The organism is Streptomyces sp. NPDC001493 (assembly GCF_053597235.1).
The window spans coordinates 1-55,927 of sequence record NZ_JBSFHV010000033.1; the positions used below are offsets into that span (position 1 = coordinate 1).

52 protein-coding genes and 1 pseudogene (1 of these 53 cut by a window edge) are annotated in these 55,927 nt (G+C 72.4%); 26 read left to right on the forward strand and 27 right to left on the reverse strand.

Annotated features, from left to right (window positions below; all coding sequences use genetic code 11):
* A pseudogene (locus ACWCWD_RS32540) lies at window positions 1-94 on the reverse strand (electron transfer flavoprotein subunit beta); the annotation flags it as partial.
* A 109-nt stretch (window positions 95-203) separates the two neighbouring features.
* On the opposite strand from ACWCWD_RS32540, the gene ACWCWD_RS32545 reads away from it, so the two are divergent.
* Window positions 204-980, forward strand: coding sequence for a TetR family transcriptional regulator (locus ACWCWD_RS32545; RefSeq protein ID WP_450778485.1), 777 nt, complete (start codon window positions 204-206; stop codon window positions 978-980).
* A 205-nt stretch (window positions 981-1,185) separates the two neighbouring features.
* Window positions 1,186-1,569: a Zn-ribbon domain-containing OB-fold protein gene (locus ACWCWD_RS32550; protein WP_450778487.1), complete on the forward strand. Its 384-nt coding sequence runs from the start codon at window positions 1,186-1,188 to the stop codon at window positions 1,567-1,569.
* A 115-nt stretch (window positions 1,570-1,684) separates the two neighbouring features.
* Here the strand turns inward: ACWCWD_RS32550 and ACWCWD_RS32555 are convergent, their stop codons facing one another.
* The gene (locus tag ACWCWD_RS32555; RefSeq protein ID WP_450778489.1) at window positions 1,685-2,380 is read right to left on the reverse strand and encodes a type 1 glutamine amidotransferase domain-containing protein; all 696 of its coding nucleotides are present in this window, start codon (window positions 2,378-2,380) and stop codon (window positions 1,685-1,687) included.
* Between the two features lie 530 nt (window positions 2,381-2,910).
* Here ACWCWD_RS32555 and ACWCWD_RS32560 point away from each other — a divergent pair.
* Complete coding sequence (locus ACWCWD_RS32560; protein ID WP_450778491.1) at window positions 2,911-3,708, forward strand: GNAT family N-acetyltransferase; 798 nt, start codon at window positions 2,911-2,913, stop codon at window positions 3,706-3,708.
* A gap of 131 nt (window positions 3,709-3,839) precedes the next feature.
* Window positions 3,840-4,703, forward strand: coding sequence for an inositol monophosphatase family protein (locus ACWCWD_RS32565; RefSeq protein WP_450778493.1), 864 nt, complete (start codon window positions 3,840-3,842; stop codon window positions 4,701-4,703).
* A 119-nt stretch (window positions 4,704-4,822) separates the two neighbouring features.
* Here ACWCWD_RS32565 and ACWCWD_RS32570 read toward each other — a convergent pair whose 3' ends face one another.
* Window positions 4,823-5,650: a nucleotidyltransferase domain-containing protein gene (locus ACWCWD_RS32570; RefSeq protein WP_450778495.1), complete on the reverse strand. Its 828-nt coding sequence runs from the start codon at window positions 5,648-5,650 to the stop codon at window positions 4,823-4,825.
* A gap of 85 nt (window positions 5,651-5,735) precedes the next feature.
* Here ACWCWD_RS32570 and ACWCWD_RS32575 point away from each other — a divergent pair, with 85 nt between their 5' ends.
* The 3 genes from ACWCWD_RS32575 (at window position 5,736) to ACWCWD_RS32585 (ending at window position 9,290) form a co-directional block, all read left to right on the forward strand.
* Window positions 5,736-7,154 (forward strand): phytoene desaturase family protein, encoded by a 1,419-nt coding sequence (locus ACWCWD_RS32575; RefSeq protein WP_450778496.1) that lies wholly within the window; start codon window positions 5,736-5,738, stop codon window positions 7,152-7,154.
* A 76-nt stretch (window positions 7,155-7,230) separates the two neighbouring features.
* The gene (locus ACWCWD_RS32580; RefSeq protein WP_450778498.1) at window positions 7,231-8,706 is read left to right on the forward strand and encodes an AlkA N-terminal domain-containing protein; all 1,476 of its coding nucleotides are present in this window, start codon (window positions 7,231-7,233) and stop codon (window positions 8,704-8,706) included.
* 59 nt (window positions 8,707-8,765) lie between these two features.
* Window positions 8,766-9,290, forward strand: coding sequence for a methylated-DNA--[protein]-cysteine S-methyltransferase (locus tag ACWCWD_RS32585; protein ID WP_450778500.1), 525 nt, complete (start codon window positions 8,766-8,768; stop codon window positions 9,288-9,290).
* A 77-nt stretch (window positions 9,291-9,367) separates the two neighbouring features.
* Here the strand turns inward: ACWCWD_RS32585 and ACWCWD_RS32590 are convergent, their stop codons facing one another.
* The 3 genes from ACWCWD_RS32590 to ACWCWD_RS32600 form a co-directional block, all read right to left on the reverse strand.
* Window positions 9,368-9,952, reverse strand: a complete 585-nt coding sequence (locus ACWCWD_RS32590; protein ID WP_450778502.1) for a TMEM165/GDT1 family protein — start codon at window positions 9,950-9,952, stop codon at window positions 9,368-9,370.
* 257 nt (window positions 9,953-10,209) lie between these two features.
* Entirely contained in the window at window positions 10,210-10,950 is a 741-nt protein-coding gene (locus ACWCWD_RS32595; RefSeq protein WP_450778504.1) for an SIR2 family NAD-dependent protein deacylase, read from the reverse strand.
* A 62-nt stretch (window positions 10,951-11,012) separates the two neighbouring features.
* Window positions 11,013-11,510, reverse strand: coding sequence for an NUDIX domain-containing protein (locus tag ACWCWD_RS32600; RefSeq protein WP_450778506.1), 498 nt, complete (start codon window positions 11,508-11,510; stop codon window positions 11,013-11,015).
* Window positions 11,511-11,706: 196 nt separating this feature from the next.
* Here ACWCWD_RS32600 and ACWCWD_RS32605 point away from each other — a divergent pair, with 196 nt between their 5' ends.
* From ACWCWD_RS32605 to ACWCWD_RS32640, 8 genes are all read left to right on the forward strand, one after another.
* On the forward strand, window positions 11,707-12,450 hold the full coding sequence (locus ACWCWD_RS32605) for a hypothetical protein (RefSeq protein WP_450778508.1): 744 nt from the start codon (window positions 11,707-11,709) through the stop codon (window positions 12,448-12,450).
* 49 nt (window positions 12,451-12,499) lie between these two features.
* Entirely contained in the window at window positions 12,500-13,147 is a 648-nt protein-coding gene (locus ACWCWD_RS32610) for a class F sortase (protein ID WP_450778614.1), read from the forward strand.
* A 213-nt stretch (window positions 13,148-13,360) separates the two neighbouring features.
* Complete coding sequence (locus tag ACWCWD_RS32615) at window positions 13,361-14,476, forward strand: glycerate kinase (protein ID WP_450778616.1); 1,116 nt, start codon at window positions 13,361-13,363, stop codon at window positions 14,474-14,476.
* An 844-nt stretch (window positions 14,477-15,320) separates the two neighbouring features.
* Window positions 15,321-16,118 carry an ABC transporter ATP-binding protein gene (locus ACWCWD_RS32620; protein ID WP_450778510.1) on the forward strand — a complete coding sequence of 266 codons (798 nt, stop codon included), beginning with the start codon at window positions 15,321-15,323 and terminating at the stop codon, window positions 16,116-16,118.
* The gene (locus ACWCWD_RS32625; protein WP_450778512.1) at window positions 16,106-16,930 is read left to right on the forward strand and encodes an ABC transporter ATP-binding protein; all 825 of its coding nucleotides are present in this window, start codon (window positions 16,106-16,108) and stop codon (window positions 16,928-16,930) included. The genes ACWCWD_RS32620 and ACWCWD_RS32625 overlap by 13 nt, the downstream gene beginning before the upstream one ends.
* A complete protein-coding gene (locus ACWCWD_RS32630; protein WP_450778514.1) occupies window positions 16,927-17,817 on the forward strand; it encodes a branched-chain amino acid ABC transporter permease in 891 nt (296 codons plus the stop codon). The genes ACWCWD_RS32625 and ACWCWD_RS32630 overlap by 4 nt, the downstream gene beginning before the upstream one ends.
* Window positions 17,810-18,958 carry an ABC transporter permease subunit gene (locus ACWCWD_RS32635; RefSeq protein WP_450778516.1) on the forward strand — a complete coding sequence of 383 codons (1,149 nt, stop codon included), beginning with the start codon at window positions 17,810-17,812 and terminating at the stop codon, window positions 18,956-18,958. The genes ACWCWD_RS32630 and ACWCWD_RS32635 overlap by 8 nt, the downstream gene beginning before the upstream one ends.
* Window positions 18,955-20,205 carry an ABC transporter substrate-binding protein gene (locus ACWCWD_RS32640; RefSeq protein ID WP_450778518.1) on the forward strand — a complete coding sequence of 417 codons (1,251 nt, stop codon included), beginning with the start codon at window positions 18,955-18,957 and terminating at the stop codon, window positions 20,203-20,205. Before ACWCWD_RS32635 ends, ACWCWD_RS32640 begins: the two co-directional genes overlap by 4 nt.
* A 107-nt stretch (window positions 20,206-20,312) precedes the next feature.
* Here the strand turns inward: ACWCWD_RS32640 and ACWCWD_RS32645 are convergent, their stop codons facing one another.
* Window positions 20,313-21,548: an MFS transporter gene (locus ACWCWD_RS32645; RefSeq protein ID WP_450778520.1), complete on the reverse strand. Its 1,236-nt coding sequence runs from the start codon at window positions 21,546-21,548 to the stop codon at window positions 20,313-20,315.
* 232 nt (window positions 21,549-21,780) lie between these two features.
* Between ACWCWD_RS32645 and ACWCWD_RS32650 the strand changes: the two genes are divergently transcribed.
* Window positions 21,781-22,047, forward strand: coding sequence for a UBP-type zinc finger domain-containing protein (locus ACWCWD_RS32650; protein ID WP_450778522.1), 267 nt, complete (start codon window positions 21,781-21,783; stop codon window positions 22,045-22,047).
* An 85-nt stretch (window positions 22,048-22,132) separates the two neighbouring features.
* A complete protein-coding gene (locus ACWCWD_RS32655) occupies window positions 22,133-22,591 on the forward strand; it encodes an SRPBCC family protein (RefSeq protein WP_450778523.1) in 459 nt (152 codons plus the stop codon).
* A 122-nt stretch (window positions 22,592-22,713) separates the two neighbouring features.
* On the opposite strand, the gene pssA is transcribed toward ACWCWD_RS32655, so the two are convergent.
* From pssA to ACWCWD_RS32695, 8 genes are all read right to left on the reverse strand, one after another.
* On the reverse strand, window positions 22,714-23,577 hold the full coding sequence (pssA, locus tag ACWCWD_RS32660) for a CDP-diacylglycerol--serine O-phosphatidyltransferase (RefSeq protein WP_390961881.1): 864 nt from the start codon (window positions 23,575-23,577) through the stop codon (window positions 22,714-22,716).
* The gene (locus ACWCWD_RS32665; RefSeq protein WP_327179000.1) at window positions 23,564-24,211 is read right to left on the reverse strand and encodes a phosphatidylserine decarboxylase; all 648 of its coding nucleotides are present in this window, start codon (window positions 24,209-24,211) and stop codon (window positions 23,564-23,566) included. Before ACWCWD_RS32665 ends, pssA begins: the two co-directional genes overlap by 14 nt.
* A 180-nt stretch (window positions 24,212-24,391) precedes the next feature.
* Window positions 24,392-25,597 carry an acyl-CoA dehydrogenase family protein gene (locus ACWCWD_RS32670; protein WP_450778526.1) on the reverse strand — a complete coding sequence of 402 codons (1,206 nt, stop codon included), beginning with the start codon at window positions 25,595-25,597 and terminating at the stop codon, window positions 24,392-24,394.
* 58 nt (window positions 25,598-25,655) lie between these two features.
* Window positions 25,656-26,159, reverse strand: coding sequence for a MaoC family dehydratase (locus ACWCWD_RS32675; RefSeq protein ID WP_450778527.1), 504 nt, complete (start codon window positions 26,157-26,159; stop codon window positions 25,656-25,658).
* Between the two features lie 2 nt (window positions 26,160-26,161).
* On the reverse strand, window positions 26,162-27,133 hold the full coding sequence (locus ACWCWD_RS32680; protein ID WP_327179003.1) for an HpcH/HpaI aldolase/citrate lyase family protein: 972 nt from the start codon (window positions 27,131-27,133) through the stop codon (window positions 26,162-26,164).
* Complete coding sequence (locus tag ACWCWD_RS32685) at window positions 27,130-29,142, reverse strand: protein meaA (protein WP_450778529.1); 2,013 nt, start codon at window positions 29,140-29,142, stop codon at window positions 27,130-27,132. The genes ACWCWD_RS32680 and ACWCWD_RS32685 overlap by 4 nt, the downstream gene beginning before the upstream one ends.
* A 9-nt stretch (window positions 29,143-29,151) precedes the next feature.
* The gene (gene ccrA, locus ACWCWD_RS32690; protein ID WP_450778531.1) at window positions 29,152-30,528 is read right to left on the reverse strand and encodes a crotonyl-CoA carboxylase/reductase; all 1,377 of its coding nucleotides are present in this window, start codon (window positions 30,526-30,528) and stop codon (window positions 29,152-29,154) included.
* Window positions 30,529-30,921: 393 nt separating this feature from the next.
* On the reverse strand, window positions 30,922-31,716 hold the full coding sequence (locus tag ACWCWD_RS32695) for a GNAT family N-acetyltransferase (RefSeq protein WP_450778533.1): 795 nt from the start codon (window positions 31,714-31,716) through the stop codon (window positions 30,922-30,924).
* A 160-nt stretch (window positions 31,717-31,876) separates the two neighbouring features.
* Here ACWCWD_RS32695 and ACWCWD_RS32700 point away from each other — a divergent pair, with 160 nt between their 5' ends.
* Entirely contained in the window at window positions 31,877-32,713 is an 837-nt protein-coding gene (locus tag ACWCWD_RS32700; protein WP_450778535.1) for a restriction endonuclease, read from the forward strand.
* Between the two features lie 60 nt (window positions 32,714-32,773).
* Here ACWCWD_RS32700 and ACWCWD_RS32705 read toward each other — a convergent pair whose 3' ends face one another.
* Both ACWCWD_RS32705 and ACWCWD_RS32710 read right to left on the reverse strand, forming a co-directional pair.
* Window positions 32,774-33,604, reverse strand: coding sequence for a TetR family transcriptional regulator (locus tag ACWCWD_RS32705; protein ID WP_450778537.1), 831 nt, complete (start codon window positions 33,602-33,604; stop codon window positions 32,774-32,776).
* Window positions 33,605-33,704: 100 nt separating this feature from the next.
* Complete coding sequence (locus ACWCWD_RS32710) at window positions 33,705-35,486, reverse strand: 3-hydroxyacyl-CoA dehydrogenase family protein (protein ID WP_450778539.1); 1,782 nt, start codon at window positions 35,484-35,486, stop codon at window positions 33,705-33,707.
* Window positions 35,487-35,927: 441 nt separating this feature from the next.
* Between ACWCWD_RS32710 and ACWCWD_RS32715 the strand changes: the two genes are divergently transcribed.
* On the forward strand, window positions 35,928-36,620 hold the full coding sequence (locus tag ACWCWD_RS32715) for a HEAT repeat domain-containing protein (protein ID WP_450778540.1): 693 nt from the start codon (window positions 35,928-35,930) through the stop codon (window positions 36,618-36,620).
* Between the two features lie 25 nt (window positions 36,621-36,645).
* Here the strand turns inward: ACWCWD_RS32715 and ACWCWD_RS32720 are convergent, their stop codons facing one another.
* The 3 genes from ACWCWD_RS32720 to ACWCWD_RS32730 form a co-directional block, all read right to left on the reverse strand.
* A complete protein-coding gene (locus tag ACWCWD_RS32720; protein ID WP_450778541.1) occupies window positions 36,646-37,260 on the reverse strand; it encodes an N-acetyltransferase family protein in 615 nt (204 codons plus the stop codon).
* A 56-nt stretch (window positions 37,261-37,316) separates the two neighbouring features.
* Window positions 37,317-38,930 (reverse strand): alpha/beta hydrolase, encoded by a 1,614-nt coding sequence (locus tag ACWCWD_RS32725; protein ID WP_450778543.1) that lies wholly within the window; start codon window positions 38,928-38,930, stop codon window positions 37,317-37,319.
* A gap of 306 nt (window positions 38,931-39,236) precedes the next feature.
* Window positions 39,237-39,575 carry an ArsR/SmtB family transcription factor gene (locus ACWCWD_RS32730; protein WP_450778544.1) on the reverse strand — a complete coding sequence of 113 codons (339 nt, stop codon included), beginning with the start codon at window positions 39,573-39,575 and terminating at the stop codon, window positions 39,237-39,239.
* 196 nt (window positions 39,576-39,771) lie between these two features.
* Between ACWCWD_RS32730 and ACWCWD_RS32735 the strand changes: the two genes are divergently transcribed.
* Window positions 39,772-41,193: an MFS transporter gene (locus tag ACWCWD_RS32735; RefSeq protein WP_450778547.1), complete on the forward strand. Its 1,422-nt coding sequence runs from the start codon at window positions 39,772-39,774 to the stop codon at window positions 41,191-41,193.
* 103 nt (window positions 41,194-41,296) lie between these two features.
* Here ACWCWD_RS32735 and ACWCWD_RS32740 read toward each other — a convergent pair whose 3' ends face one another.
* A complete protein-coding gene (locus ACWCWD_RS32740) occupies window positions 41,297-42,409 on the reverse strand; it encodes an Rv2578c family radical SAM protein (protein ID WP_450778549.1) in 1,113 nt (370 codons plus the stop codon).
* Window positions 42,410-42,630: 221 nt separating this feature from the next.
* On the opposite strand from ACWCWD_RS32740, the gene ACWCWD_RS32745 reads away from it, so the two are divergent.
* Both ACWCWD_RS32745 and ACWCWD_RS32750 read left to right on the forward strand, forming a co-directional pair.
* Window positions 42,631-43,083, forward strand: a complete 453-nt coding sequence (locus tag ACWCWD_RS32745; protein ID WP_450778551.1) for an SRPBCC family protein — start codon at window positions 42,631-42,633, stop codon at window positions 43,081-43,083.
* Between the two features lie 350 nt (window positions 43,084-43,433).
* A complete protein-coding gene (locus tag ACWCWD_RS32750) occupies window positions 43,434-45,992 on the forward strand; it encodes an MFS transporter (RefSeq protein WP_450778553.1) in 2,559 nt (852 codons plus the stop codon).
* Between the two features lie 100 nt (window positions 45,993-46,092).
* On the opposite strand, the gene ACWCWD_RS32755 is transcribed toward ACWCWD_RS32750, so the two are convergent.
* Window positions 46,093-47,019 (reverse strand): LysR family transcriptional regulator, encoded by a 927-nt coding sequence (locus ACWCWD_RS32755; RefSeq protein WP_450778555.1) that lies wholly within the window; start codon window positions 47,017-47,019, stop codon window positions 46,093-46,095.
* A gap of 171 nt (window positions 47,020-47,190) precedes the next feature.
* Here ACWCWD_RS32755 and ACWCWD_RS32760 point away from each other — a divergent pair, with 171 nt between their 5' ends.
* A complete protein-coding gene (locus ACWCWD_RS32760; RefSeq protein ID WP_450778557.1) occupies window positions 47,191-48,192 on the forward strand; it encodes an aldo/keto reductase in 1,002 nt (333 codons plus the stop codon).
* A 103-nt stretch (window positions 48,193-48,295) separates the two neighbouring features.
* Here the strand turns inward: ACWCWD_RS32760 and ACWCWD_RS32765 are convergent, their stop codons facing one another.
* The 5 genes from ACWCWD_RS32765 to ACWCWD_RS32785 all read right to left on the reverse strand — a co-directional run bounded on the left by ACWCWD_RS32765 (window position 48,296) and on the right by ACWCWD_RS32785 (window position 52,880).
* On the reverse strand, window positions 48,296-48,754 hold the full coding sequence (locus ACWCWD_RS32765; RefSeq protein ID WP_450778559.1) for a hypothetical protein: 459 nt from the start codon (window positions 48,752-48,754) through the stop codon (window positions 48,296-48,298).
* A gap of 153 nt (window positions 48,755-48,907) precedes the next feature.
* Window positions 48,908-49,990, reverse strand: a complete 1,083-nt coding sequence (locus ACWCWD_RS32770) for a magnesium and cobalt transport protein CorA (RefSeq protein ID WP_450778561.1) — start codon at window positions 49,988-49,990, stop codon at window positions 48,908-48,910.
* Between the two features lie 124 nt (window positions 49,991-50,114).
* Entirely contained in the window at window positions 50,115-50,567 is a 453-nt protein-coding gene (locus tag ACWCWD_RS32775) for a VOC family protein (protein WP_450778563.1), read from the reverse strand.
* Window positions 50,568-50,632: 65 nt separating this feature from the next.
* Window positions 50,633-51,031 (reverse strand): hypothetical protein, encoded by a 399-nt coding sequence (locus ACWCWD_RS32780; protein WP_450778565.1) that lies wholly within the window; start codon window positions 51,029-51,031, stop codon window positions 50,633-50,635.
* A gap of 496 nt (window positions 51,032-51,527) precedes the next feature.
* Window positions 51,528-52,880: a M64 family metallopeptidase gene (locus ACWCWD_RS32785; protein ID WP_450778567.1), complete on the reverse strand. Its 1,353-nt coding sequence runs from the start codon at window positions 52,878-52,880 to the stop codon at window positions 51,528-51,530.
* Between the two features lie 558 nt (window positions 52,881-53,438).
* Between ACWCWD_RS32785 and ACWCWD_RS32790 the strand changes: the two genes are divergently transcribed.
* The 3 genes from ACWCWD_RS32790 to ACWCWD_RS32800 all read left to right on the forward strand — a co-directional run.
* On the forward strand, window positions 53,439-54,305 hold the full coding sequence (locus ACWCWD_RS32790; protein WP_450778569.1) for a metallophosphoesterase family protein: 867 nt from the start codon (window positions 53,439-53,441) through the stop codon (window positions 54,303-54,305).
* Window positions 54,306-54,433: 128 nt separating this feature from the next.
* Window positions 54,434-55,267, forward strand: coding sequence for a M55 family metallopeptidase (locus ACWCWD_RS32795; protein ID WP_450778571.1), 834 nt, complete (start codon window positions 54,434-54,436; stop codon window positions 55,265-55,267).
* Window positions 55,260-55,927 carry the beginning of a M20/M25/M40 family metallo-hydrolase gene (locus ACWCWD_RS32800; protein WP_450778573.1) on the forward strand. The gene runs 673 nt beyond the window's last position, so only the first 668 of its 1,341 coding nucleotides appear in the window; the start codon lies at window positions 55,260-55,262; the stop codon falls past the right edge of the window. Before ACWCWD_RS32795 ends, ACWCWD_RS32800 begins: the two co-directional genes overlap by 8 nt.

The window sequence follows — 55,927 nt, forward strand, 5'->3', positions numbered from 1 at the left end:
CGTCCTCACGGTCCACCGTCAGGTCATCGGCGAACCCCCGGTCACCGGTCGCGTCGGGCACGTACTTCACACAGACAACGATCCTCAAGCTCACGACGGCTCTCCTACCTGGTGGTGTTCGTAGTGCCGAGATTATGGCACTCAGTACCCTCTGTAAAGGTACGCAGTGCCAGATCGGGGTGTCCGGTGCTACGTTGCGCGGCATGACCGATGCGCGCAGACCAGCGAAGAAGGCCCCTATGCGGGAGGCGCTCGCCGAGGCGGCGTTCGAGCTCTTCATGGAGAAGGGCTTCGAGCGGACCACGGTGGACGACATCGTCGCGCGCGCCGGGGTCGGACGACGGTCGTTCTTCCGCTACTTCCCGTCGAAGGACGACGTGGTCTTCCCGGACCACGAGAGCTGTCTCGCCGAGACGACGGCCTTCCTCTCCGCGGCGGAAGCCGCGGAGACCGCGGACGGCAGGGACGCCGCCGACCCTATCGGCACGGTCTGCGGCGCGGCACGGATCGTGCTGAACATGTATGCGGCGAAGCCCGAATTCTCGGTCCGGCGCTACCGGTTGACCCGTGAGGTGCCGGGGCTGCGGGCCTATGAACTCTCCGTCGTGCGGCGGTACGAGCAGATCTTCGCGGGCTACCTCCGGCACGCCTACCGCGACCTGCCCGACGGGGTGCTGCGGGCCGAGGTTGCCGCCGCCTCGGTGGCGGCGGCGCACAACAACGGCCTCCGCCTCTGGCTGCGTTCGGGCGGTGACGGGGATGCCTGGGCGGCCGTCGACAGCGCCCTCGACATGGTGCGGGAGCTCTGGTCCACCCCGGCCGGACCGGCCGGGCGCACCGCGCTTCCGGGCGTGTTCGAGGTGGGTGGCGCCGAGGGGGCGGAGGGGTCCGCGCGGGACGTGATCGTCATGGTGGCGCAACGCGGAACCCCGATGTGGAGGGTCGTCCAGCAGATCGAGGCGGCGGTGGAGGAGAGCTGAACGCGGTGCCGTGACGGAGTGCTGAACGCGGGGGCCGGGGGCGGCCGAACGCGGGGGCCGGGGGCGGCCGAAGGCGGGGCCCGGGGCAGCCCGAATGCAACAATGGGCACTCAGTGTCTTTACCTCTAGGCACTGAGTGCCATATGGTGCGGACGCGCCGCTGTCGAGGTGCGGCGCGTTCGAGCCGAGCGCAGGGGGTCCCGACATGTTCCAGTCAGCAAGTGGCACCGCGCACAAGGTGGCCGAAGAGACGGGGCTGCCCTATCAGCGTTGCCGCTGGTGCGGGACGGCCTCCTTCCGCCGGCTGCTCTGCCCGGTCTGTGCGTCGAGCGACTTCGCCCCGGAGCGCAGCTCCGGTGACGGCGTCGTCGTACGGACCGCGGTCGTCCACCGTTACACCGAGGACGCCCGCAACGAATCCCTGGTCCGCTTCCCGGAAGGGTTCGTCTTCCGCTGCCAAGTCGTCGGGGCAGCCCCGCACTTGGTGGAGGTCGGCGCCCGGGTGCGCCCGCTTCCCGCCGAGGAGCCGGAAGCGGGCGACGTGATCCTGGAACTCTGCCAGCCGCCCGTACACCGCGACTGGTACTGACACGCCCCACGGCAGGCGCCCGGGCCGATCCGCGCCGCGCGGAACGGACCGAACGGACCGGCCGAACGCAACGGACCGGCCGAACGCAACGGACCGGCCGAACGGAACGGGACGATCAGCCAAGCCTCTTGAGCAGCTCGGCGGCCAACGGTGCCGAGGAGGCCGGGTTCTGACCCGTGATCAGGTTCCGGTCGGTGATCACAAACGGTGCCCACGGGTCGCTCTCCTGGAAATCCGCGCCCAGTTCCACCAGCCGGTCCTGCAGCAGCCAGCGCGCCTTGTCCGCGAAGCCCGCCTGGGTCTCCTCCGCATTGGTGAACCCGGTCAGCCGGTACCCGGCGAAGGTGGGGGAGCCGTCCGGGCGCTTCGCGGCGAGCAGGGCGGCCGGGGCGTGGCACACCACGCCGAGCGGCTTGCCCGAATCCAGTGCGCGGGTCAGGAGTTCGCCGGACACGGGGTCGACGGCGAGGTCCTCCATGGGCCCGTGGCCGCCGGGGTAGAAGACCGCGTCGTACTCGTCCAGCCGGACGTCGTCCAGGGCCAGCGGCGTACGCAGCTCGTCCATGCCGGCCAGCGTCGCGGCGATCCGGTCGGCGTTCTCCTGCCCGCCGTTGACCTCCGGGGCGAGACTCCCCCGGTCCACGGTCGGCTCGACTCCGCCCGGGGTGGCGACGACGACCTCGTGACCGGCCGCCTTGAACGCCTCGTAGGGGGCGACGGCCTCCTCGGCCCAGAAGCCGGTGGGGTGCTTACTGCCGTCCGCCAGGGTCCAGTGGTCCGCGCCCGTCACCACAAACAGGATCTTCGCCATCTCGCACATCTCCGGGGTCGTGGGGGTTGCGTCGTCGGTTGCCGACCCCTCGACCGTAGGACGGAATCCGCCGGTGACGCCAACCGGCGGCCGCGGGCGGGCCCGGTCGGTGGTGCGTACGCGCGGCAGGCGGGGCGGTGGGAACCGGTGGTGCCGCCCGCCCGGGACGGCGACCGCGCGTCCCGGAAAAGGGATTGCGTGCCCGTAGCCGCAGTGGCAGGCTTGCCGCGCCTCAGGCGTGCGGGCCCCTCCCGGCCCGTACAGGCGGATCGCTAAGGAATGAGCCAATTGTCCACGACGTCCCTCAGTGGCCGTCGTCGGTACTGACAGGTACAGGTCCGCTTCGGCGGCACCTGCCGGCCGGTACCACGCCGTACTGCACGGCGGCCCCACGATGCGGTGCCCGGCGCACCGCCGCCGCTCCCTGCCCGGAGCAGGCACGACACGCAAGCAAGCGCCGCTCCGCACGCCCGTCACGGGCCGTGCGGGACGCGTTCCCTCCCTGTCACCTTCGTGAGGTCACCACCATCATGGACACCAACGTCCAGAGCTTCGCCGTCGCCCATCTCCAGCGTCGTCCCGACACCGTGGAGACCGGCGGATTCGTCGCGGGATTCGACCCCGCCACGTCCAGCCCGTACGTCAACTACGCCACCCCTCTGCCCGGCGCCCGGCCGACCCCGGACGACGTGCGTGCCCTCGTCGGTGCCTTCCGCGGGCGCGGGCTGCTGCCCCGCCTGGAGTTCGCACCGGACGCCGCCCCCGCCGTGGAGGCGGCGTTGCGGGGCGCCGGTTTCACCGTCGAGGAGGTGCATCCGTACCTGGTCTGCACCCCCGCCACGCTGACCCCGCGGCCCAGCGTGATCCGAACGGGAGGCCCCCATGGCGGCGTGGCCGGCGGGGATCCGGACCTCCTCGTGGAGACGCCGGTCTCCGAGGAGGAGTACGCGGCGATCGACGCCGCCCTCTCGGAGTCCTTCGACGGGGCCTTCGCCCCCACCGCGCACGGCACCGCCCGGCTCCGGCGCACGCAGGAGAGCGGCGGGGGCGTCCGTTTCGTCCGGGCGCCCGACGGCAGCTGCGCGGGCGGCGCCTCCTGTTCCGCCCCGGCGGTGGGGACCGCCGAACTCGCCGGCGTCGGCACCCGCCCCGCCTTCCGGGGCCGGGGCATCGCGGGCGCGGTCACGGCCGCCCTGACCGGGGCGATGTTCGACCGGGGCGCCGAGTCGGTCTGGCTGGAGTTCTCCGGTGAGGGCTCACGCCGCGTGTACGAGCGCCTCGGCTACCGGCAGCAGGGCACCCGCCTCTACATGAGGCTCGAAGCCTGACGGGCCCCGGGGCGGGGCCTGCCTGCCTTCTGGGCGGCCCCGCCCCCGTGCCCGTCCCCGGACAGGGGGTTTCACGGCCCGGAAACCTGTCCGCTTTCGGGGGTGCGCCCGGACCGTGCTTAGCTGGAGACATGATCGATGACTTTCTCGCCGAAAACGCACGGAACACCGGAAGCGCCGGGAGTGTCGGGCAGGTGGCGCTGGTCGAGGAGGCGGTACGCGAGGCGGTGGCCACGGAGATCATGCCCCGCCACCGCAAGCTCGCCGCCGACGACATCATCGAGAAGAGCGGTCCGCACGACCTCGTCACCAGCGCCGACCGGGAGGCGGAGAAGCACCTCACCGCAGCGCTGACCCGCATCCTGCCGGGTTCGGTGGTGGTCGGCGAGGAGGCGGTGCACGCCGATCCGGCCGTGTACGGCGCGCTGTCCGGGGACGCGCCGGTGTGGATCGTGGACCCCGTGGACGGCACCCGCCAGTTCGTCCGTGGCGAGTCCGGATTCTGCACCCTCGTCGCCCTCGCCCACCACGGTGAGCTCATCGCCTCGTGGACGTACGCCCCCGTGCTCCAGGAGATGGCCGTCGCGGTACGCGGCCGGGGCGCCACGCTCAACGGTGCGCCCCTCCGGTCCGGCTCGCCCGAGCCCGGCGCCGTACTGAGGGTCGCGATGTCCCACCCCGACTTCACCACCGACGAACAGAAGCGCGCCCTGCTCGGCCTGCGGACCGAGGGCATCGACGCCCGCGCCTGCGGCTCGGCCGGGCTGGAGTACCTGGCCGTCGCCCGGGGCGACCTCGACGCACTCGCCTTCAACTGGGAGTTCGCCTGGGACCACGCGGCGGGGCTGCTGCTGGTCGCCGAGGCCGGCGGCTCCCACGCCACGCTGTCCGGCGCACGGTTCAGGCTGGCCGGCGACAACGACCTGCCGTTCGCGGTCGGCCGGGACGAGGCCACCGTCGCCCGCATCCGCGAGGCCCTGCTCAGCAACGTCTGACGCCAAGGCGCCCCAAGGCGTCCCAAGGCCCCCAAGGCGCCCCAACGCACCACGGCGCACCACCGCACCCCAAGGCCCCACGGGCACTCCGGCGCTCAGCGGGGCGTCCGCGCCGCCGCTCAGGCCCTCCCGCGCGCCAGTACCTCCCGCACCTCCCGCACCACGTCCCGGGCCGTCTCCACCGCCTCGGGGCCGAGGTCGCGCAGCGCGGAGGCCACCCGCTCCGCGAAGCCGGGCGGAGTCTCCGGCAGCGCCGCCGCGGCGGCCAGCGCGCCCTTCTCGTTCAGGCACCAGGTGCGATGGTGCCCGTGCAACGCCTGGGCGAGAATCCCGAACGCCCGCGACAGACAGAGGGACACATGGAGGGTGTCGCCCGCCGGGGCCGACTTCGCGGCCGAGCCCACCAGGAACTCCGCCTCCCACGCCCCGTCCGCCAAGGCCCGCCGCAACGGCTCCGGATACAGCCGGACTTGTTTCTGAAGCTTCGTCAGTTCACCTGCCGGGTCGGCGAGTACGCGCCCGAGCGCGACCTCGCCCGGATAGCACGGCGACCAGAAGCCCAGCGGATGCCCCGGCTGCACCCCGACTTCGTACCGCCCCTCCCGGCAGTCCGCCCAGACCGCTTCCACCCGGTCCAGGTCCCGCAGGATCCAGTCCACCGCGACGCCGCCGACCCGCAGCCAGCCGCCCCCGTTCACCCAGGGGCCCCAACTGCCCGGCCCCTCCACCGTCGCAGGTGTTCCCTGCGCCTCGGAGGCGAGGGCGATCAACGCGTCGAGATCGGGCGAATCCCGGTAGTAGAGGCCCAGATCCCAGTCGGAGTCGGGGCGATGGGTGCCACGGGCCCGGCTGCCGCCGAGGGCGACGGCACGGACACCGCCCACGCCGACCAGGCGGGCGGCCATGGCGGCGACGGTGGACGCGGTCTTTTCGGCGGAGTCGGTCATCGGACGGGAGGGTACCCACGCGTAGGCCGCCCGCGCGCGGGAATATCCTGGTTCCCTCAGGGCTGTCCCGCTAAGGAGTCCCAAGGTGTCACCGATGCTTGACGCAGTCGTCGTGGGGGCCGGGCCCAACGGACTGACCGCCGCCGCCGAACTGGCCCGCCGCGGCTACGCGGTGGAGGTCTTCGAAGCGGCCGACACGGTCGGCGGCGGCGCCCGCACCCGTGAACTGACCCTCCCCGGCTACCGCCACGACCCCTGCTCCGCCGTCCACCCGCTCGGCATCGGCTCCCCGGCGTTCGCCGGAATGCCGCTCGCCGACCACGGGCTGGAGTGGATCCAGCCGGAACTCGCCCTCGCCCACCCCTTCCCGGACGGCACGGCAGCCGTCCTCAACCGGTCGGTGGGGGAGACCGCCGCCTCGCTCGGCGCCCGGGACGCGGGAGCCTACCGCCGGCTCGTCGCCCCCTACCTCGGCCACTGGGAGACCCTCGCCCAGGACTTCCTGCGCACCCCCTGGCTCGGCCTGCCCCGCGACCCGTACCGCTGGGTGCGCTTCGGCCTCGACGCCCTCCAGCCCGCCACGCTGCTCTCCCGCCGCTTCCGCGACGAGAAGGCACGCGCGCTCCTCGCCGGCCTCGCCGCACACGCCATCGCCCCCACCTCCGGGGTCGCCACCGGCGGCATCGCGCTGCTCTTCGCACTCGCCGCGCACGCCAACGGCTGGCCGGTGCCCCGGGGCGGCTCGCAGTCGATCTCCGACGCCCTCGCCTCGTACCTGCGCAGCCAGGGCGGCACCATCCGCACCGGAATCGAGGTCAAGCGCCTGGACGAGCTGCCGCCCGCCCGCGCCTACGTCTTCGACACCTCGCCGACCGCGCTCGCCCGGATCGCCGGACTCGGCAACGCCTACCGCCACTACCGCTACGGCGCCGCCACCTTCAAGATCGACTACGCGCTCTCCGGGCCGGTCCCCTGGACGGCCGAGGAGGCGCGGCGCGCGGGGACCGTACACGTCGGACCCACCGCCCCCGAGATCGACGCCGCGCTCCGCGCCGCCGTCGAGGGCCGCGACCCCAGCGTCCCGTTCCTGATCACCGCCCAGCCGAGCCTGGCCGACCCCACCCGCGCCCCCGAGGGGCACCACGTCTTCTGGGTGTACGGACACGTCCCGGCACGCTGGGAGGGCGACGCCACCGAGGTCATCGAGCGCCAGCTGGAGCGCTTCGCACCCGGGTTGCGCGACCTGGTGCTGGCCCGGGCCGTCGCCGGACCGCGGGAACTCGCCGCGCACAACGCCAACTACGTCGGGGGCGACATCGCCTGCGGCGCCTTCGCCGGTCTCCAGACCGTCATCCGCCCGAAGCTCGCCCGCGTCCCGTACGCCACCGCCCACCCGGCGGTCTTCCTCTGCTCCTCGGCCACCCCGCCCGGCCCCGGCGTCCACGGCATGTCCGGCCACCACGCCGCCCGGGCCGTCTGGCGCAGCCTGCGCGCCGCAGGGTGATCCCGGGGAGGGCGGCCGCGACCTCCATGTCGGATTTCCGCCAGCCCCGGGCTCCCGGGTGACCGATGCTTGAAGCATGCACACCGACACCGAGCGCTGCGTGCGGGCCGTCCAGTCCAAGGACGCCCGCTTCGACGGATGGTTCTTCACGGCGGTCCTGACCACCCGGATCTACTGCCGTCCCAGCTGCCCCGTCGTGCCGCCCAAGGTCGAGAACATGACCTTCTACCCCAGCGCGGCCGCCTGTCAGCAGGCCGGTTTCCGGGCCTGCAAGCGCTGCCGGCCGGACACCAGCCCCGGCTCCCCGGAGTGGAACGCCCGCGCCGACTCCGTCGCCCGCGCCATGCGCCTCATCCAGGACGGGGTGGTCGACCGCGAGGGCGTTCCCGGACTCGCCGCCCGCCTCGGGTACTCCGCCCGCCAGATCGAACGCCAGCTCCTGGCCGAACTCGGAGCCGGCCCGCTCGCCCTGGCCCGCGCCCAGCGGGCCCAGACCGCGCGGGTCCTCATCGAGACGACCGCGCTGCCGATGGCCGAGGTGGCGTTCGCCGCCGGGTTCTCGTCCATCCGTACCTTCAACGAGACGGTCCGCGAGGTCTTCGCCCTCGCCCCGGGCGAACTGCGCACCCGCGCCGAACGCGGCGGCAAGGCCGCCGCCACACCCGGCGTGATAGCGCTGCGCCTGCCGTACCGCGCCCCGCTCAACCCCAGCAACCTCTTCGGCCACCTCGTCGCCACCGCCGTCCCCGGCGTGGAGGAGTGGCGCGACGGCGCGTACCGCCGCACCCTCGCCCTCCCGCACGGTCACGGCATCGTGGCGCTCTCGCCGCGCCCCGACCACATCGCCTGCCGCCTCCAGCTCACCGACCCCCGCGACCTCACCCTCGCCATCAGCCGCTGCCGCCGCCTGCTCGACCTGGACGCGGACCCGGTCGCCGTGGACGGCCAGCTGCGCACCGACCCGCTGCTCGCCCCCCTGGTGGACGCCGCCCCCGGGCGGCGGGTGCCCCGCACGGTGGACGGGGCGGAGTTCGCCGTACGCGCCGTCCTCGGCCAGCAGGTCTCCACCGCCGCCGCCCGCACTCACGCCGCCCGCCTGGTCACGGCGTACGGGAAGCCCGTGGAGGACTCCGAGGGCGGGCTCACCCACCTCTTCCCGACACCGGAGGCGCTGGCCGGGCTGGACCCCGAGGCGCTCGCCCTGCCGCGCACCCGGCGCACCACGCTGACCACGCTCGTCGGCGCTCTCGCCGACGGCTCCCTCCGGCTGGACGCCGCCGACACCGACTGGGACGAGGCCCGTGCCGCGCTGACCGCGCTGCCCGGGTTCGGGCCGTGGACCGTGGAGGTGATCGCCATGCGGGCCCTCGGCGACCCGGACGCGTTCTGCCCGACCGACCTCGGCATCCGGCGCGCGGCCGAGCGGCTGGGGCTGCCGTCGACCCCGGCGGCGCTCACCGCGCGGGCGGCCGGATGGCGGCCCTGGCGGGCGTACGCCGTGCAGTACCTGTGGACCGTCGACGGGCACCCCATCAACCGGCTGCCCGAGTGATCCCGGCCCCGACGAGCGTCCCGACCTCCTGATCTCCTGATCTCCGAAAGAAGCACCCCATGAGCACCGCCGCCCTCCCGCACACCAGGACCCACACCCTCCTCGACAGCCCCTACGGCCCGCTCACGCTCGTCGCCACCGACGGAGTCCTCAGCGCCCTGTACATGACCGACCACCGCCACCAGCCGCCGCGCGAGACGTTCGGGGAGGAGGTGGACGCCGGATCCTTCGCCGAGGCGGTCCGCCAGCTGGGGGAGTACTTCGACGGGACGCGTACGGAGTTCGACCTGCCCCTGCACCTGGAGGGCACCCCGTTCCAGCGGACCGTCTGGGCGGAGCTCCAGCGCATTCCGTACGGCGAGACGCTCTCCTACGGCGAACTGGCCGGCCGGCTCGGCAAGCCCGGCGCCTCCCGCGCGGTGGGCCTGGCCAACGGCCGCAACCCGGTCTCGATCATCGTCCCGTGCCACCGGGTCATCGGTGCCTCGGGGAGCCTCACCGGGTACGGCGGCGGGCTCGACCGCAAGCAGCGTCTGCTGGCGTTCGAACGCGGCACGGAGAACGACACCCCGGCGCTGTTCTGAGGGCCGGGGCATGGGAGAGCCCGGTGACCGACCAGCGGTCACCGGGCTCTCCCACGTCCATCCCCGTACGGGCGACGTCAGCCGGTGAAGATCTCGGTCACCGTCCAGATCGCCAGCCCGAGCATGCACACCCCGCCGACCCGCTGGACGGTCTTGAGCGGCACCCGCTTGGCGATGAACCGGCCGGCCAGCAGCGCCAGCGCCGAGACGGACATCAGCGCGGCGGCGGAACCGATCGCCACGGACCAGGCACCGTTGCTCGCGGCGAGGTTGGCCGTGGTGATCTGGGTGAGGTCGCCCCACTCGCTGATGAAGACGGCCATGAACGCCGTCCCGTAGACCGGCCAGAAACCGGTGACGGTCTTGACCTCCTCGTCCTCGTCCTCGTCGTCGCCACCGCCGCGCAGCAGCATGAAGGCGCCGAAGGCGAAGAGCAGGGCGGAGACCAGCTTGACGATCCAGTCGGGCAGCAGCCCGAGGAGACCACCCGCGCCGACCGCGATGGCCACATGGACGATGAACGCGGACGACGTACCGAACCAGACGTACAGGGGTTTCATGCGCGTGCCCATGGCGAGCGACGCGAACATCGTCTTGTCCGGCAGTTCGGCGAGGAAGATCAGCCCGAAGGCGGTGATGATCGCCAGGGGGTCGAGGTGCATTCCGGGTGGCTTTCTGTAAGAGCCGGGCCCCGGGCCTTCGCGAAGCGCCGCACGGGCTCTCGGAGGACCACTCGGCCCGGCACGACGCAGCACCCGCAGGGCGCGGGTGTGTCATACCTGACCGAAGGTCTCGCCCACCCGCCATGATCGACGGGCCCGGCCACCGGGAATCCGGGGATTCCAGTGTGTCGACGACCGGTTTTCGGGGCTACTCCCCTTCGCAGCCCTCAACATTACCCCACCCGCGCCCGCGGAGCTCATCCGGTACCGCCCGCCCCGTCCGCCGCCAGCCGTTCCAGCAGGGCCGGGAGAGCCGTACCGATCGGCTCGCGCACCACCTCGGCGGCCCGGTCGTCGTACGGGGTCGGTTCCGCGTTCACGATGATCAGCCGGGCTCCGTGGTCGGCGGCCAGACCGGCGAGCGCGGCCGCCGGGTGCACCTGGAGCGTCGTGCCCACCGCGACGAACACCTCGCACCCCTTGGCGATCGCCACCGCCTTCGCCAGCACCTCCGGGTCCAGCCGCTCGCCGAACATGACCGTCGCCGACTTGAGGATGCCCCCGCAGCCCGTGCACGCCGGGTCCGGCTCGCCCGCCTCCACCCGGCGCAGCGCGTCGGTCATGGGGGAGCGGGCGTGGCACCGGGTACAGACCACCTCGCGCGCGGTGCCGTGGAGCTCGACGACCTTGCGGGCGGAGAGCCCGGCCTCCTGGTGCAGACCGTCGACGTTCTGCGTGAGGACCCGTACCGCCGTGCCGGACCGCTCCAGGTCCGCCACGGCGCGGTGGGCCGCGTTCGGCTCGGCGTTCCACGCCGCACTGGTGCGGCGCATCTGCCAGGAGCGGCGGCGGATCTCCGGATCGGCCATGTAGAAGTCGTAGGTGACGAGCTTCTCGGCCTCGGGGTCCCGCGTCCACACACCGTTCGGGCCGCGGTAGTCGGGGATGCCGGAGTCCGTGGAGACGCCGGCACCGCTGAGGATCGCGACGAGAGTCATGCGGGGGAGCCTACGGACGGGCTGTCCGTCCGACGACCGGATTTCCCGGCGTGGGCCGCCCGTCAGAGGGCGGCCGGCCGGCCGTCCTCCAGCTCCACCGCTCCGGTACCCGAGTCGAGCGCCGCCAGCGCGGCCTCCACCCGCAGCCCGAGCGACCCGAGGAGGTGCTCCCGGAGGGCGGACCGCTCCACCAGCTTCCAGGACAGGAGCTCCTCCTCCTGGAGGACGATCGCCGCCAGCTGTGCCTCGCTCAGCACTCCGCCGTCGAACAGGTAGGCCACGATCGGCGGGCGGGCCGGGCCGCGTACCCAGTCCACCACCAGGAGCCGGCCCGGCTCCAGGTCGAGGCCGATCTCCTCGGCGGTCTCGCGCCGCGCCCCCGCCCGGGGGCCCTCGCCGGTGCCCGACTCGATCGTCCCGCCGGGCAGCGCCCAGCCCTCACGGTAGTTCGGCTCGACCAGCAGGACCCGGCCCGTCGTGTCGCGGAAGAGGCAGGCTGCGCCCGCCAGGATCCGGGGCAGGCCGTCGATGTAGGTGGCGTAGTCGTCAGTTGTGGTCACCGCGCCAGATTAAAGGCTGTCCCGACCCGTGGCCGCTGTCGTCACCGCCGGCCGATGACCCCGCCGCCCATGGGCCGGTGGGGGGATTTCTGACGGATTGTCGGTCACGCCGGTCCCCTCTTGTGGATCACCTGTGGCATCCCTTGGGTGCCCCTTCCATTAGTACGACAATCGTTCCGGCTTCAAGGAGTCATGCATGTCCCTCTCCGCCTCCACCCGTACCCACGCCCTCCGCGCCGGCACCCTCGTGGCAGCCGCCGGCATCGCTCTCACCTGCGCCTCCGATGCCTTCGCCATTCCCGGCGACAGCGGCGACCTCAACATCGTGGAGATCCGCAACGCGGGTCGCGACGGCCGTGCGAACGGCGGCGCGATCTGCCAGTTCAGGCTTTCGGCCAACAACTTCGAGACCCTCCAGTCGGTCGCCTGGACCGTCACCGAACTGCCGCTGACCATTCCGCCCGGGAACGTGCTGGCCGGCACGCTCCCCCTCTCGCAGGGCAGGGCCCGCAGCCCGCAGTACCAGCTGCCGGACGGCACCTACCAGCTCCAGTGGGTCGTCCCCGGCAGCCTGACCAAGCAGCGGACCTTCGTCGTCAACTGCCCCGACGAGAGCCGCGGCGCCCGCGGTGGCGAGCGCAACCAGACGGCCGGTGGCCAGGCCGCCGACAACCAGGCCGCCTCCGGCACCACGGCTGCCGACGGCACGACCGCCGACACGCAGGCCGCCGACACCCCGGCCGCCGCCTCGGGCAACCGCCCCGCCGGCGGAGTCCCCGCGGGCGGCGGTGGCGTTCCCACCCTGGAGACCGCGAGCTACGACGGCGACTCCGGCCCGGGAGCGGGGACCACCGCGGCCGTGGCGGCGGGGGTGGCCGGACTCGGCGGGCTCGTCCTGGCCCGCCGGGCGGCTCGCCGACGCGCCCGTGGCGAGGCGTAACACTCCGCGACGGCGGCGCCGAGGGCCGAGTCGCGCATGCCGTCTCACGCTGACGTTGTGCGCGACCTCCTCCCTCGTGGCAGGCATCGTCCATGTATGCAGTGATGCGTCCGACGATGCGACGGCGCCTGCCGCCGCCCGTGGCTCCGATGCCGCGGGCGGCGGGTCGCCGCCGTTCCGGAGGGCTCCACACCGCATGCCCGAGCGCATCCCTGAATCCCACCCCCCGCTGAGCCCCTCCCGGGCGGTGAAGGTCGCGATCCCCGCCATCTACATCGAGGCCCCGCTCGTCGGCCTGAAGCTCGACGCCAAGGGCCGTCTGGGCGCCCCGCCGATCAACCGGCCCAAAGTGGCGGGCTGGTACCAGGACGGGCCGTCACCGGGGGAGGCGGGCACGGCCCTGATCGTCGGCCACCGGGACACCGAGACGGGCCCCGCCATCTTCCTGAACCTCAACGCCCTGCGCAGGGGCGATGTCGTCAAGGTCCAGCGCGCCGACCGGCGCACGGCCGTCTTCACCGTCGACACCGTCAAGACCTACAAGAAGAGCGAGTTTCCCGACGACAAGGTGTACGGGACGACGAACCGCCCGGAGTTGCGACTGCTGACCTGCGGCGGACGCTTCGACAAGAAGACCGGCTACTCCGCCAACGTCGTCGTCTTCGCCCACCTCACCTCTCTCAACAAAGTCGCCTGAAAAGAGACATCCACGGCTCCCCACGACGGGCCGCACGCCTCGCGCGCGCGGCCCGTCGGGTGCGTTCCGGGTCGGCCGGACGCGTTCCGGTGCCGGCCCCGGGGGCAACCGGGCCCGGAGTATGGGCAGATCAGGTGGGCTGCGGATAGGGTCGAGCGGCACGAGAGCCTGTTCGATAGCGAAGGATTCAGGGTGGCGGACGGAGCAGCAGAGATGGTGACCGCGCGGGTGCTGGTCGCGGCGGACAAGTTCAAGGGTTCCCTCACGGCGGCACAGGTCGCGGAGCGGGTGACCACCGGACTGCGACGCGTTGTTCCCGGACTGCGGGTGGAGACGCTGCCCGTGGCGGACGGCGGCGACGGTACGGTCGCTGCCGCGCTCGCCGCCGGATTCGAGCGCAGAACCGCCCGGGTGACCGGTCCGCTCGGTGAGCCGGTCGACGCCGCGTACGCGCTCCGCTCCACCACGGCCGTGGTCGAGATGGCGGAGGCGTCCGGGCTCCAGCACCTGCCGCCGGGCGTGTTCGCCCCTCTCACCGCGACCACCTACGGCTCCGGCGAACTGCTGCGGGCCGCCCTCGACGACGGCGCCCGGACCATCGTGTTCGGCGTCGGCGGCAGCGCCACCACGGACGGTGGCGCGGGCATGCTGACCGCGCTCGGGGCCCGGTTCCTGGACGAGGACGGCCGGCCGGTCGGACCCGGCGGTGGTGGGCTCGCGCGCATCGCGGAGGCGGACCTCTCCGGACTCGACCCGCGCCTCGCCTCCGTGGACCTCGTCCTCGCCAGCGACGTGGACAATCCGCTGACCGGGCCGAAGGGCGCCCCCGCCGTGTACGGGCGCCAGAAGGGCGCCACCGACGAGGACATCGCGGTCCTGGACGCGGCGCTCGCCCGCTACGCCGCCGTGCTCGGCCCCGAACAGGCCGCGTTGCCCGGTGCCGGTGCGGCCGGCGGCATCGGTTACGGCGCGCTGGTCGGGCTGGGGGCCCGGTTCCGTCCCGGTATCGAGGTGATGCTCGACGTGCTGGGGTTCGCCCCCGCGCTCGCCCGCGCCACGCTCGTCGTCACCGGCGAGGGATCGCTCGACGAGCAGACCCTGCACGGGAAGGCCCCGGCCGGTGTCGCGGCCGCGGCCCGCGCCGCCGGTGTGGAGGTCGTCGCGGTGTGCGGCCGACTGGCGCTGACCGTGGAGCAGTTGGAGAAGGCGGGCATCACGCGTGCCTACGCCCTGGCGGATCTGGAGCCCGACCCCGCAGTCTCCATGGCCCAGGCCGGACCCCTGCTGGAGCGGGCTGCGGAGTCCATCGCCCGCGAGCACCTCGGCTGACCGACCGGACTGCCACCGGGTCCCGGCGCGGCGCCGCACGCGCCCGCCGGGCCCGCCCGCCGGGCTGCGGAGCCGGCCGGAACGCGGCTGGCGCCAGGGCCGGTTCGGCCGGTTCGGCCGGTTCGCGCGGTCTCGACAACGACCCTTGCGGTCGGCCGCTCCAGCCGCCGTAGCCGGTTGAGCACCATGTTGCGATGGCGGCGCAGCCGGACCGCCGCCCGCTCCGCCGGCCCGTCACGCTCCAGGGATACCGGAGCCACCGGGGCGGGCCGCCCCTGGTCCGTACTCCGCCCGTTGAATCCCCGCCGCGGGCCGCCGCTTCCGGCCGCGGGCAAGGCCACGACCCCGTACCTCCCGCGCTCCGGCAGCCCAAGGCGCCCGCCGCCCGCCCGGCCCTGCGGCGTCACGGGCCCCGCCCGCTGCGCGCCGGGCAGCGCCCGGACCGGCTCCTCCTCGCGCCGTCATCCGTTCGCCCGGACCGGCTCCTCCTCGCGCCGCCATCCGCTCGCCCCTCCCGCAGGCCGGGAAGCCGTGCGTCGTGGCGAGGGCGACGGCCCCCACCTCCCGCCGACGGGAGAGCGCCCCCTGTGCGCGCGCACAGACCGGCGGCGCCCCAACTGGTCGCCCGCATCGAGTCCGTCGTACGCCGTGGACGCGCGCCGGGACCGGTGCTGGTCTGTGGAGCCCAGGGGCTGCCCGCAGCCCCTGCCGGGTGTGCGGCGCACCGATCCACCACGGATCCACGCGCGGCCCCGGTCACGACGGACCCGGCCGGAGCCGGAAACGACCGGGCCGCACGACGGCCCGGTGACACCACGACGAGCAGGCGGAAGGAGGAGGACGCATGGCAACGCTTGAGATCCGCTCGCTGTCCGTGGGCTACGGCCCCGTACGGGCCCTGCGGAACGTCTCGGTCGACGTGCCGGCCGGCACGATCACCGCCGTACTCGGCGGCAACGGCGCCGGCAAGACCACACTGCTGCGGGCCGTCTCGCGGACCCTCGGCTTCCACCGCGGAAGCGGCACCGGCACCGTCCACTTCGACGGCCGCCCCCTGGACGGGCTGCGGCCCGCACAGGTGGTCGCCGCCGGAGTGGTCCACGTACCCGAAGGGCGGCAGGTGTTCGCCCGGATGACGGTGGCCGACAACCTGCGGGCCGGTGCCCTCGGAGCCCGCGGCGGGCGCAAGGAGGCGGCGGGTACCCTCGCCCGCGTCCACGAGCTGTTCCCGGTACTCGCCCAGCGCGCGCACCAGCGGGCCGGACTGCTGTCCGGCGGCGAACAGCAGATGCTGGCGATGGGCCGCGCGTTGATGGCCCGTCCCCGCCTGCTGCTGCTCGACGAGCCGTCCCTCGGCCTCGCCCCCCTGATGGCGGCCAAGATCGCCGAGACCGTCCAGGAGATCAACGCGCGCGGCACCTCCGTGCTGCTCGTCGAACAGAACGCGGCCATCGCGCTGCGCCTCGCCTCCACCGCGTACGTCCTCGACGTCGGCGAGGTCGCCCTCGGCGGACCGGCCGCCGAACTCGCCGCCACCGACGAGGTGCGCCGCCGCTACCTCGGAGTCGTCGACGAGACGGCGGCCGAGGACGCGGCCGCGGCGGCCGGTGCCCACCGCACCCTGCGCAGGTGGTCGGCGTGACCACCGCACCCACCCCCGCCGCCGTGCCACCGGGCACCGGCTCGCCCGCCCCGCTCACCGTCCGCGACGTGACCGTCAGGTTCGCCGGGCTCACCGCCCTCGACGGGGTTTCCTTCACCGTCGAGCCCGGCAGTGTGCACGCGGTCATCGGCCCCAACGGGGCAGGAAAATCAACCACGTTCAATGTGCTTTCCGGTGTCTGCCGGGCCACGTCCGGCACCGTGCACCTCGGCGCCACCGAACTCACCGGGCTGCCGGCCCACCGGATCGCCGCCCTCGGCGTGGCGCGCACCTTCCAGAACCTCGCGCTCCCGCCGCACGCCACCGTCGCCGAGAGCCTGCTGCTCGGACGGCACCGGCTGATGCGCACCGGATTCGTCGCCGCCGGACTCCGGCTGCCGTCCGCCGCCCGGGAGGAGCGCCGCCACCTCGAACGGGTCCACGAGATCGCCGCGTTCATCGGCCTCGAAGCCGAACTGGACCGTCCGGCGGGCGCCCTGCCGTACGGAGCGCAGAAGCTGGTCGAACTCGGCCGGGCGCTCTGCATGGAGCCCGAGGTGCTGCTCCTGGACGAACCCGTCGCCGGTATGACCGCCGACGAACGCCGCCGGACCGCCGCCGTGGTGGCCGGAGTCCGCGACAGCCTCGGCATCTCCGTCGTACTCGTCGAACACGACATGGGCGTGGTGATGCGACTCGCGGACGCCGTGACCGTCCTCGACTTCGGACGCCGGATCGCCGACGGCACCCCCGCCGAGATACAGGACGACCCCGCCGTCGTCCGTGCCTACCTGGGAGAAGAACAGGAATGACCACCTTCGTCGAACTCCTCCTGGGCGGCCTCTCCATCGGCTCGGTCTACGCCCTCATCGCCCTCGGCTTCGTCGTCATCTTCAAGGCCACCGAGGTCGTCAACTTCGCCCACGCCTCCCTGCTGCTCGCCGGCGGCTACGTGACCGCGGTGCTCCACGACGACATCGGCTTCTGGCCCGCGCTCGCCGCCGGCATCGCGGGCGCGGCGGTCGTCGGCGCCGCCGTCGAGTTCCTCGTCATGCGCCGCTACCGGGGCGGCGACCACAGCGTGCTGGCCATCGTCACCATCGGCGTCGACATCCTCCTCACCACCGAACTCACCCGGCGCATGGGCACCGACGTGCTGCCGCTCGGCGACCCCTGGGGGAGCGGCGTCGTCACCGTCGGCGGGGTCACCCTCGCCCAGACGAGGATCGCCGCCTTCGTCGCCGCCGCGCTGCTCATCACCGTGTTCCTGCTCGCCTTCCGCTTCACCTCCTGGGGCGTGTCGATGCGCGCCGCCGCCGAGAACCCGAAGGCCGCCGCCCTGATGGGCATCCGGCTCGGCCGGGTCTCGCTCTCCGCCTGGGCGGTGGCCGGGGCACTCGCCGCCGTCGCCGCCCTCTTCCTCACCGTGTTCCCGACCCCCGGACTCGAACGCGCCACCTCGCTCGCCGCGCTCAAGGCGTTCCCCGCGGCGATCCTCGGCGGCCTCGACTCGACCACCGGGGCCCTCGCCGGCGGACTCCTCGTCGGCGTCACCGAGTCCTTCGCCACGGGCTACCAGAGCGATCTCTCCTTCCTCGGACGGGGAATCGGCGACCTCGCGCCCTACCTGGTGATGCTGATCGTGCTGCTGATCAGGCCCGCCGGACTCTTCGGCACGAAGGAGCCGGCCCGTGTCTGAGACCACGCCCGACCGGACCCTCACCCCGACCACCGCACCGTCCGTGCCCTCCGCACCGGGCACCCCGGCCCCGTCGGCCCGTACGTACGGCGAACGACACCGCCGCCCGCGCCCGTACCTCTGGCTCGCCGGCTCGGTCCTGATGCTGGTGCTGCCGTTCTACCTGGACCGCTTCTGGCTCCAGGCCGGACTGTTCGCCATGGCCGCCGCGATCGGCGCCATCGGGATCAACCTGCTGACCGGGGCGACCGGGCAACTCTCCATGGGACACGGCTTCTTCCTCGCCGTCGGCGCGTACGGATACTGCGTCCTCGCGGGGGACCCGAGCCAGGAGAACGGCCACCGCCTCACCGGACTCTCCCTGCCGACCTGGCTCGCCGCGATCCTCGCCGTGGCGCTGGCCGGACTGGCCGGCGGGATCTTCAGTCCGATCGCGGCCCGGCTGCGCGGCGCCTACCTCGGCATCGCCACCCTCGCGCTCATCTTCATCGGCCAGCACGTGCTGTTCAACGCGGGCCCGCTCACCGGCGGCTTCAACGGCCGTGCCGTTCCCCCGCTGTCGGTCTTCGGGCTCACCTTCGACGACTCCGAACTCGTCGTGGCCGCCGTGCCGTTCGGGTCGTCCGAGAAGCTCTGGTACGTGGCCCTGGCCGCTCTCGTGCTCAGCGCGGTGTTCGCCCGCGGCGTGCTGCGCGGCAGGCCGGGCCGGGCGCTCAACGCCATCCGGGACCACCGGATCGCCGCCGGGGTGATGGGCGTTCCGGTGGCCCGGTACCGCGCCGGGGTGTTCGTGCTCTCGTCCATGTACGCGGGCCTGGCGGGTGTCCTGCTCGCCCTGGTCTTCCAGCGGACCGTCCCCGAGTACTTCGGCATGGCCCTCTCGCTGGAGTACCTCGCCATGATCGTCATCGGCGGTCTCGGCACGGTCGCCGGCGCGGTGGTCGGCGCCGTCTTCGTCTCCCTGCTCCCGCAGGTGCTCACCCACTACAGCGAGTCCCTCCCGCTGGTCTCCGCCCCCGGTACGGGTGGAATCGCACCCGGTGAGGCGTCCCGCTATCTCTACGGCGCCGCGGTCGTCGCGGTGGTCCTGTTCATGCCCGGTGGCCTTACGCGTTTGAAGAAGTCAGGGGAGAAGAAATGAGAAAGCGTGTTCTCGGAGCCGTCGTCGCGGCTCTCGCCCTCACCCTCGCGGGGTGCAGCGGAAAAGCCACCGAAGGGAAGGACACGGAGACGGACAAGGGCGGCATCAAAACCGGCCAGGGCGTCACCGACTCGGCCATCACCCTCGGCTCGCTGACCGACATGACCGGGGTGTACGCCTCGCTCGGCACGAGCATCACCCAGGCCCAGCAGCTCTGGGTGAAGCAGACCAACGCCGCCGGCGGGATCTGCGACCGGAAGATCGAGCTGACCGTCCGCGACCACGGTTACGACCCGCAGAAGGCCATCGCCGCCTACACCGAACTCGAACCCGAGGTACTCGGCTTCACCCAGTTCATCGGCTCCCCGTTCGTCGCCGCCGTCGAGCAGCGCATCGACGGCCAGGACCACGGGGTGGTGCTGCCGCAGGCCTGGTCGGCCAACCTGCTCGGCTCCCCGTACGTCCGCGTCATCGGCGCCACGTACGACATCGAGACGATCAACCTGATCGACTACCTGCTCACCGAGAAGCGCATCGCCAAGGGCGACAAGATCGGCCAGGTGTACTTCGAGGGCGACTACGGCGAGAACGCCCTCGCCGGGGCGAAGTACGCGGCCGAGCAGGCCGGCCTCACGGTCGTCGAGCAGAAGATCAAGCCCACCGACAACGACATGACCGCGCAGGTCTCCGCGCTCAAGCAGGCCGGGGTCAAGGCGATCATCGTCAGCGCGGGCCCCCGTCAGGCCGCCTCGCTCGTCGGAGTCGCCGCCGCGACCGGCTTCAAGGTCCCGGTCGTTGGCAACAACTCCGCCTTCGCCCCGCAGCTGCTCGCGACCCCGGCCGGCCCCGCGCTGCTGGCCGACTACTACGTCGCCGCCCCCGCCCTGCCCATCGGAGACCCGGGCGCCGGACCGTCGAAGCTGGCCAAGGAGTACACGGCCGCCTACCCGAAGGACGGCCTCGACAACGGCGTCGTCGCCGGGTGGATCGCCGCCTCCGTCTACGGCGAGGCGCTGAAGAAGGCGTGCGACGCCAAGGACCTCACCCGCGAGGGAGTCGACAAGGCGCTGCTCACCATCAAGGGTTTCGGCAGCGAGTTCGGGGTGTCCCACGACTTCACCGACCCGAAGGCGCCCTCCTCCCGGCAGAGCGTCATCATGAAGCCCGACACGAAGGTCCCCGGCGGCCTCAAGGTGGTCCGCCCGGCGGCGGTCTCCCCGGCGGCCGAGTCGTACACCGTGAAGTAGCCGTACGCCGCACGGAGCCACCGCTGTGCCTACGGCGCCGGCGGACCCGGACCGTCGGGTCCGCCGGCGCCGTACGTACGCGGCGAGGGCCCACCCGCCCCGCCCGGTCAGACCGCCGACAGCGCCCGCCGGGCGCAGGCCCACACGGTCAGCGCGACGGCGAGGAGAACACCCGCGCCGGTCATCACCCCGGCCCACCCTCCGCTCTGCCAGAGCACGGACGCCAGCGCGGAGCCGATGGTGCCGCCGAGGAAGTTGCCGGTGATGAAGGCGGTGTTCAGCCGGCTGCGGCTCTGCGGCTCCACACCCATCAGCCGGGTCTGGCCGAGGACGTTGCTCGCCTGGATACCGATGTCCAGCAGCAGGACCGCGATCAGCACGACGACGATCGAACGGCCGCCGAACCCGGCCAGCACGATCGCGGCCAGCGCCAGCAGCAGAGCCGCACCCGTGCCGCGTACCGACCATCCCCGGTCGTGCAGCCGTCCGGCCCGCTGGGCGGCGAGCGCGCCCGCGAGGCCCACCAGACCGACCAGCCCGATCCGGGTCACCGAGTAGCCGAACGGGGCGGCGCTGAGGAGGAAGGTCAGCGAGGTCCAGAACATGGTGAACACCATCATGCAGAGGGCGCCCAGGACGAGGGTGATCCGCACCGACCGGTGCCGGCCCACCGCACCGAGCACCGACTTCAGGAGGGCCGGGTAGCCCACGGACGCCTTGGGCGGGACCGCCGGCAGGACCCGCGCCAGTACGGCGGCGAGCACCACCGTCAGCACCGCCGCCACCACGTAGATCGCGCGCCAGCCGAACGCGTCGGCCACCAGCCCGCTGACCGTCCGCGACACGAGGATCCCGGAGAGGATTCCGGAGACGACCGTGCCGACCACCCGGCCCCGCTGGTCGTCGTCCGCCAGGTCGCCGGCCAGCGGAACCAGCAGCTGACCGGCCACCGTGGTCAGCCCCACCAGAGCGAGTGCCACCAGCAGCACCGCGAGACCCGGCGCCGCCGCGCAGCCCGCCAGCGCGACGGCCGACGCGAGCATGACCCCGGGGATGAGACGGCGACGGTCGAGCCGGTCGCCGAGCGGCACCACCAGGAACGCCCCGAGGGCGTAGCCGATCTGCGTGAGGGTGACCAGCAGCCCGGCCGAGCCGGAGCCGATGTGCAGGGAACGCCCGATCGTGTCGAGCAGGGGCTGCGCCCAGTACAGGTTGCCGACCGCGGCACCGGCGGAGACCGCGAACAGCAGGGTGAGGCCGCGGGTCATACCGCGGTGGAGGGGAGCCGTCACGGACGGCGCCGGGGCGGGTATCGCGTCCGCGGCAGGGGGCTGATCGATCATGTCCACAAGAGAACCAGTATCCGCGCCCCGTCGGCAGGACCTGCTGAGGGGGTACTGGCATGCCCTCCCGGGGCAGTGTCCGCGCCGATCCGCCGGACGACCTACCGGACGACCGCCGGCCGTCCGCCCACCAGGGCTGACCACCCGGAGCCCCGGCAGCCGTCCTCCGCGTACGGGCACGCCCCCACCTCCCCGGCCTGCCGCCCGCCGGACCCGGTCGTACGCTCGGCACATGGCCCTCTGCGACGATCTGGACCGGGCGGGCACCGACCCGACCCCCGCCCCTCCCGCCGACGCCTGCGCCGACTGCCTGGCCGTCGGCCGGGACGACTGGGTGCATCTGCGGCTCTGTCTGACGTGCGGCCGGGTGGCCTGCTGCGACAGCTCACCGCTGCGGCACGCGACCGCCCACTACGAAGCCTCCGGGCACCCCGTCATGCGCTCCCACGAGCCGGGCGAGGAATGGCGCTGGTGCTTCCGTCACGAAGTGCTCGGCTGACCCCGCAGACCCCCGGAGGCAGGTGTTCCGGGTGCGCCGGGGGAGCGCGCACCGAAGACTGGGCGCATTCCCCGAGGAGGAACTCATGGCCACGCAATTCGAGGCGATCGTCGAGATCGACCGTCCGATCGACGCCGTCTTCGCCTATCTCGCCGACGGCGAGAACGACCGGGATTTCAGCCCGCGGGTGCAGAAGATCGAGAAGACTCCGGCCGGCCCGACGGTCGTCGGCACCACGTTCCGCTCGACGGTCAAGGACGCCGGAATGACCACCCAGCGGGAATTCGCCATCACGGAACTGGTGGCTCCGACCCGGGTCCGCTGGCAGGAGAAGTCGAAGAACGTCGTCGCCGCGGCGGAGGGCGGGTACGACCTGGAGGCCACCGGGAACGGCGGGACCCGGGTCCGGATCTACAACGTCCTCGAAGGCCACGGCATCGGCAAGCTCCTGGTCGGCTTCGCCGTCAAGGCCGCGCGCAAGGACGCCCCCGCCTTCGGGCTCCGTATCAAGAAGGCCGTGGAAGCCGCCGTCCCGGCCCCGTGAGCGTGCCGGGAGCCGCCTGGGGGCGCGCCCGCCCCGGACACGCGCCCGCCCCGGACATGCGAGAGGCCCGGATGCCATGAGCATCCGGGCCTCTGCGTGTACGTACGTGCGTACGGCGACGGCTACGGCAGCTGCGCCGCGCGCGCCTCCCGCCGGTTGCCGCGGAAAGTGTTCACGCGCCGCGCGGTCGCGAAGAGCGGGATCACCGCGCCCAGCACGACCTGGAGCGCGCAGCCGGTCTGGAGGAGCAGCTGACCGCCCGGGGCGTCGAACGCCCAGGCGACGAGGAGCCCCATCGCGGCCACGATCCAGCCGAGCATCGCCACCGCGAGCACACCCCGCGGCTTCGGGTACTCGACCCGGCTGACCATCAGCCACGCCACCCCGACGATCGCGAGGAGGGTGGGCACGAAGGGCAGCTCCAGGAGCACGATCGAGACGACCGTGAGCGCTCCGAAGGGGCTCGGCATGCCCTGGAACATGCCGTCCTTCAAGGTCACGCAGGAGAACCGCGCAAGCCGCAGCACCACCGCCAGCAGCACCACGATCGCCGCGAGCGCCGAGACCCGCTGGTGCGCGTCGTCCGCGACCATCCCGTAGACCAGGACGAAGTACGCCGGCGCGAGACCGAAGCTGATGAGGTCGGAGAGGTTGTCCAGCTCCGCGCCCATCGGCGACGACCGCAGCTTGCGGGCCACCAGACCGTCGAAGAGATCGAAGACGGCCGCCATCAGCATCAGGATCACCGCGGTGGCCGCGGAGTGACGCGCCATGCCCGACTCGTCACTGCCCGTGAGGTGCGGGATCAGAATGCCCGTGGTGGTGAAGTACACCGCCATGAACCCGCAGGTGGCGTTGCCGAGCGTGAGGGTGTCCGCTATCGACAGCCGCAGTGAGAGAGGCATGTCCTGGGTGCCGTCTCCGTCACCCTCGTCGGCGGCCTCGGGCACCCAGTCGGCCTGGGTGTCCGGATCAACCACGGTCAATTCGAGTCACCCCCGCGGTGGTGGCCTGGCCGACCTCGACCGCGACCTCGACGCCTTCCGGCAGGTAGATGTCGACGCGCGAACCGAAGCGGATCAGGCCGATGCGCTCGCCCTGCTCGACCTTCGTGCCCTGGGGGATGTAAGGCACGATGCGACGCGCGACCGCGCCGGCGATCTGGATCATCTCGATGTCGCCGAGCTCGGTGTCGAAGTGCCAGACAACGCGCTCGTTGTTCTCGCTCTCCTTGTTGAACGCCGGGACGAACCCGCCCGGGACGTGCTCGACCGACGTCACGGTACCGGCCAGCGGAGCGCGGTTGACGTGGACGTTGAGCGGGCTCATGAAGATCGCGACGCGGGTGCGCCCGTCCTTCCACGGCATGATGCTCTGCACCACGCCGTCGGCCGGGGAGATGACCCGGCCCTGCGCGATCTCGCGCTCGGGGTCGCGGAAGAACCACAGCATGCCCGCCGCGAGCGCGGTGGTGGGCACGGCCACGGCGGCCCAGCGGCCGGACTTGCGCGCCCGGGTCAGGCTGAGCGCCGCGGTGGCGACGGTCGGGAGGAGCCACGGCGATGCTCCGCGAGCGATGCGGACCCCGCCGCGGTGTGCGGAGGTAAGGCTGTCGGGCATGAATGACCTTCGTAGCGGATGATGCCGCGCTGGCAACGGGGGACGGCGGCTTTCCGCCGATGCTATCGGTTGGTGGCCACAACTGGGCAAGCCAGCAGCCGAGTCGGACCGCTCGAAGACCGCGCTCCAGGGTCACTGGATGTGATCTTCTTCGCGGCCAAATCGCCCCTAAAGGGACGATCAACCCTGCAAGCGGTACTCCTCCAGGAGTCGGCGGCCAATGATCATTTTCTGGATCTCGGCGGTACCCTCACCGATCAGCAGCATCGGTGCCTCGCGGTAGAGGCGCTCGATCTCGTACTCCTTGGAGAAGCCGTAGCCGCCGTGGATGCGGAAGGCGTCCTCGACGACTTCCTTGCAGTATTCGGAGGCGAGGTACTTCGCCATCCCTGCCTCCAGGTCGTTACGTTCCCCGGAGTCCTTTTTGCGGGCCGCGTTTACCATCATCGCATGGGCCGCTTCGACCTTGGTGGCCATTTCGGCCAATTTGAACTGGATGGCCTGGTGCTGGGCGATCGGCTTTCCGAAAGTTTGACGCTGCTGAGCGTACGAAACGCCCAATTCGAATGCACGTTGAGCGACACCGCAGCCACGCGCCGCCACGTTCACCCGGCCGACCTCGACTCCGTCCATCATTTGGTAAAACCCTCGGCCGGTGGTGCCACCGAGGACCCGATTGGCCGGAATGCGTAGTCCGTCCATGATGAGTTCGGTGGTGTCGACCCCCTTGTAACCCATCTTGTCGATCTTCCCGGGGATGGTGAGGCCGGGCCTGACCTCCCCGAAGCCGGCCTCCTTCTCCACCAGGAAGGTCGTCATCGACTTGTGCGGCGGCGTCCCCTCGGGGTGTCCTTCGTCACTCCGGCACAGGACCGCCACCAGGGTCGACGTCCCCCCGTTGGTGAGCCACATCTTCTGGCCGTTCAGGACGTACTCGTCGCCCTCGCGCACGCCCTTGGACGTGATCGCGGACACGTCGGATCCGAGACCCGGCTCGGACATAGAGAAGGCGCCCCGCACCTCGCCCAGCGCCATGCGCGGCAGGAAGGTGTCCTTCTGCTCCTGCGTGCCGTGCTGCTTGAGCATGTACGCCACGATGAAGTGCGTGTTGATGATCCCCGACACACTCATCCAGCCGCGCGCGATCTCCTCCACGCAGAGCGCGTACGTGAGCAGCGACTCACCCAGCCCGCCGTACTCCTCCGGGATCATCAGCCCGAACAGGCCAAGCTCCTTGAGCCCTTCGACGATCTCCGTCGGGTACTCGTCGCGGTGCTCCAGCGCGGTGGCGACCGGGATGATCTCCTTGTCGACGAAGTCCCTTACGGTGGAGAGGATTTCCTCTTGGACGTCGGTCAGACCGGCGGTCCGGGCGAGTCGGCTCATGACGGCTTCTCCTGTGACTTCGCTCTAGTTGGCGGGGCGCTCTGGTTGGCGGGTCGATCTAGTTGACGGGGGTCGGGCGGCCGGGCTGTTCGCCGCCGCGCGCCTCGATGTACTCCTGCGTGGGAACCATCACCTTGCGCCGGAAGACGCAGACCACGGTCCCGTCCTGCTTGAAGCCCCGGGTCTCGACGTACACGATGCCCCGGTCGCTCTTGGACTTCGACGGCGTCTTGTCGAGCACGGTGGTCTCGCCGTAGATCGTGTCGCCGTGGAAGGTGGGCGCGATGTGCCGCAGCGACTCCACCTCCAGGTTGGCGATGGCCTTGCCCGACACGTCCGGCACCGACATGCCGAGCAGCAGCGAGTAGACGTAGTTCCCGACGACCACGTTCTTGCCGAAGTCGGTCGTGTTCTCCGCGTAGTTGCTGTCCATGTGCAGCGGGTGGTGGTTCATGGTCAGCAGACAGAAGAGGTGGTCGTCGTACTCGGTGACCGTCTTTCCGGGCCAGTGCTTGTAGACCGCGCCGACCTCGAACTCCTCGAAGGTGCGTCCGAACTGCATGGTCAGGCCTCCGGGGCTTCGAACTTCGAGGTGCGCCGCATCCCGGCCGCCCGCCCCTTGCCCGCGATGACCAGCGCCATCTTGCGGCTCGCCTCGTCGATCATCTCGTCGCCGAGCATCGCCGAACCCTTCTTGCCGCCCTCCTCCGAGGTGCACCAGTCGTAGGCGTCGAGGATCAGCTCGGCGTGGTCGTAGTCCTCCTGCGACGGCGAGAAGACCTCGTTGGCCGCGTCGACCTGGCCCGGGTGCAGCACCCACTTGCCGTCGAATCCCAGCGCCGCGGCGCGGCCGGCCACCTCGCGGTAGGCGTCCACGTCACGGATCTGCAGGAACGGTCCGTCGATCGCCTGGAGGTCGTGCGTACGGGCCGCCATCAGGATGCGCATCAGGATGTAGTGGTACGCGTCGGCGCCGTAGCCGGGCGGCTGCTGGCCGACCACCAGGGTCTTCATGTTGATGGACGCCATGAAGTCGGCCGGGCCGAAGATCAGCGTCTCCAGCCGGGGCGAGGCCGCCGCGATGGTGTCGATGTTCACCAGGCCCTTGGCGTTCTCGATCTGCGCCTCGATGCCGATCCGGCCGACCTCGAAGCCCATCGTCTTCTCGATCTGGGTGAGCAGCAGGTCCAGCGCGACGACCTGCTCGGCGTCCTGGACCTTCGGCAGCATGATGCAGTCGAGGTTCGGCCCGGCGCCCTCGACGACCGTGATGACGTCCCGGTACGTCCAGTGCGTGGTCCAGTCGTTGACCCGCACCACCCTGGTCTTGCCGGTCCAGTCGCCCTGGTTGAGCGCGTCGACGATGGTGTGCCGCGCCCCCTCCTTGGCGAGCGGCGCGCAGGCGTCCTCCAGGTCCAGGAAGACCTGGTCGGCCGGAAGCCCCTGGGCCTTCTCCAGGAAGCGCGGGTTGGAACCGGGCACGGCCAGACACGAGCGGCGGGGACGCAGCCGGTTCACGGGCGTGGGCGTGGTCATGCGGGGACCTCCAGAGGGTCGAGCTTGTTGGCTTTGCGGATCTCGTCGACGATACGGCCGATGATCTCCGTGATACCGAAGTCCTTCGGGGTGAAGACGGCGGCGACCCCGGCCCGGACGAGAGCGGCGGCGTCGGCGGGCGGGATGATCCCGCCGGCGATCACCGGGACGTCGTCCGCGCCGGCCTCGCGCAGCCGGTGGAGCACGTCGGGGACGAGTTCGGCGTGCGAGCCGGAGAGGATCGACAGGCCCACGCAGTGCACGTCCTCGGCCAGCGCGGCGGAGACGATCTGTTCGGGCGTCAGCCTGATGCCCTGGTAGACCACCTCGAAACCGGCGTCGCGCGCGCGTACGGCGATCTGCTCGGCACCGTTGGAGTGCCCGTCGAGCCCCGGCTTGCCGACCAGCAGCCGCAGCCGTCCGCAGCCCAGGTCCTCGGCGGTACGGGCCACCTTCGCGCGGACCGCCGCCAGCGGGGTGCCCGGCTCGGCGGTCACGGCCACCGGCGCCGAGGAGACCCCGGTCGGCGCCCGGAACTCGCCGAACACGTCCCGCAGCGCCCAGGACCACTCCCCGGTGGTCACCCCGGCGCGGGCGCACTCGACCGTCGCGGCCATCAGGTTCTCCGTACCGGCGGCGGCCTTCTTCAGGGCGGCCAGCGACTCGGAGGCGCGCGCCTCGTCGCGGGCGTCCCGCCAGGCGTGCAGGGCGGCCACCACCCGGGCCTCGTTCTCCGGGTCCACCGTCATGATGGCGCCGTCCAGGTCGGCGGTGAGCGGGCTGGGCTCGGTCGCCTCGTGCACGTTGACGCCGATGATCTTCTCCTCGCCGCTCTCGATCCGGGCCCGCCGTGCGGCGTGCGAGGCGACCAGCTCGGACTTGAGGTAGCCGGACTCGACGGCCGCCATCGCGCCGCCCATCTGCTCGATCCGGTCGATCTCGTCGAGCGCCTCCTCCACCAGGGCGTCCACCTTGGCCCCGATCACCCGCGAGCCGTCGAAGATGTCCTCGTACTCCAGCAGATCGCTCTCGTGCGCGAGGACCTGCTGGATACGGAGCGACCACTGCTGGTCCCAGGGGCGCGGCAGCCCCAGCGCCTCGTTCCACGCGGGGAGTTGCACCGCGCGGGCGCGGGCGTCCTTGGAGAGGGTGACGGCCAGCATCTCCAGCACGATGCGCTGGACGTTGTTCTCCGGCTGCGCCTCGGTGAGGCCGAGGGAGTTGACCTGGACGCCGTAGCGGAACCGCCGCTGCTTGGGGTCGGTGATGCCGTACCGCTCACGGGTGATGCGGTCCCAGATCCGGCCGAAGGCGCGCATCTTGCACATCTCCTCGACGAAGCGGACGCCCGCGTTCACGAAGAAGGAGATGCGCCCGACCACCGCGCCGAACTTCTCCTCGGGCACCTGCCCGGAGTCGCGCACCGCGTCCAGCACGGCGACCGCCGTGGACATGGCGTACGCGATCTCCTGGACGGGCGTGGCCCCGGCCTCCTGGAGGTGGTAGCTGCAGATGTTGATCGGGTTCCACTTGGGGACGCGGTTGACCGTGTACGTGATCATGTCGGTGGTCAGCCGCAGGGAGGGCCCGGGCGGGAACACGTGCGTCCCGCGCGAGAGGTACTCCTTGACGATGTCGTTCTGGGTGGTGCCCTGGAGCTTGCCCGGATCGGCGCCCTGCTCCTCGGCGACGACCTGGTAGAGCGCCAGCAGCCACATCGCGGTGGCGTTGATCGTCATCGAGGTGTTCATCTGCTCCAGCGGGATGTCCTGGAACAGCCGGCGCATGTCGCCGAGATGGGAGACCGGCACCCCGACCCGCCCGACCTCGCCGCGGGCGAGGACGTGGTCGGGGTCGTAACCGGTCTGGGTGGGCAGGTCGAAGGCGACGGAGAGACCGGTCTGGCCCTTGGCGAGGTTGCGCCGGTAGAGCTCGTTGGACGCCTCGGCCGTCGAATGGCCCGCGTACGTCCGCATGAGCCAGGGACGGTCCTTGTGACGTTCGGTCATCGGGAGACCTCAGACGTTCTCGCGGGAAGGGGTGGCGGCCGGTTCCGCGGAGGTGTCGCGGAACAGGTTGATGGCGTCGATGTGCTTCGCGCGCAGTTCCTCGTCGCGCACGCCCAGGCCCTCGCGCGGGGCCAGCGCGAGGACGCCGACCTTGCCCTGGTGGACGTTGCGGTGCACGTCGTGAGCGGCCTGGCCGGTCTCCTCCAGCGTGTACACGCGGGAGAGCGTCGGGTGGATCTTCCCCTTCGCCACCAGCCGGTTCGCCTCCCACGCCTCGCGGTAGTTGGCGAAGTGCGAGCCGACGATCTTCTTGAGCGACATCCACAGGTAGCGGTTGTCGTACTCGTGGGTGTACCCGGAGGTGGAGGCACAGGTGACGATGGTGCCGCCCTTGCGGGTCACGTAGACGGAGGCGCCGAAGGTCTCGCGGCCGGGGTGCTCGAAGACGATGTCGACGTCCTCGCCACCGGTCAGCTCGCGGATCCGCTTGCCGAACCGCTTCCACTCGCGGGGGTCCTGGTGGCTCTCGTCCTTCCAGAACTTGTAGCCCTCGGCGTTGCGGTCGATGATCGCCTCGGCGCCCATCCGGCGGCAGATCTCCGCCTTCTGGTCGTTGGAGACCACGCAGATCGGGTTGGCGCCGCCGGCCAGCGCGAACTGGGTGGCGTACGAACCGAGTCCGCCGCTGGCGCCCCAGATCAGCACGTTGTCGCCCTGCTTCATGCCCGCGCCGTTGCGCGAGACGAGCTGGCGGTACGCGGTCGAGTTGACGAGGCCGGGGGCCGCCGCCTCCTCCCAGCTGAGGTGGGCGGGCTTGGGCATCAGCTGGTTGGACTTCACGAGGGCGATCTCGGCGAGCCCGCCGAAGTTGGTCTCGAAGCCCCAGATGCGCTGCTCGGGGTCGAGCATCGTGTCGTTGTGGCCGTCGGACGACTCCAGTTCGACGGAGAGGCAGTGCGCGACGACCTCGTCGCCGGGGTGCCAGGCGTTCACGCCGGGCCCGGTGCGCAGCACGACGCCCGCGAGGTCGGAGCCGATGACGTGGTACGGCAGGTCGTGGCGCTTGGTCAGCTCGCTGAGCCGCCCGTACCGCTCCAGGAAGCCGAAGGTGGACACCGGCTCGAAGATCGAGGTCCAGACGGAGTTGTAATTCACCGAGCTGGCCATGACGGCGACCAGGGCTTCTCCCGGGCCGAGTTCGGGCACCGGGACCTCGTCGAGGTGGAGCGATTCGCGCGGATCCTTGTCGCGGGTGGCCCGCCCCTCGAAGATTCCCGCTTCGTCCTTGTGCACGGTCACCGCGCGGTACGACTCGGGGAGGGGCAGCGCCGCGAAGTCGGCTGCGGTGCTTTCCTGCGACTGGATCGCGTCCAGGATGTCCTTCACGGTGATGCCTCCGGCGGGTGGTGTCTCCCCTGCTCGAACGGGCCGAGAGCCAGGGGAACGCTGGTGAGGAACGCTTCGGTGGTCCCTGATGGACAGGGAGCGGTGCGGTCTGGAGGTGTGCCGTCGGTTCGGCGGGTGATGCTCGGCGTGCTCGGTGGAGCGGAAGGGTGCCTGTGACGCAGGCGTCCGGGCGCGTGGGCACGGTCGGCCCCGGGGACAGCCGGCGTACGTCGAGTTTCTGGTACGCCGGCCGCCCGGACGCCTTCAACGTATGGCACTGCGTGACAGCTGACAAGGCACCGAGTGCCAGAAATTTCTCTCAGCTGTCATCCGGTCGGCACGCATGAGCAACACGATGGGTGTTCTGGTGCGGTCTGTCCCGCAGGAGAAGGGCTACGGCGCGATGCGGTACACGTACGGCGTCGTGGTGGCGAGCGCCGTGAAGCCCAGCCGCGCCAGGATCGGCGCCGAGTCCGCGGACGCGTCGACCTGGAGGTACCCGACCCCGCGCGCGGCGGCCGTACGGGCCCGGTGCGCCACCAGGGCCCGGTAGATGCCGCGCCCCCGCCACGCCGGGTGCGTCCCCCCGCCCCAGAGCCCCGCGAAGGAGGTGCCCGGATACAGCTCCAGCCGCGCCGAACTCACCGGCACCCCGTCCGCCACGGCCACCAGCCCGAAGAACTCCTCCGGCGCCGCCGCCAGCCGGGCCAGCATCTGGTCGCGCAGCCACGAGGAGTCCGTGCCGAACGCCGCCTCGTGCGCCTCGGCCATCAGCCGCACCCCCGCCTCGTCGTGGACCTCGCGCAGCTCGACCCCGGCGGGCGGCCCGGCGTCGGCCGGCAGGTCGGCCACCGCCGCCACCATCAGCGTCTCGGGCGGCTCCGGGACGAACCCCGCCGCCCGCAGCCGCTCGCCCAGGTCGGCGGGCCGGTCGTAGCTGTAGAGCTTCCACTCGAAGGAGGTGACACCGCGTGCCAGGCAGTACGCGACCTGCGCCGCGACGGCCGCGTCGGCGCCCTCCTCGTCGAGCTCCGGTGAGGACCACACGACAGCGCTCCAGCTGTCGTCGCCGCCGCTCTGGCGTACCACCGGACCGTCCCGCTCCACCCGTGCGCCGGGGCCGTCGGGGCGGGCGTGCTCCCGCATCTCGTGATCGAACAGGGCAAGAAGTCGTTGAGGTGTAGTCATCGGCGCACCCGATCACACGGCGACGGCCCCGACCAGTGAATTTCGGCCGCGCCCGCGTCGATCACCCCATCCCGGGCAGACGCCGGAAGGAGATGATCTTGCGCCTGGCCGGACACGCGACGCGCAGGACGCAGGGACGGGACGAGGGGTGGCGGACGGGATGCCGACAGCGATACGCGGGCGCACACGGACGCGCCGCGGGGACTTCAGCCTCCGGCGCACGGCAGTGGGATTCGTCCTCGCCGCGCTCCTGCTCGGGGTCGGCGGGACGCTGCTCCGCAGCGCCTGGCAGGGCGTCGGCGGCCATCCCGTCGTCCGGGGCGTGCTCGCCCTGCTCGTCCTCGTGGGCGCGGCCGCCCTGCTGCGCCGGCGTCACCGGCGCAGGCGCGCCGCCCGGCTCGCGGCGGCCGTGACCGGGGCGGCGGAGGAGCTGGTGGACACCGCGCTGGCGGAGATCGACGAGGCGGTGGCGGCGGAGGTGCGGGCCGAGCCGGTGCTTGCCCCCGAGCCCGAGCGCGGTGCCGGGCCCGAGTGCGGGTCGGCCCAGCCCCAGCCCGCGTACGGGCCGGCTCCGGTGGACTTCGCGGCCCTCGACCCGTACGCCTTCGAGGAGGCCGTGGCGGACCTCTGCCGGCGCGACGGCTGCCGGGACGTCGAACGGGTGGGCGGCGCCGGGGACCTCGGCGCCGACGTGCTCGCCACCACGGCGGACGGCCGCCGCCTCGTCGTCCAGTGCAAGCGGTACGGCCCCGCCAACAAGGTCGGCTCGCAGGATCTCCAGCGGTTCGGCGGGACCTGCTACGCGGTCCACGGGGCCGACACGGCGATCGTGGTGACCACCGGTGAATTCACCGCGCCCGCCGTCGAGTACGCGGCCGCCTGCGGCATCGTCTGCGTCGACGCGGACGCGCTGGCCGGCTGGAGCGGGGGGACGCTGCCGCCGCCGTGGGAGTCCCCGGCGGCCGTCGGCGGGACCGGACTGCCCGAGCCCGCCTGAGCGTCCGCCCGCCGGGTGGTGTCCCGGGCCGTGGCCGAAAGACGTCGGCGGGCCCGTGCCTCAGCGCTCCTTCAGCGCCTGCTGGATCGTCCGCATGACCTCGTCCAGCGGGGCGTCCGTCCGCGCCACCGCGACCAGCACCTCGCCGTCCGTGGTCACCGAAGCGGCGGGCGGCGCCGCGGACTTCGCCGGCTCGGTGCCGACGATCCGGTCCGCGCCGATGCCCGTGCCGGTGCCGAAGGTCTCCCGGACGATGGCGAAGGCATGGTCGAGCTGGTCCTCCACGTCGCCCTTGCCGTCCGCCCGCAGCCAGCGCCGCAGCACGTGGTTGTGGGCGGTCACCACGGCCGACGCGGCGACCTCGGCCAGCAGCGGGTCGTCGTTGCCGACGTGACTGTCCCGCTCGTCGAAGTGGCCCAGCAGATAGCGCGTGAACAGCCGCTCGTAGCGGGCCACCGACGCGATCTCGGCCTCGCGGAGCGCCGGTACCTCGCGGGTGAGCTTGTAGCGGGCCACGGAGACGGCGGGCTTGGCCGCGTACATCTTCATGACCTCCTTGATGCCCCGGCACACCGTGTCGAGCGGGTGCTCGTGGGAGGGGGCCGCGTTCAGGACCGCCTCGGCCCGCACCAGGGTGTCGTCGTGGTCCGGGAAGATCGCCTCCTCCTTCGACCGGAAGTGCCGGAAGAAGGTCCGCCGGGCCACGCCCGCGGCGCCCGCGATCTCGTCGACGGTGGTGCCCTCGTACCCCTTCGTCGCGAAAAGCTCCATCGCTGCGGCGGCCAACTCGCGGCGCATCTTGAGCCGTTGGGCGGCGGCGCGAGTGACTGCCGTGCTCTCCGGGGCGTCGGAGGCGGCGGTGGCACGGGGTGACCTGGCGGGCTGGGACATGGTGTGAACGTACTCCATGGGTGTGGGGCAGCGCTCCCGAGGTGGTGTCCTGTCGATCAAGGCCGTGCGTGACCGGCCGGACACCACCCCGGGGGCGGGGTCAGCGCCGCGTGTGCTCGCGGAAACCGCGCCCGGTCTTGCGGCCCAGGCATCCCGCCGCGACCAGGTGCTCCAGCAGCGGCGCCGGGGCCAGCCCCGGGTCGCGGAACTCCTGGTGCAGCACCTTCTCGATGGCGAGGGAGACGTCCAGCCCGACCACGTCCAGCAGCTCGAACGGGCCCATCGGATAGCCGCCGCCGAGCTTCATCGCGGCGTCGATGTCGTCCAGCGTCGCGTAGTGCTCCTCGACCATCTTGATCGCGTTGTTGAGGTACGGGAAGAGCAGCGCGTTGACGATGAATCCGGCCCGGTCGCCGCAGTCCACGGGGTGCTTGCGCACCTTCGCGCAGACCTCGCGCACGGTGGCGTGCACGTCGTCGGTGGTCAGCACCGTGCGGACCACCTCGACCAGCTTCATCGCGGGCGCCGGGTTGAAGAAGTGCATCCCCACCACGTCCCTCGGCCGGGACGTGGCCCGCGCGACGGACACGACCGGCAGCGAGGAGGTGGTGGTGGCGAGCACCGCGCCGGGCTTGCAGACCTTGTCCAGGGTCGCGAAGAGCTGCTGCTTGACCAGCAGGTCCTCGGCGACGGCCTCCACGGCGAGATCCACCTCGGCGAACGCGTCCAGCGAACCGGCCGGGGTGATCCGGGCGAGTGTCTCGTCCCGGGCCTCGGCGGTCAGCCGTCCCTTGGTGACCGAGCGCTCCAGGGACGTGGCGATCCGGCCCTTGGCGGCGTCCGCCTTCTCCTGGGACCGGGCGGCGAGCACCACCGTGTACCCGGCCTTCGCGAAGACCTCGGCGATGCCCGACGCCATCGTGCCCGAGCCCGCGACCCCGACCGCGGTGACCGGGCGCCCGGGGACGCCGGCCGCGCCCTCGTGCGGAGTGAGCGCGTCCGGGACCACGTCCTGGCTGCCCGGCGCCGCGTACGAGTAGAAGCCGCGGCCCGCCTTGCGGCCGGTCAGCCCGGCCTCACTGAGCTGCCCGAGCACGGGGGCGGGCGCGTGCAGCCGGTCGTGCGAGGCCGCGTACATGGCCTCCAGCACCGTGCGGGCGGTGTCGATCCCGATCAGGTCGAGCAGCGCCAGCGGCCCCATCGGGAGCCCGCAGCCGAGCCGCATCGCGGCGTCGATGTCCTCGCGGGAGGCGTAGTTCGCCTCGTACATGGCGGCGGCCTGGTTCAGGTAGCCGAAGAGCAGGCCGTCCGCCACGAACCCCGGGCGGTCGCCGACCGCGACCGGCTCCTTGCCCAGCTCCCGCGCCAGCGCGGTGACGGCCTCCACGGCGGGCGGGGCGGTCAGCACCGAGGAGACCACCTCCACGAGCTTCATCGCCGGCGCGGGGTTGAAGAAGTGGAGCCCGAGCACCCGCTCCGGCCGCAGCGACTCGGCGGCCAGCCGGGTCACGGAAAGGGCGTTGGTGCCGGTCGCCAGGATCGTGCCCGGCGCGACGACCGCGTCCAGCTCCCGGATCACCTGCTGCTTGATCTCGTACGACTCCGGCACCACCTCGATGACGAGTTCGGCGTCGGCGGCGGCCGACAGGTCGGAGAAGGTGCGGAAACGGGCGAGGACGTCACCGCGCTCCCGCTCGGTGAGACGCTCCCGGCGCACGGCGCGAGCTGTGGACGCCTCCAGCGAGGCAACCGCACGGCGGGCCGCCGCCTGGTCGATGTCGATGCCGATGACCTCGCGGCCCGCGCGGGCCAGGACCTCGGCGATGCCGGTGCCCATGGTGCCGAGGCCGACGACGGCGATGGTGGTGAACGGGGTGTCCATCACGGGACTCCAGGGTGAGTGACGACTGTGAGGGAGCACGGCGCGCACGAGGGGCGAAGGAACGCGCGCGTGCGGAACGCGTGTCGAGGTGTGCGAGGTGTACGCGATGTACGACGTGAACGAGGCGTACGACGTGCACGAGGCGTACGGGGCCGGGCTGCGGGACACGCGTCCCGGCCCGGAGAAGGGGACGGACCCTGTCCCGGGTCGCGTCACGCGGAGGTTTTCGCGTCTCGCGAAGACCGCCGAACCGACATGCACTCCGGATGGCTGCGTCACCAGGCCACCGGAGCCTGCGGGGGAGTGCCCCGCTCACATGAGAGTAACCGGCGGGTAATGAGCGCGCCAGCCCGGAACCCTTGTGCCCTGGCTCACAGTTGGTCGTGTGTGCGAACGCGCGCGCCTTCCGTACGGAACGTGTCCGAAGATACGCTGAGCGTCATGGACGAGGAGTCGGGACCGCGCACGGACGCGCTCACCGGGCGCACGGATTCGCTTCCGGATCCGCTCGAGAATGCACTTCCGGGTCCGCTCGCGGATTCGTTCACGGATGCGTTCACGGAGCGGCTGAGGCTCGAAGCGGGCGCGGCGGGGCGGGAGGAGTGCACGCGGCTCGCCGTCACCGCAGACCGGGAGGAGCTCGCCCGGGTGCTCGTCGAACCCGGCCGCCCCCTCTGGGCCCGGGAAGTCGCCGCCTTCCGGCTCGGGTGCGCCGGGGACCGCCGGGCCTTCGAGGCCCTCGTGCTGCTGCTCAACCACCGCGACCCCGAGCGCTGCGCCACCGCCGCGCTCGCCCTCGCCGAGCTGCGCGACCCACGCACGCCCCGCGCGGCCGCCGCGCTCGCCACCAACTCCCTGCGCTCCGCGTACGCCCTCCACCCCGTGCGCCTGCTGACCGCCCTGCGCGCCCCGGAGTCGGCTCCCGCGCTGATCGCCACCCTGGAGGGGCTGCTCGCACCCGGGGGACCGCACTGGCGGGTGGCGCTGGCCTGCGTCGAGGGACTCGGGCAGCTCGGGGACGACAGGGCCCGGCCGGTCCTGGAGTCGGCGCTGCCGCACCCCAGGCTCTCCGGCGCCGCCGCCCACGCCCTCCGCCTGCTGCCGGTGGCCGGGGAGTCGACAAACACGCCCTGACCACCCGTACCGCCCTCCGCGACGGTCAGCCGGGAGACGTACGGCCGGCCGGCCGCGTGCCGAGCTCCCGGACGTATCTGACCTCGGGAACCATCAGCCCGCCCGCCTCGAAGTCCTCCTCCGCCCCGTCCGGAGCGAACCCCGCGCGCTCGTAGAAGCGGCGCGCCCCGGTGTTCTCCCGCAGCACCCACAGTGCCAGCGTCGGGAACCCGTCCGCGGCCGCCCGGACCATGACCTCGGCGAGGAGCGCGCCGCCCGTCCCGGCCCCCGTGCGGTCGGGCCGCACGTAGATCGCGTACAACTCGCCGCCCTCGCTCCGGCTTCCGTCGTCCTCGCGGTAGGCGCCGTAGCAGGCCCAGCCCACGACCTCCGGTTCCGGCGGACCGGGCGCCCCCGGAGGACCGGCCACCGCCACCAGGTTCACCGCGCCACCCCCGGCGAGCCGCTCGCGCAGGGTCGCCGTCTGCCGGCCGACGTCCATCGCGTCCAGGTACGCCTGCGGCATCAGCCCCCGGTACGCGGACTGCCAGCCGCGCACCCGGATCGCCGCGACGGCCCCGCAGTCCTCGTCGGTCATCTCGCGCAGATGCGGGCCCGGGGCGGGCGCAGGGGTGGGCGCCGGGGCGTGCTGTGTCGTCATGACGGCCATCGTGGACCACACCCCGCCCGCCCGTCCGGCCCGGGCCCGCGTGCCGGTCAGCCCCGGAAGCCGAGCAGCCCGTGCAGGGCTCCGCCGCCGGAGCCCGAGGCGGTCTTACCGTCCTTCGCGCTGTCCTTCGCACGCGACGCCTTCCCGGCGGGCCGTGGCTCCGGGTCCGGGCGGGCCGTGCAGACCGCGTCCGCGTCCCCGCGGCCGGTCCCGGTCGGTACGGCGCCGGTCCCGAGGTACTCCGACAGATAGGTGTCGAGGCAGGTGTTGCCGCTCAGGGTGATGCCGTGGTTCCCGCCGCCCTCCTCCACCACCAGCCGGGAGCCCTTGATGCTGCGGTGCATGCTCAGTCCCCCCGCGTACGGGGTGGCCGCGTCCTCGGTCGCCTGGAAGAGCAGCATCGGCGGCACCGCGTCGTTGGAGATCCGGACGGGGCTGAGCGGCTCCACCGGCCAGCTCGCGCACGGCGCGTTGTACCAGGCGTTGTTCCAGGTGATGAAGGGAGCCTTCGAGGCCACGTCCCGCGCGTCGTTGCGCCAGGTGCTCCAGTCCCGGGGCCAGGCGGCGTCGCGGCACTGGACCGCGGTGTAGACGGAGTAGCCGTTGCTGTCGTCGCCGGTGTCGCCGAACCGTTCCCAGGCGGCGAGCAGCGCCGTCCCGTCGGCGTCGTTCACGTACGAGGCGAACGCCTCGGCGAGGGCCGGCCAGTAGCCGTTGTAGTAGCCCCCGGGCAGGAAGGTGTCCTCCAGCTCCCCGGGCCCGACCTTGCCGCCGGCCGGCTTCTCGGCGACCGCCGCCCGCATCCGGTACCAGGCGGCCTCGACCGCGTCGGGGTCCGTGCCGAGGCGGTACGTGGCGTCGTTCTTCGCGACCCAGGCGGCGAAGGCCTTGTGGCGGGCGTCGAACGCGTAGTCCTGGGCGATGTTGTCCGCGTACCAGACGCCCTCGGGGTCGACGACGGAGTCGAGCACGAACCGCCGCACCCGGTCCGGGTGGAGCTGGGCGTAGACCGCGCCGAGGTAGGTGCCGTAGGAGTAGCCGAGGTAGTTGATCCGCCGCGCGCCGAGGGCTTCGCGGATCGTGTCCAGGTCGTGGGTGGCGCTCACGGTGTCCATGTACGGCAGCAGGTCGCCGTACTTGCTTCCGCAGGATTCGGCGAACGAGGCGGCCCGGTCGCGGACCGCCCGCTCGGCGGCAGCGGACGAGGGGACCGACGCGGGGCGCACCGGCCTGAAGTACCCCGGCGCGCAGTCGAGTTTCGGGGTGCTCCTCCCGACGCCGCGCGGGTCGAAGCCGATCACGTCGTACTGGGCGGCGACCTTCGCGGGCAGGGCGGTGGCCACGAACCCGGCCAGGTTCAGCCCGCTGCCGCCGGGGCCGCCCGGGTTGACCAGCAGCGGCCCCTGGAAGGCCTTCGCGGTGTGCGGGACACGGGTCAGCGCGAGCGTGACCTGCCGGTCGTCGGGGTGGTCGTGGTCGAGTGGCGCCCGGACCGTGGCGCACTGGAGCGTCGGCCGGGCGTCCGTGGCGCACGAGGTCCACTTCAGCGGCGCGGGCGCGGGCGCGGCTCCGGTGTCGGCTGTCGCCGGAGCGGGCACGGCGTTCACCAGACCGGCGACCACCGCGGCAGCGGCAACCAGGTTCTTTGCACGGTTCGTCATACGGCCTCCCGGGGCGAGGGATCGCGGCTGCACGAGAGCGCAGCCTCGGCCGGATGCTCCCCGCGATCGGCGGCGGAGGGACACGGCGGTGCCGGAGTTGACCCGTACGGGCGGCCGGTCGGCGTCACGCCGGGCTCGGGGCCCCCTGGGTGGTGTCCGGCGGATCATGGCCGGGGCGGCCGGGTGGTGTCCGGTCCGGACGCGCCGTCTGACGCTCGGATCTCGGTGCCGGACGCCGTCTGATGCCCGGTCTGGCACCGGACGCCGGACGCCGTCTGACGCCCGGGTCTCGGTGCCGGACGCCGCCTAACGCCCGGTCTCGCGGAGTGCCGCCTCGATGACCGCGTCGAGGAGGCCGGGGAAGGCGCGGTCCAGGTCCGCGCGGCGCAGGGTGTTCAGCTTCGTCGTGCCCTCGTAGTGCTGCCGGATGAGGCCGGCGCGACGCAGAACCTTGAAGTGGTGGCTGCTGGTGGATCTCGTGACGTCGATGTCGAAGGTCCCGCACGCCATGTCCCGCTCCGAGACGGCGAGTTGCCGGACGATGCTGCGCCGTACCGGGTCGACCAGCGCCTCCAGCACGTCTTGGAGCGTCATGTCCTCGGCGGCTACGTGGTCGGCGATGCGCTCGTCCGTCTGTGCGGTCACGTGGCCGGGCCTCCTCGGTTCGAACGCGGCAGCTCATCCTATGACAACGCGGAAGTTCGACCATTATCAAGTTTGATGCTGGTGAAGTTTGACAGTCATCGACATACTGATTCCCGTGAGCCCGGGAGAACCCGCGCCGCGTTCTCGACCGACGCGGCCGGGTCTTCGCCCGCCGCGTCCACCGGAGGAGAGAACGATGTCCAAGACCGGAACCGACTTCCTGCCACCCCGTACCGGAGCCGCGCCCGCGCGGCCGGGAGCGTCGCCCGGGCTGCGGTTAACCGCCCTCGCCACCGGCTTCGTCATGGCGGCACTGGACGTGACCGTGGTCAATGTCGCCGGCGCCGCGATCCAGGAGGACCTGCACGCTTCGTTGTCCGAGCTGACGTGGATCGTCGACGGCTACGTGCTGGTCTTCGGTTCGCTGCTCCTGCTGGGCGGTGGCCTCGCGAACCGCCTCGGTGCGAAGACCGTCTACCTGTGGGGCATGGCCGTCTTCTTCGTCGGCTCGCTCGGCTGCGCGCTCGCACCGGATGCCGCCGTACTGGTCGCCGCACGCCTCGTGCAGGGTGCGGGTGCGGCCCTCTTCATGCCGAGCTCGCTCTCGCTGCTGGTGCTCTCGTTCCCGGAGAAGCGGGAACGGACCCGCGTGCTCGGCCTGTGGTCGGCGATCGTGGCCACCTCGGCGGGGCTCGGGCCGAGCGTCGGCGGGCTGCTGGTCGGCGCGTTCGGGTGGCAGAGCATCTTCCTCCTCAACCTGCCCATCGGTGTCGTCGGCATCCTGTTGACCATGCGCTGCGTCACCGCGGCCGAGGTCCACCCCGTCCGGCTGGCCGTCCCCGGCCACGTCCTGTGGATCGTGGCACTCGCCGCGCTCAGCTTCGCGCTCATCGAGGGCCCGCGCCTCGGCTGGGGTGCCGGAGCGCTGCTGGCCGCGTACGCCCTGCTCGTGGTCTCGGGCGGGGCGCTGGTGGCGCGAGAGCGGCGGGCCGAGCATCCGGTCATGCCGTGGGGGCTCTTTCGCCGGCCGAGTTTCTCCGGGGCGAATCTGGTCGGGTTCCTCTTCAACTTCGCGCTCTACGGCAGCATGTTCATGCTCGCGCTCTATCTGCAGCACTCCCGGGGGGCCGGTCCGCTCGAAGCCGGTCTGGAGCTGCTGCCCATGACGGTCTGGTTCCCCCTGGCCAACCTCGTCTACGCGCGCGTCTCCGCACGCTTCTCCAACGGGGCGCTGCTCACGCTCTTCCTCGTGGTCGCCGGCGTCGCGTCGCTGGCCATGACCGGTATCTCCGCCTCGACGCCCTACTGGATCGTGGCCGTGGCCGTAGGTACCGCCAACATCGGCGCGGGCGTCATCTCTCCGGGGATGACCGCGGCGCTCGTGGACTCCGCCGGGCCCGAGAACGCCAACGTGGCCGGATCCGTCCTCAACGCCAACCGGCAGATCGGGACCCTGGTGGGCATCGCCGCCATGAGCGTGGTGCTCGCCGCCGTGCCGGACTGGAACCGGGGGCCGGCGGTCTGCTTCCTGCTGGTGGGCGTCGCGTACGTCGCCGCGGCGGTCGCGGCCTGGCGCCTGATCGTGCGGTCCGAACGCCGTGAGGCAGCCGCCGCCTGAGGGCATGCAGCCGCCCGGAGCGGCCCGTACGGTCGGCGTCACACCACGCCGGGGCCCCGCGAGCCCCGCGTGATCCGGACACGAGGCGTCGGCGGATCCCGCCTCAGAGAAGTGTGAGCTGGGTGTGGCCCGGAGCCGTCCCGGTCGTGCCACCGGCCGGCGGTGCGGGCGGGGTGATCCGCCGGGCGGCGCCCCGGGTGGGCGGGCCGATGCCGAACTCGGCGGCGATCTCGTGCACCTGCCGGGTGATCTGCCGCTGGTACCAGTGCGGTGCGTACGAACCGCCCGCGTACATCCGTTCGTACCGTGCGACGAGGTGCGGGTGGTGGCGGCCCAGCCACGCCATGAACCACTCCCGGGCGCCCGGCCGCAGGTGGAGCACGAGCGGGGTCACCGAGGTGGCGCCCGCCTCGGCGACGGCCCGGACCGTGGCCCGCAGCTGGTCGGGGCTGTCGCCGAGGAACGGGATGACGGGGGCCATGAGGACCGCGCACCCGATGCCCGCATCCGTCAGGGTGCGAACGGCCTCCAGCCGGCGCAGGGGGGCCGGGGTGCCGGGTTCCACCGTGCGCCACAGCTCGCGGTCGACGAACCCCACCGAGACGGAGACGCCGACCTCGGTCACCTCGGCGGCCTGCCGCAGCAGGTCCAGATCGCGCAGGATCAGGGTGCCCTTGGTCAGGATCGAGAAGGGGTTGGCGTGGTCGCGCAGGGCGCCGATGATCCCCGGCATCAGGCGGTACCGGCCTTCCGCGCGCTGGTAACAGTCGACGTTGGTGCCCATCGCGAGGTGGTCCCCGCGCCAGCGCGGTGAGGCCAGTTCGCGCCGGAGCAGTTCCACCGCGTTGATCTTGACGACGATCTGCGAGTCGAAACCGGCCCCGGTGTCCAGGTCCAGATAGCTGTGCGTCTTGCGGGCGAAGCAGTACACGCACGCGTGACTGCAGCCCCGGTAGGGGTTGAGTGTCCACTCGAACGGCATCCGGGAGGCCCCCGGCACCCGGTTCACGAGCGAGCGGGCGCGGATCTCGTGGAAGGTCATCCCGGAGAACTCAGGGGTGTCGAAGGTGCGGCTGGTGACCGCGTCGGCGGCGAAGAGAGCGGCGGCCCGCGGCCCGCCCGCAGCCGTCCGCCCGGCGTCCGTGCCCGTGGTGGCTTCGGCGTCCGTGGTGTTCGCAGTGTTCTCGGAGTGCTCGACCAGATGGTCCCAGCGCATCGGCACCTCCTCGGTGGCTCGATTCCGACAATAGAACATATGTTCCCTTGATCGTGCGGAGCGCCCTTCCGGCGAGTGTCGGGACGACTTCGGGCCAGCTCGTGGCCGGTTTTGGAGGGCATGGTCTGGCCGGAGGTTCACGGGCCCGATTTTGAGCGGACCCTCCCGGGGTGGTTGGCTCAGCCAGGGTCTTTCATCAACCGAATGCTGGAGGAACAGCCATGGCGCAGGTCGAAGCCACGACGGAGCGGACCATCGCGGCGGACGCGGAGACGGTGTTCGACGCGCTGGCCGACTACAAGGAGGTGCGGGGCAAGGTGCTGCCCGGGCACTTCAGCGAGTACGAGGTCCGCGAGGGCGGCGACGGTGAGGGCACCCTCGTCCACTGGAAGCTCCAGGCCACGAGCAAGCGGGTGCGCGACTGCCTCCTGGAGGTGACCGAGCCGACCGACGGTCAGCTGGTCGAGAAGGACCGCAACTCCTCGATGGTCACCACCTGGACCGTCACCCCCGCCGGTGAGGGCCGCTCCAAGGCCGTCGTCTCCACCGTCTGGAACGGCGCGGGCGGCATCGGAGGGTTCTTCGAGCGCACCTTCGCCCCCAAGGGGCTCGCCCGCATCTACGACGAGCTGCTCCAGAACCTCGCCACCGAGGTCGAGAAGACCACGAAGTAGTACCCGTCGCCGGACGGTGGATCCACCCGCCACCGTCCGCGCGCCGGTCCCCGTTCCCCGTACGACATTTTCTGTGCGGGGGTCCCGTACGGCGGTCCCCGTGCGGCGGTCCCGAGCGGCGCTCCCCGTATGACGTGACGGTCCCGTTCCCCGTACGACGCCCGGCACTCGGCGCGTCGGACGCCTCACCGGAACGAGTGGTTTTCCAGGGCAACCTGTTCTGCGCCCCACCCCGCTCCCACCGGCGGATACGCCTCCGCGCACGCCGTCCACGCCCCTCGAAGTCGTTTGCCCCGCCTTCCCGCCTGATGCGAGAAATGTGCGGCGCAGTGCGACGAGGGGAGCGTTCCGTGGTGGGTGGCAGCACGCTGGTCGAAGGCGGGCCGGACGGGTCGGGGGACCGGGAGGACCGGGCGGGTGGCCCGCCCCTGATCCCGCCGGACGACACCCCGACCGAGGAGCTGCCCGTACAGGCCGGGCCGCCGCCCGGCCGCCGGGCGTCCGAGGCGCCCGGGCCGCCTGAACCGGCGGTGGCCGAGGGTGAGGTGAACGCCCGTCAGGTCCGCACGGTCTTCCTCGGGCTGATGCTCACGCTGCTGCTCGCGGCCCTCGACCAGATGATCGTCGCCACCGCCCTGCCGAAGATCGTCGGCGAGCTGCACGGGCTCGACAAGATGTCCTGGGCGGTCACCGCCTATCTGCTGGCGTCCACGATCGTGCTGCCGCTCTACGGCAAGCTCGGCGACCTCTTCGGCCGCAAGGGCGTCTTCCAGTTCGCGATCATCGTGTTCGTCGTCGGCTCCGCCCTCGCCGGCTGGTCGCGCACCATGGACCAGCTGATCGCCTTCCGTGCCCTCCAGGGCGTCGGCGGGGGCGGGCTGATGATCGGCGTCCAGGCGATCATCGCCGACATCGTGCCGCCCCGGCAGCGGGGCCGGTACATGGGCCTCATCGGCGCGGTCTTCGGGCTGGCGTCCGTGGCGGGGCCGCTCCTCGGCGGGTTCTTCACCGACCACGTCTCCTGGCGCTGGTGCTTCTACATCAACGTGCCGTTCGGACTGGCGACCCTCGCCGTCATCGCCGTCGTGCTCAAGCTCCCCCGGCCCAAGGTCCGCCCGAAACTCGACGTGCTGGGCGCCGCGCTGCTCGCCGTCGCCTCCACCTGCCTGGTCCTGCTGACCAGCTGGGGCGGGACCGAGTACGCCTGGGGATCGCGGACCATCGTGCTGCTCGCCGTCGGAGCGGTCGTCACCGCGGTGCTCTTCGTCGCCGTCGAGGCCCGCGCAGCAGAACCGATCATTCCGTTGCGGCTCTTCCGCGATTCCGTCTTCAACGTCAGCGGACTGGTCGGTGCCGTCATCGGCGTGGCGCTGTTCGGAGCGGCGAGCTACCTGCCCACCTACCTCCAGATGGTCGACGGTGTGAGCGCCACCGAGTCGGGGCTGCTCATGCTTCCGATGATGGGCGGCATCGTGGGCGCCTCCGTCGTCTCCGGACAGATGATCTCCCGCTCGGGCCGCTACCGGGTCCACCCGATCGTCGGCAGCGCCCTCTCGGCGGTCGGCATGTGGCTGCTCTCCCGGCTCGAACTCGGCACCTCCCGGCTGGAGTACAGCCTCGCCCAGGCCGTGCTCGGCATCGGGATCGGCCTCGTCATGCCGGTGCTGGTGCTCGCGGTGCAGAACTCGGTACGCCCCACCGACCTCGGCACCGCCACCAGCGCCAACAACTACTTCCGGCAGATCGGCGGCAGCGTCGGGGCGGCGATCTTCGGGACGCTCTTCGCCGGACGCCTCGCGGACGCGCTTGCGGTCCGTCTGCCCTCGGGCGCCGGTCTGCCCGACGCGAAGTCCGTCACCCCGCAGCTGATCCGCACGCTGGAACCGGCGCTGCGCGACGCGTACATCCAGGCGTACGTGGACGCGATGCCGCGGATTTTCCTCTACCTGGTTCCGGTCCTGCTGACCGGTCTCGTCCTCGCCTTCTTCCTCAAGGAGAAACCGCTGGTGTCCCACCACAGCCCCGAAGCCGCCGCCGAGCCCGCCGAGATCCCCGCCGCCCGCACCGTCCCCGACGCCGGTGGTGTCCCGGCCGCCGTCACCGTCACCGTTCCCGTACCCGCGACCGCGCCCGTCGTGGTCGCCCACGTCGCCGGGGTGCCGGTACGCGGCCGGGTCCAGCACCAGGACGGGACCACGGTGCCCCGGGCCGCGCTCACCCTCATCGACGTCCAGGGACACCAGGTGGGCCGGGGCGCCAGCGACGGCGACGGGCGGTACGCGCTGAGCGTGCCCGGCTCAGGTTCGTACGTCCTGATCGCCGCGGCCGGAGGGCACCAGCCGCAGGCCGTCAGCGTCACCGTCGGCGAACGGCCCGTCTCCCTCGACATCGTGCTCGGCGGCGCCGGACGCCTCACCGGCCGGGTCCTCACCCCGGACGGCGCCCCGGTCCGCGAGGCGGCCGTCACTCTCACCGACGTACGCGGCGAGGTCGTCGCCTCCACCCGGACCGGCCACGAGGGCGGCTACACCATCGCGGAACTGGTCGCGGGCGAGTACACCCTCGCCGCCAGCGCCGCCGCCTTCCGGCCCGCCGCCCTGCCGGTGAGCGTGCAGGCCGCCCGCGAGACCCGCCAGGACATCGAACTGGCCGGTGGCGCGGTGCTGCGCGGAGTCGTGCGCGCCTCCGGCGGGCGGCTGGTCGAGGACGCCCGGGTCACCCTGCTCGACGCCGCCGGCAACGTGGTCGCGACCCTCACCACCGGCCCGGACGGCGCGTTCCGCTTCGTGGACCTCTCCTCCGGCGAGTACACCGTGATCGCGGCCGGCTACCCGCCGGTGGCCACCGTGCTCCAGGTCGCCGGCGGCGGGCGCACCGAGCGCGACCTCCAGCTCGGCCACGAGGACTGACGGCCCGGGACGGGCGCGGCGCGGGCGTGGTGGGGCCTCCCGGCCCAAGTGGTGTCCGGCGGATCACGGCCGGAGTCGACCTCGATCCGCCGGACACCACCTACTCCTCGCCCCGCTCCCGCGCCGACGTCACCAGCGACACCAACGCCCGCGCCCCCGGGCTCGTCGCCCGCTGCGGCGGGAGCACCACCACGCTCTCGTACCGCACCGGCCGCGCCCCGGCCCCCGGGCCGGACGCCTCCGGCGCCACCAGGTCCAGGGCGATCAGCCGGGCCGCCTCCGGCTTGCGCGCGAAGTGGCGCGGGACGACCGCGATGCCCAGCCCCTCCTGGACCAGCTCCAGCAGGCTGTGCACGTCGTTCACCTCCAGGGCCACCGTCCGGCGCACCCCGGCCGTGGCGAAGGCCGCGTCGGCGGCCCGCCGGGGGCCCCAGTCCGGGTGGAAGTCGATGAACGACTCCTCGGGCAGCGCACCCCACTCGACGCCGGGCAGCCCGGCGAACCGGTGCCCGGCGGCGCACAGCACCACCATCTCCTCGGTCGCCAGCGGAATCAGCTCCCCGCGCCACTCCACCGGGCTCACCGTCGCCGCGAACGCCAGGTCCAGGCGGCCGTCCGCCACCCCGTCCAGCAGACTCATCGTGCCCTCCTGGCGGAGCCGGATCTCCATGTGCGGGTGCTCCCGGTGGAACGCCGCCAGCAGCCGCGCCGGGCTGACCCCCGCCACGCACTGCTCGACCCCCACCGTCAGCGTGCCGCGCAGCAGCCCCCGTACGGCATCCACCGCGTCCCGGGCGGCGCGGGCCCCGGCGAGCGTCCGCACCGCCTCCACCAGCAGCGCCCGCCCCGCCTCCGTGAGCCGTACCGACCGGGTCGTCCTGCTGAACAGCGGCGTCCGCAGCTCCTGCTCCAGCGCCCGTACGGACGCCGACAGACCCGACTGGGAGACGGCGAGCCGCTCGGCGGCCCGGGTGAAGTGCTGCTCCTCCGCGACGGTGACGAAGTGCTCCAGCTGACGCAGTTCCATGATTGATCAATGTAGATGATGAATCCCAGAGGTATTTTCCGTTGGACTGCTGGATCTTTCTCCGTCAGCCTGGGAGGCGGACCTCTTGCGCGGACACCCGCCGCGGAGGAGCCCCCTGGCACCCCGGACCGGAGTGCCTCGTCCGAGAACCGACCTCGCGGAGCCTTTCGTATGTACCTTCCGTCCGCCGACCGCTACTCCGCCATGCCCTACCGGCGCACCGGACGCAGCGGCCTGCTGCTGCCCGCGCTCTCCCTCGGCCTGTGGCACAACTTCGGTGGCGACCGGACGCCGGACACCCAGGCCGCCATCCTGCGCCGGGCGTTCGACCTCGGCGTCACCCACTTCGACCTGGCCAACAACTACGGCCCGCCGCCCGGCTCCGCCGAGACCACCCTCGGCCGCTCGCTGGCCACGGACTTCGTGGGGCTCCGCGACGAGCTGATCATCTCCACCAAGGCCGGCTACCTGATGGGCCCGGGGCCGTACGGGGAGTGGGGCTCCCGCAAGTACCTGCTCTCCTCGCTCGACCAGAGCCTCGGGCGCCTCGGCCTGGAGTACGTCGACATCTTCTACTCCCACCGGCCCGATCCGGACACCCCGATGGAGGAGACGATGGGGGCGCTCGACACCGCCGTCCGCTCCGGCCGGGCGCTCTACGCAGGCATCTCCAACTACTCGCCGGAGCAGACCCGCGAGGCCGCGGCCATCCTCAAGGACCTGGGCACCCCGCTCCTCATCCACCAGCCGCGCTACTCGATGCTGGACCGCTGGGTGGAGGACGGCCTCCTGGACACGCTGGACGAGGTCGGCGCCGGCTCCATCGCGTACTCGCCGCTCGCCCAGGGCATGCTGTCCGACCGTTACCTCGACGGCATCCCGGAGGGCTCGCGGGCGGCGGGCTCCAGCCCGTTCCTGACCCCGGACGCCGTCACCCCCGCGCTGGTCGAGAAGCTCCGCGCCCTCGACGCGGTGGCCAAGGAGCGCGGCCAGTCGCTGGCCCAGCTGGCGCTCTCCTGGGTGCTGCGCGGCGGGCGCGTCACCTCGGCGCTGGTGGGAGCCAGCAGCGTCGCCCAGCTGGAGAACAGCGTGGAGGCCAGCCGCAACCTGGACTTCGACGCCGACGAGCTCGCCCTCATCGAGTCCATCCTCACGGGCGCCGACGCCGCCTGAGGTCAGGCGATCAGGCCCGACTTGCCCCGTCGTGCGACGACGCACCCGCGTCGGCGATCCGGGGCGGGTCGGGCCCGGTCGTACGGAAGGCCGCCCGAGGTCCTCAGTACGCCTCCTCGTGCCGCACAGAGCGGAGAACGGGGTCGATCTCCGCCAGGGACTCGCGCAGGCGACGGGCCCCCGGCGCGGTGCGCTCGTCGGCTTCCCGCACCAGCTCCTCGCAGAGTCGTAGCGCCTCGGCATGGTCCGTGGCGAAGACGCCGAACACGTCGACGACCGCGGTGTGGATCCAGTCGCTGGTGTTCGGTCCGGCCACCGCCAGCGCGGACGCGACGACCGACAGCCCCGCCCGGTCCCGTCGCCGGAGCAAGCCCTGTGCGGTGTGCCGGGTGACGAAGGTGTCGCCCCGGTCGAGCAGGAGCTCAAGCAACGGTCCGAGGGCCTCCGGCATCTCGGCGAATCCCGCCAGGCCGGCGCCGGCATCCGCCCGGTCACGCCAGTCGTCGCTCCGCCCGAGTGCGCCGAGGGCCTCCACGGCCGCACGTCGCAGGTCACTGCTCACCTGACCGTCCACCTGTTCCGCGTCGCGGGCCGGGACGACGCCGGGGCCGCCGCCCGACGGCTCCGGTCCGGTGCCATCGGTCCAGCGCGATCCGGTCCAGCGCGATCCGGCCCAGCGCGATCCGGTCCAGTGCCTCCGGCCCGGTACCCACGGTCAGAGCCAGCCGTTGCGCCGGAAGCCCCGGTGGATCGCGAAGCACGCCAGGGCCATCAGCCCCAGTGCGAACGGGTATCCGTAGGTCCACCGGAGCTCCGGCATGTGCGAGAAGTTCATGCCGTACATCCCGCAGACCATCGTCGGTACGGCGACTATCGCGGCCCACGCCGTGATCTTGCGCATGTCCTCGTTCTGCCCGACCGTCACCTGGGCGAGATGGGCCTGGAGCACCGAGTCGAGCAGGGAGTCGAAGGACGCCATCTGCTCGTTCAGCCGGCTCAGATGACCCGCGACATCACGGAAGTACGGCTGTATCTCCGGCGGTACGGTCGGCAGGGGACGGGTCGCGAGCGCCTGCAGCGGGCGGTCGAGCGGGGCTACCGCCCGCTTGAACTCCAGCAGTTCGCGCTTCAGCTGGTAGATCCGGCCCGCCTCACCGCGCCCGGCGTCCACGCTGAACACGGCGGTCTCCACCGCGTCGATGTCACGCTGCACGGCATCGGCGACATCCAGGTACGCGTCGACCATCCGGTCCGCCACGGCGTGCAGCACGGCGGCCGGCCCCTGCCGCAGCCGGTCCGGGTCGGCCTCCAGGGCCTCGCGCAGCGGGCCGAGCGAACCGTGGCTGCCGTGCCGCACCGTGATCACGAAGTCGTCCCCGGTGAAGACCATCAGCTCACCGGTGTCCACCACGTCACTGGTGGCGGTGAACTGCTCGTGGTCGACGTAGCCGCACGTCCGGAAGACCGCGAACAGCCCCTTCCCGTACGGCTCCGCCTTGGGGTGCTGGTGCCCGCGGAGCGCGCTCTCCACCGCCACCGGGTGGAGGTCGAACAGCGCGGCCACGCGCGCGAGTTCCTCCGGTCCCGGCTCGTGGAGGCCGAGCCAGACGAAGCCGCGCCCGGAGCGCCGGACCCGGCGCAGGGCCTCCTCCGGCGAACCGGTCAGGGGCTGCCGGACGCCGTCCTCGTACGAGACGCAGTTCACGACCGAACTGCCGAGCGGGGAGCGGGCCGGGTGGCTCAGGTCGACCTTGCGGTGGATCGCACGGCTCATCGCCCGGCGGATGGAACGGATCATCGGCACAGCGGCCCCCTCGGCATGGAATACGCGCGGTCAGTTTGCCACTTGACCGGTGCGTTTTCCCAGGCCGACCGTGGTCCGGGGTGAGGAGGGAGTGCGCGCGGGAAGGGTCGGCCAGCCCCTACGCCGCGCAGAATTCGTTCCCCTCAGGGTCCCGCATGATCCACCAGTGTCCGGCCGGTCCTTTGTCGACCTCGCGGACCGGGGTGGCGCCGAGGCCCTTCAGCCGGTCGACCAGCCGGTCGAGGCCGCCGGGTTCGCTGTGGATGTCGACGTGCAGGCGGTTCTTGCCGGACTTCTCCTCGGGAACGTCCTGGAAGAGCAGCCGCCGCCCGGCGCCCACGCCGCTGGTCTCGTCGAACGGGTCGTCGGGGTGACGGATCGCGGCGTAGCCGCGGAAGGTCTTGCGGCCGCCGTGCTCGGTGACGGCCTCCTCCGCGAGCTGTCCGGCGGCCAGCAGCCGTGCGACGAGCGGGCTCGGGTCCTCCACCTCGTAGCCCAGCGCGGCGGCCCAGAAGTCGGCGAGAACCGGCGCGTCCCTGCTGTCGATGACGAGCTTCCAGTGCAGTGCCATGCCTCCACTCTCCCGCATCCGCGCGGTCGGCGCCGCCCGCACGAGCCCCGGCGGGCCGTGCGGGCTCAGGTCACCGACTGCCAGGCGTCGGCGAGTGCGCGGACGGACGGGAACCGGTGCTCCGGTGCGGTCGCCGTCGCCGTCCTGACGACCTCCAGCTGCCCGGGCGTTCCCCGCCACCGCTGTTCCTCGTCGCCCGCGTCCAGGAGGAGGCGGAGGGTCCGTCCCAGAGTGAAGACGGTGGTCCGGACGTCGATCAGCGCTCCGCGGGTGAACTCCTCCGGGGCCATGAAGCGCTTGGACCCGGGCAGCCGGTCCGCCTCCAGGACGAAGGGGCCGGGCCGGTATTCGTCCAGGTCGACCAGCATCATGCGGTGCTGGTCGAAGTCGTACAGCATGCATCCGTCGTAGAGGTCGACCGCGACCGATCCGGCTTCCTCCACGGCCAGATGGGCGGAGAGCACTGCCTCCAGCGCGGAGTGGATCCGGGCAGCGGCTGATCCCTGAACCGCGCCATCGGACTGCCGGGAGCCGCCCGCCCGCCTTGGCGGGAGCGGGTCGGGTGGTAGAGAACCTCACCACTCATCCACGGGTGGACCAGCACCAGGCCGTCGTCCGTGGTGAAGGAGTGCGCCAGGGGCACGATGGCCGGGTGCGAGACCCGCTGGTGGAACGAGACGGCCCGTCGCAGGGAGGTGACCCCGGCGGGCGTCGAAGCGCCTTTCACGAACCAGCGTTGCCCGGACGCCAGCAGTACTCCGTACGAGACGCAGCCGGAGTCCTGCTCCTCGAACCGCCGGAAGACCGTGCCCGACCGGTCGAGGGCCGCTCGGAGCGCCGCGACCCGCGGCACGTGAAAATCGGGGTGCGTCGTCATGGAGCACATGGTGTCACCGGCCCGGTGCCGAACCGGTGCCGGTGCTGCGGGCGGTGCCGTTGCCGGGCGCCGCCCGCAGCACATCAGGGGGCCACCGACCAGGTCAGCGTGTCGGTCGCGGCGGTCTTGGCCGCCGGGTCGCGCAGCGCGGCCGTGGAGTCCGTGACGCGCGCCTGAAGGGTGTGCGGCTGCCCGTCCGAGGCGACGCCGAGCTGCTGCGGCACCACGCTCGTCAGGCCGTGCGCCTGGGTGGCCTCGGCGCCGTCGACGTACCACCGCAGGTCGAGCTGGGAGAGGCCCGCCGCCAGGGAGGCGACGGTCACGGTGACCGTCTGGCCACGGCTCACCGTGGTGGCGGTGGCGGCCGTGGTGAGCGAGGAGGCGTACCGGTAGAAGCCGTTGATCATGGCCTCCCGGCCCGGCAGGTTGAACTGGGTGGTGGAGAGCGACCGCATCAGGGAGTCGGCGGTCGGTCGGTAGACGCCCTGCGGGTAGTACGAACTGCCCGTGTACGTACCGACGGTGCCGCCCGAGGGGTCGGTCTCGCCGAGCCAGCGGTACCACTTGGCCTGGGCGGAGGTCAGCTGCGCGGCGGTGCGGACGGTGGAGTTGGGTTCGACGGGCTCGGCTCCGGTGTACGTGCCGTAGGTGTCGTACGTGTACTCGTCGGCGAGCAGGCCGATGGAGTGGCCTATCTCGTGCGCGGCGATCAGGCTGGACTGGCTGTTGTCGGACGAGAGGGTGGAGACTCCGGCTAAGCCGTACGAGGAGCCGAGCCCCGAGTAGCCCGCGCCGCCGTACTTCGTCGAGTTGGAGACCACGACGACGAGATCGGCCGCGGGGGCCTTGGCGGCGTAGGTCTTGACCTTGGCGAGGTCCGCGCAGATGAGCCGCTCGGTGGCGGAGCACCAGAAGTACGAGCCGAGGGCGGTGTTCTTCACGACGTCCGCCGAGGGGTCGCCGGAGATGCCCGATTCGGCCGAAACGGCTCCGACCGCCCATACGTTGAACAGGCCGGCGTAGCTCCGGTAGGGCTCGATGGCGGTGACGTCCGCCCATCGGGCGCGGGCGTCGGCGAGGAAGTCGGCCTGCTGGTCGGCGGTGTAGCCGTCGCCGATGATCGCCACGTCCATGCGGGCGGAGCTCGGGCCGGTCTGGGAGAGGACGGTGACCGCGCCGTCCGTGGCCGTCGCGGAGTCGGTGGAGCGCGCCGCCGAGGAGGCGGCCGGAGCCGCCGCGTACGGCGACACCGCGGGCACCTGAACCCGGTGTCCCTCGCCCGCGGGGTCGGGGAAGTACTCGGCCTGGACGGTGGATCCGTGCTGCGGGGCGGTGCCGGGAGCGCTGCCCGCCGCGGCCGTACCGGTGGCGGTGGACAGTGCGGCGGCGAGGACCAGTCCGGCGGCGATCGCGGTTCCGCGCATGCGTAGGCGCACGGGATCTCCTTCGTGGGGGGGCGGGCCCGCGTTCCGGCGATGGGGGCGGTGTGGCGCGGGCGGTGGTGGGGGGAGGCGCCGTGCGGGGGTGGGGGCGCGGTGCGTTGCGGGGGTGGCGTAGCGCGCGAATCGGTACGTAAGCCAGTGGGTAAATGTGATTAACGGTGCGATGAAGCTAGGGCCTACGGAGGGCTCTGGCAAGACCAGGGGCGGAAGTTGACGATGTGTCCGGAGTGGTGTGGGTGATCTCCCGAGCCGCCCCGTACGCCCGCGCGGGCCGGTCGCCCCGTCGCCCCCGCGCAGACCGGTCGCCCCGTACGCCTGCGCGCAGACCGGTCGCGCCGTCGCCCCACTCGTCCACGTCGCCCGTGCGGCGTTCGAACCCCGCGACACGCCGGACAGGGGTTGGGTCCGGCGACCGGACGTGCCAGCCTTCGAAGGCGGCACGGCCCCGCGACTCCGGCCCGATCCGAACGGAAGGCCCTGGGGACCCGGCCACCGGTGCACGGCACCGGCACGCACCGCCTCCGCACCCGGAGGCCGACGAGAGGAAGCGACTTGCCGCAGAATCCGGGCAACCTCCTGGCCATCAGCGACCTTCACGTGGTCCACGAGGAGAACCGCCGGATCGTCGCCGGTCTCCGGCCGGAGACGGAGGAGGACTGGCTCCTGGTCGCCGGGGACGTCGGCGAGATGTCCGAGGACATCGCCTGGGCCCTCGGCGTCCTCGCCTCGAACTTCGCCAAAGTCGTCTGGGTACCCGGTAACCACGAGCTGTGGACGCCCCCGAAGGACCCCCTGCAGCTGCGCGGGGTCAAGCGCTACGACCACCTCGTGGAACTCTGCCGGAGCCTCGGGATCGTCACGCCGGAGGACCCCTACCCGGTCTGGCAGGGTCCGCTGGGCCCCGTGACCGTCGCCCCGCTCTTCCTGCTGTACGACTACACCTTCCGCACCCACCCCGGGCTCAGCCGTGAGGACGCGCTGGCCGCCGCCCACGAGGCGGGCGTGGTGTGCACCGACGAGTACCTGCTCCACCCGGACCCGTACGAGAGCCGCCACGCCTGGTGCGAGGCGCGGGTGCGCCTGACCGAGGAGCGGCTCGGCGCGCTCGACCCGGACATGCCGCTCGTCCTGGTCAACCACTACCCGCTCGTCCGTACCCCCATGGACGTCCTGCGCTACCCCGAGTTCGCCCTGTGGTGCGGCACCGAACGGACCGCCGACTGGCACCGCCGCTTCCCCGTCGCCGCGATGGTCTACGGGCACCTCCACATCCCCCGGTCCACCGTGTACGACGGGGTCCCCTTCGAGGAGGTCTCCGTCGGCTACCCGCGCGAGTGGAAGCGCCCCGGACATCCCCGCACCGTGCCGCCCCGGCGCATCCGCCCGGTGGCCGTCCCGGCCGTACGGGGAGGACGGTGACGCGGCGGTGACCCGGGCGGCCCCGTAACGGACCGGCCGTCACCGACGCCGCGGTCCCGCCCGGCGCCACGTGACGCTCCCCTCAATGGCATGGTCGGCGCGGACCCGGACGCGTACCGTATGGCCGCATGAAGATCCTCATCAGCGCCGACATGGAGGGCGCGACCGGCGTGACCTGGCCCGGCGACGTCCTGCCGGGCGCTCCCCAGTGGGAGCGCTGCCGCCCGATGTTCACCTCGGACGTGAACGCCGCGGCCCTCGGTTTCTTCGACGGCGGAGCCGACGAGGTGCTCGTCAACGAGGCCCACTGGAGCATGCGCAACCTCCTCCTGGAGCAGCTCGACGACCGCGTCCAGATGATCACCGGCCGGCACAAGACCCTCTCCATGGTCGAGGGGATCCAGCACGGGGACGTCGACGCGGTCGCCTTCGTCGGCTACCACACCGGCGCGGGCACCGAGGGCGTCCTCGCCCACACCTACCTGGCCAACTCGGTCACCGGCGTCTGGCTGAACGGCGCCCGCGCCAGCGAGGGACTGCTCAACGCGCACGTCGCCGCCGAGTACGGCGTCCCGGTCGTGCTGGTCACCGGCGACGACCTCACCTGCGTGGACGCGCAGGGGTACGCCCCCGACGCCCGCAAGGTCGCCGTCAAGGACTACGTGTCCCGGTACGCGGCGGTCTGCCGCACCCCCGCCCGTACCGCCGCCGACATCCGCGCCGCGGCCGCCGAGGCCGCGCCGCTCGCCGTCCGGTACGACCCCGTCACCGGGGAAACCTACGCCGTGGAGCTGGAGTTCGACGCCGAGCACCTGGCTTCCGCCGCCACCGTCGTCCCCGGCGTGGCCCAGACCGGCGAACGGCGCGTCGCCTACACCAGCGCGACGATGTACGAGGGGATCCGCACGTTCAAGGCGGTCACGACGATCGTGTCGGCCGCAGTGGAGGAACAGTATGGCTGAGTCGCCCGCCCCCGATTCCGTGGACCAGCAGGCCCTCGACGAGTCGGTGACGTTCACCTCGGAGCTCATCCGGATCGACACCACCAACAGCGGCGACGGCACCTGCCAGGAACGCCCGGCCGCCGAGTACGTCGCCGAACGCCTCGCGGACATCGGCCTGGAACCGGTCCTGCTGGAGCGGACCCCGGGCCGGACCAACGTGGTGGCGCGGATCGAGGGCACCGACCCCTCGGCCGACGCCCTCCTCGTCCACGGCCACCTCGACGTCGTCCCCGCCGAGGCCGCCGACTGGACCGTGCACCCCTTCTCCGGCGAGGTGCGCGACGGTGTCGTCTGGGGCCGCGGCGCCGTCGACATGAAGAACATGGACGCGATGATCCTCGCGGTCGTCCGCGGCTGGGCCCGCGCCGGCGTCCGCCCCCGCCGCGACATCGTCATCGCCTACACCGCCGACGAGGAGGCCAGCGCCGCCGACGGCTCCGGCTTCCTCGCCGACCGGCACGCCGGCCTCTTCGAAGGCTGCACCGAGGGCATCAGCGAGTCCGGCGCCTTCACCTTCCACGCCGGTGACGGCCTCTCCCTCTACCCGATCGCCGCGGGCGAGCGCGGTACGGGCTGGCTGAAGCTCACCGCCCACGGCAGGGCCGGCCACGGCTCCAA

Bases quoted from the DNA above. Each gene is read 5' to 3' on its own strand.
- ACWCWD_RS32740 (WP_450778549.1), bottom strand. From the start codon at position 42,409: ATGCGCTGGGACCATCTGGTCGAGCACTCCGAGAACACTGCGAACACC.
- ACWCWD_RS32545 (WP_450778485.1), top strand. From the start codon at position 204: ATGACCGATGCGCGCAGACCAGCGAAGAAGGCCCCTATGCGGGAGGCG.
- ACWCWD_RS32795 (WP_450778571.1), top strand. From the start codon at position 54,434: ATGAAGATCCTCATCAGCGCCGACATGGAGGGCGCGACCGGCGTGACC.
- ACWCWD_RS32605 (WP_450778508.1), top strand. From the start codon at position 11,707: ATGTCCCTCTCCGCCTCCACCCGTACCCACGCCCTCCGCGCCGGCACC.
- ACWCWD_RS32550 (WP_450778487.1), top strand. From the start codon at position 1,186: ATGTTCCAGTCAGCAAGTGGCACCGCGCACAAGGTGGCCGAAGAGACG.
- ACWCWD_RS32620 (WP_450778510.1), top strand. From the start codon at position 15,321: ATGGCAACGCTTGAGATCCGCTCGCTGTCCGTGGGCTACGGCCCCGTA.
- ACWCWD_RS32705 (WP_450778537.1), bottom strand. From the start codon at position 33,604: ATGTCCCAGCCCGCCAGGTCACCCCGTGCCACCGCCGCCTCCGACGCC.
- ACWCWD_RS32725 (WP_450778543.1), bottom strand. From the start codon at position 38,930: ATGACGAACCGTGCAAAGAACCTGGTTGCCGCTGCCGCGGTGGTCGCC.
- ACWCWD_RS32585 (WP_450778500.1), top strand. From the start codon at position 8,766: ATGAGCACCGCCGCCCTCCCGCACACCAGGACCCACACCCTCCTCGAC.
- ACWCWD_RS32700 (WP_450778535.1), top strand. From the start codon at position 31,877: ATGCCGACAGCGATACGCGGGCGCACACGGACGCGCCGCGGGGACTTC.
- ACWCWD_RS32560 (WP_450778491.1), top strand. From the start codon at position 2,911: ATGGACACCAACGTCCAGAGCTTCGCCGTCGCCCATCTCCAGCGTCGT.
- ACWCWD_RS32755 (WP_450778555.1), bottom strand. From the start codon at position 47,019: ATGGAACTGCGTCAGCTGGAGCACTTCGTCACCGTCGCGGAGGAGCAG.
- ACWCWD_RS32745 (WP_450778551.1), top strand. From the start codon at position 42,631: ATGGCGCAGGTCGAAGCCACGACGGAGCGGACCATCGCGGCGGACGCG.
- ACWCWD_RS32760 (WP_450778557.1), top strand. From the start codon at position 47,191: ATGTACCTTCCGTCCGCCGACCGCTACTCCGCCATGCCCTACCGGCGC.
- ACWCWD_RS32770 (WP_450778561.1), bottom strand. From the start codon at position 49,990: ATGATCCGTTCCATCCGCCGGGCGATGAGCCGTGCGATCCACCGCAAG.
- ACWCWD_RS32630 (WP_450778514.1), top strand. From the start codon at position 16,927: ATGACCACCTTCGTCGAACTCCTCCTGGGCGGCCTCTCCATCGGCTCG.
- ACWCWD_RS32695 (WP_450778533.1), bottom strand. From the start codon at position 31,716: ATGACTACACCTCAACGACTTCTTGCCCTGTTCGATCACGAGATGCGG.
- ACWCWD_RS32775 (WP_450778563.1), bottom strand. From the start codon at position 50,567: ATGGCACTGCACTGGAAGCTCGTCATCGACAGCAGGGACGCGCCGGTT.
- ACWCWD_RS32665 (WP_327179000.1), bottom strand. From the start codon at position 24,211: ATGCCCGACAGCCTTACCTCCGCACACCGCGGCGGGGTCCGCATCGCT.
- ACWCWD_RS32590 (WP_450778502.1), bottom strand. From the start codon at position 9,952: ATGCACCTCGACCCCCTGGCGATCATCACCGCCTTCGGGCTGATCTTC.
- ACWCWD_RS32715 (WP_450778540.1), top strand. From the start codon at position 35,928: ATGGACGAGGAGTCGGGACCGCGCACGGACGCGCTCACCGGGCGCACG.
- ACWCWD_RS32670 (WP_450778526.1), bottom strand. From the start codon at position 25,597: ATGAGCCGACTCGCCCGGACCGCCGGTCTGACCGACGTCCAAGAGGAA.
- ACWCWD_RS32720 (WP_450778541.1), bottom strand. From the start codon at position 37,260: ATGACGACACAGCACGCCCCGGCGCCCACCCCTGCGCCCGCCCCGGGC.
- ACWCWD_RS32580 (WP_450778498.1), top strand. From the start codon at position 7,231: ATGCACACCGACACCGAGCGCTGCGTGCGGGCCGTCCAGTCCAAGGAC.
- ACWCWD_RS32680 (WP_327179003.1), bottom strand. From the start codon at position 27,133: ATGACCACGCCCACGCCCGTGAACCGGCTGCGTCCCCGCCGCTCGTGT.
- ACWCWD_RS32655 (WP_450778523.1), top strand. From the start codon at position 22,133: ATGGCCACGCAATTCGAGGCGATCGTCGAGATCGACCGTCCGATCGAC.
- ACWCWD_RS32615 (WP_450778616.1), top strand. From the start codon at position 13,361: ATGGTGACCGCGCGGGTGCTGGTCGCGGCGGACAAGTTCAAGGGTTCC.
- ACWCWD_RS32595 (WP_450778504.1), bottom strand. From the start codon at position 10,950: ATGACTCTCGTCGCGATCCTCAGCGGTGCCGGCGTCTCCACGGACTCC.
- ACWCWD_RS32645 (WP_450778520.1), bottom strand. From the start codon at position 21,548: ATGATCGATCAGCCCCCTGCCGCGGACGCGATACCCGCCCCGGCGCCG.
- ACWCWD_RS32640 (WP_450778518.1), top strand. From the start codon at position 18,955: ATGAGAAAGCGTGTTCTCGGAGCCGTCGTCGCGGCTCTCGCCCTCACC.
- ACWCWD_RS32555 (WP_450778489.1), bottom strand. From the start codon at position 2,380: ATGGCGAAGATCCTGTTTGTGGTGACGGGCGCGGACCACTGGACCCTG.
- ACWCWD_RS32570 (WP_450778495.1), bottom strand. From the start codon at position 5,650: ATGACCGACTCCGCCGAAAAGACCGCGTCCACCGTCGCCGCCATGGCC.
- ACWCWD_RS32565 (WP_450778493.1), top strand. From the start codon at position 3,840: ATGATCGATGACTTTCTCGCCGAAAACGCACGGAACACCGGAAGCGCC.
- ACWCWD_RS32685 (WP_450778529.1), bottom strand. From the start codon at position 29,142: ATGACCGAACGTCACAAGGACCGTCCCTGGCTCATGCGGACGTACGCG.
- ACWCWD_RS32650 (WP_450778522.1), top strand. From the start codon at position 21,781: ATGGCCCTCTGCGACGATCTGGACCGGGCGGGCACCGACCCGACCCCC.
- ACWCWD_RS32735 (WP_450778547.1), top strand. From the start codon at position 39,772: ATGTCCAAGACCGGAACCGACTTCCTGCCACCCCGTACCGGAGCCGCG.
- ACWCWD_RS32675 (WP_450778527.1), bottom strand. From the start codon at position 26,159: ATGCAGTTCGGACGCACCTTCGAGGAGTTCGAGGTCGGCGCGGTCTAC.
- ACWCWD_RS32710 (WP_450778539.1), bottom strand. From the start codon at position 35,486: ATGGACACCCCGTTCACCACCATCGCCGTCGTCGGCCTCGGCACCATG.